Raw genomic sequence first — 56,487 nt, forward strand, 5'->3', positions numbered from 1 at the left:
TTTGGTACCGATCAGGGCAAGCTGGGCAACATCAATGGTATGGCGATCGCGGCACGCTGCCTGGGTCGTTCTATCCCTGAGGTGGGCACCACGGTCTTCCGCCCGAACTATACGCCGATCACCTTCGGGGCGATCGTTGGTCGTCACTGCGACGAGCTGTTTGATCCCAAGCGCTATACCGCGCTGCATCAGTGGCACGTCGAAAACGGCGCCGAGTTCGAGGACGTCGGCCAGTGGAAGCGCCCCTGGTACTTCCCGCACAGCGCCAACGGCAAGAAGGAGAGCATGCACGAGGCGGTCGCCCGTGAATGTCTCGCCGTTCGCCAGGGTGTGGGCATTCTGGATGCCTCGACGCTCGGCAAGATCGACATTCAGGGCCCGGATGCTCGTGAATTTCTGGGTCGTGTCTACACCAACAAGTGGGCCAAGCTGGCGCCGGGCCGCGTTCGTTACGGCCTGATGTGCAAGGACGACGGCATGCTGATGGACGATGGGACCACCAGCTGCCTGGGCGATAACCACTTCCTGATGACCACCACCACCGGTGGCGCAGCCGGCGTGCTGGAGTGGCTGGAAATCTGGCATCAGACCGAATGGCCGGAACTGCAGGTCTACTTCAACTCGGTGACCGACCACTGGGCCACCATGACCGTGACCGGGCCGGACGCGCGCAAGCTGATGTCGGAAGTCACCGACATCGATCTTGATCGCGAAAAGTTCAAGTTCATGGACTGGAAGGAAGGCAACGTGGCCGGCGTACCGGCGCGCGTGTTCCGTATCTCGTTCACCGGCGAGCTGGCCTACGAGATCAACGTGCAGGCCAACTACGCCATGCAGGTGTGGAAGACCCTGTTTGAACACGGCGAGAAGTACAATCTGACCCCCTACGGCACCGAGACGATGCACGTTTTGCGCGCCGAGAAGGGTCTGATCATCGTCGGTCAGGACACCGATGGTTCGGTCACGCCCGAAGATCTGGGCATGCACTGGGCGATCGGCTACGACAAGCCGTTCCACTGGATCGGCAAGCGCGCCCTGAGCCGCCCGGATACCATGCGTGGTGACCGCAAGCAGCTGGTGGGGCTCAAGCCGAAGGATCCGAAAGTGGTGCTGGAAGAGGGCGCGCAGATCGTGCTCGATCCCAACGAGAGCATTCCCATGAGCATGATGGGCCATGTGACCTCGAGCTACTACAGCCCGGAACTCGACAGCGGCTTTGCGCTGGCCGTGCTGAAAAAGGGCCGCGAGCGCATGGGAGAAACGGTGTATCTGCCCATGTCCGACGGCAAGGTGCACGAGGCTGAAGTCGTCAGCACCGTCTTTATCGACCCCAAGGGAGAGCGCCAGAATGTCTGACGTCAAGGAATTCCAGAGTCGCCCGACCGACACATCAAGGGCCGAGTCCCCCCTGGAGTGGTCGCTGCACGAGCAGAAGTCACTGCCGCACGCCTCGAATCCGGGCGTGATCCTCAGCGAAAAGCCCTTCATGGGGCAGCTGATCCTGCGCGGCGGTGCCATCGTCATGGACGAGGCGGTGCGCGAGGTCATGGACATGGCGCTGCCGGCCAAACCGCTGGCAGTGGTCAGCGATGACAGCGGCGAGCGCTCGATCCAGTGGCTCTCTCCGGATGAGTGGCTGGTCATTGTGCCCGGCGGCGAAGAGTTCGAGCTTGAGCAGAAACTGCGCCAGTCGCTGGGACAGGCTCACTTCAGCATCGTCAACGTCAGTGGCGGTCAGACACTGATGTCCCTGAAGGGCAGTCGGGCCCGTGAAGTGCTCATGAAATCCATCTCCTACGATGTGCATCCGCACGCGTTCCCGGTTGGCAAGGGTGTTTCGACGACCTTTGCCAAGGCCACCATTATCGTGCGCCGGACGCAGGAGGATGGCTGGGAGCTGATACTGCGCCGCAGCTTTGCCGATTACTGCTATCGCTGGCTGCTGGATGCCTCAAGAGAGTACGGCGTCAGCGTCACACGTTAAGTGCCGATCAAAAGGCCGGAGGCAATCGCCTCCGGCCTTTTTTCATCCCGATCACCTGCCTCTGACCCGGCAATAACCGACCTGAAACGTCCCGGTCTGACAAGCTTCGATTTGACAGCACAAGGGGCCAACAAGAGACACGCCATGACCCGAACCGCCGATACCTGGATCCTTGCGGCCCAGTGCCCCAGCCTGCTGGGCACCGTGGATGTCGTCACGCGCTTTCTCAAGGAGCAGCGCTGCTATATCACCGAGCTCAGTTCCTTTGACGATCGACTGAACGAAGGGTTTTTCATCCGTGCCGAGTTCCGCCCGCTGGAGGACGGTTTCAGCAGCGAGACCTTCGAGAAGGACTTCGGCGAGCGCGCGCAGGCGTTCGACATGACGTTTGAACTGACGCCGCCCAACAAGCGTACAAAGGTCGTGATCATGGTCTCGAAGGCCGACCACTGCCTGAACGATCTGCTCTATCGCTATCGCACTGATCAGTTGCCGATGGAGATCTGCGCGGTCGTCTCCAACCATCCCGATCTGGAGCCGCTGGCCCAGTGGCACGGTCTGCCCTGGTATCATCTGCCGGTCACGCCGGAGACCCGCGAACATCAGGAGCGTGAGATCCTTCAGATTGTCGAACAGACCGGCGCCGAGCTGGTGATTCTGGCGCGCTACATGCAGGTGCTTTCGGCGCACATGTGTGACGTGCTGGCCGGGCGGGCCATCAATATTCACCACTCGCTGCTGCCCGGTTTCAAGGGTGCAAAGCCCTACCACCAGGCCTACGAGAAAGGCGTCAAGCTGGTGGGTGCCACGGCGCACTACATCAACAACGACCTTGATGAAGGCCCCATTATCGCCCAGGGTGTCGAGACGGTGGATCATGCCCACTACCCGGAAGACCTGGTGGCCAAGGGGCGGGATATCGAGTGTCTGACCCTGGCGCGGGCGGTCGGCTATCACCTCGAGCGGCGCGTCTTTCTCTATTCGGGTCGAACGGTGGTTCTCGGCCACTGAGCCCTCGTTCACCAGACCCACCCCGCCACGGGCCGTGCGCTGTCGCGGCCCGTTTTACCCTCTCTCGAACTGACAGCGCTTGCCGAGCGTTACGTTCTCCTCCCGACCCTGCTTATGCCTGCGCGATACAGACGCGCTGAACCAGCTCGAATCCGCACCGTTGTCGCAGACCAGGCATGGCCTACGGCTATTTCGTCTTCTTTATGGCGTCGTCCGGCACGCGCCTGCCGTGGTGCTTTCCCTCCACAGCAGGTGTGAACCAGCGGGGCCAGGAACTTTGATGGCGAGTGTCGGCCTCCACGCACGGGATCAAACGCTCGGTCAGGACATGGGTCTGTCCTGTGGTTGTGGCCGTTCTGTACTTGACGCTGTGAATGCATTCACGATCACCAAACTCACAGCGGTTGAGTCGGGTGCCCCCGCAGGGGCCATTGGCAAGCCCCTTGGGGCAGGTCTCCGGGCAAACGTACAGGGTGTCTTCAAGGCGGCAACTGCCGCAGGTATAACATCCGACCGCCGGCCCTTTCAGGCAGCGCTCCAGTTGATGCAGCCAGCGAGCGCCGCGTGGTATACGCCAGACAGGGCGCCTGCAGAGCCAGCCAAACCCTCGGCTTATCGGGTTCCTGCGACTGAACAGCAGGGTGTGGACGGCCGACAGCACGTGATAGCGATACTGTTCCCTCACAGTGGCCCGGACACCTGATTCGCCCATGTGCCAGTCGGCATATGCCGGATGGAAGGTGACGGTCGGCAGACCTGACACCTGCCAGCTGGGCTCCCAGGCAGCGGACCACTGTGCGAGTGTCTGTATCCCTTCCTGCTGAGCATGGATCATCTGTTCCAGCGCCTGCAGCTGCGCCGGCGTATGGATACCTGACAGATGGATGCCGGCATAGCCCATCAGGCGCAGACCGATGATCTGCAGTCCGAGGCGGAAAAGGCTGCGTTCCCGGGCATGCGCACGTGAGACGGCTTCTTCGGCGGCCAGAAGATCGCGCATTGAAGGAGAGATGACCACGCCGGGCACCTGCTCAAGAAGGGTCGCAGTCTTGAAGGTTAACGGCATGACGCAGGCAAGCAGCGGAACAGGCACTGCTCGCCGCTGCATCCACTGGCGAGCCTCGCGATGCTTTTGTGCATCAAACCCCAGCTGCAGGGTGAGAAAGTCGGCCCCGGCTGCGAGCTTTTTCTCGGCCTTGAAGTATTGCGCGCCGCCTTCCTCTTCATGGTACTTGAAAGGATTGAGCGCAGCACCGAGCAGCCAGCTCGGCCTGGCCTGCCGGACAATCTGCAGCGCGGGCACCGATTCCAGATAGCGTACCGGCTGACCGGGCTCATGACCGGGAAGGCGATCGCCACTGAGCAGCAGAAGCTGGTCCAGGCCGGCGGCATCCATCTGTTCCAGCTGTCTCAGCAGGTCATGGCGCCCTCGATCCTTGCCCGAAAAGTGAAGCAGTGTCGGCAGTGAATGCGTCAGCCTTGAGTATGCCGCCAGTGGCGAGAGATCCTGGCTGCTGCTGACCCGATCCGCGACTGCGGCGACCATTGGCCAGTGGCCCAGCTGTGCGCGCTGCATCATTGACTCGAAGACAGCGCCGCGCTCACCGGAAAGCCCGGGGACGAACTCGACAACGCAGATAAAGCGTTGCTCACGCAGGGCTTCTCTCAACATGCCTGGCCTCTCCCAATTTGCGCAGCTTCACTCGATATGCTCGTCGCTTTTCAGCGCCCGAGCTGCCCGTGTCAGGACACTATGTCACTCGATTATGAGAAAAATTTGTAATCAATATGAGGAGGTTCAGTTTGTTTCATGATCAAGGGCCGTCGACAATGTGTATATCAAACAGTTAACCAGACGGCGTCCACCATATCGGAGCAGCCCTGACGGCTCGGCAGTTGAGTCCACGGCACCGCTGAGTCAAAAGAGCGGTTTTGAGGCGGTATCTGGTGGGCAGGCAAGAATCAGCGAACATCAGGGTGGCAGGACGCAATGAGCGAAACGTTTGCATTTACCATCAAAAGTACGGGGTTCGATGAAAATTATCGACCGTCGGACAACACTCGCATCACCACCAATTTTGCCAATCTGGCCAGGGGCGAAAAGCGTCAGGAGAACCTGCGCAATACCCTGAAAATGATCAATGGTCGTTTTAACACACTGGCGCACTGGGACAATCCCGAGGGCGACCGTTATCGCGTTGAACTCGACATTATTTCCGTTGAAATGGCGATGGATGCTGCCCGCCCTGACAATGCGCTACCGCTGATCGAGATCCTGAAAACCCGGATTATTGATTTGAATACCGAGACCGCTATTGAGGGGATCGCAGGTAATAACTTCTCTTCCTACGTGCGCGATTACGATTTCAGCGTCCGACTGCTGGAACATAACAGGGGCCAGTCGGGTTTCAGCGTTCCAGAGGATTTCGGGGCGTTACACGGCAACCTGTTCAAACGCTTCGTCAACTCAAGCGTCTACAGGGCACATTTCAGTAAACCGCCCGTGATCTGCATCAGCGTGTCGAGCAGCAAAACCTATCATCGCACCGACAATTACCATCCCGTGCTGGGCACTGAATATTGGCAGGACGAGCACTCCCTGACCGATGAGTATTTCAAGAAGATGGGGTTAAAGGTGCGCTACTTCATGCCAAAGGGGAGCGTTGCGCCGCTGGCGTTTTATTTCTTTGGTGACCTGCTCAATGACTACACCAATCTTGAACTTATCGGCACCGTCAGCACGATGGATACCTTTCAAAAGATCTATCGCCCTGAAATTTATAATGCCAATTCTGCGGCAGGAAAATTTTACCAGCCCAGCCTGGAACATCAGGATTATTCATTGACGCGAATTGTTTACGATCGAGAAGAGCGCAGCCGCCTGGGCGTTGAGCAGGGCAGGTTTGTTGAAGAGCATTTTATTAAACCCTACCAGACGCATCTTGAGCAGTGGTTCGCCCCCAGCGCTCATTGATCACTTCGACAACAAGGTTATCCATCATGAAAAGGTTGTTACCCACGTCAACGGCCGGCAGCTTGCCCAAACCTTCCTGGCTTGCGCAGCCGGAAGTGCTCTGGTCTCCCTGGAAACTGCAGGGGCAGGAGCTGATCGACGGCAAGCAGGATGCGCTGCGTTTGTCGCTGCACGAACAGCAGCGCGCCGGTATCGATATCGTCAGTGATGGTGAGCAATCACGTCAGCACTTTGTCACGACATTCATCGAGCACCTTGACGGTGTCGATTTTGAAAAGCGTGAGACGGTCAAAATTCGTGATCGCTATGAGGCGAGCGTACCCACGGTCGTGGGTGCAGTGTCTCGTCAGAAACCGGTATTTGTCGATGATGCAAGGTTCCTTCGTCAGCAGACTGAAAGGCCCATCAAATGGGCCCTGCCGGGACCCATGACCATGATCGATACGCTGTACGACAACCATTATAAAAGCCGCGAAAAACTGGCCTGGGAATTTGCAGCCATTCTCAACCAGGAGGCGCGGGAACTGGAGGCAGCCGGCGTTGATATCATCCAGTTTGATGAGCCTGCCTTTAACGTTTTTTTCGATGAAGTGAACGATTGGGGAATTGCCACCCTGGAAAGGGCCATTGAGGGGCTCAAGTGCGAGACGGCCGTACACATTTGCTATGGCTATGGCATCAAGGCCAATACGGACTGGAAAAAGACGCTGGGCACCGAGTGGCGTCAATATGAGGAGATTTTCCCCAGGCTGCAGAAGTCCAGCATCGATCTCGTCTCGCTGGAGTGTCACAACTCTCATGTCCCCATGGAGCTTATCGAGCTCCTTCGGGGCAAAAAGGTGATGGTGGGCGCCATCGATGTTGCCAATCATACTGTTGAGACGCCAGAAGAGGTGGCCGATACTCTGAGAAAGGCACTTCAGTTCGTGGATGCTGACAAACTCTATCCCTGCACCAACTGCGGCATGACACCCCTGTCACGTGATGTGGCGAGAGGAAAGCTGAATGCCCTGAGTGCCGGTGCCGATATCATCCGCCGGGAGCTCTCTTCCTGATATCCGGCCCTGGAAGCAGTGGGCATGGATATTTGAGGATGCGCTGGCGGGGCAGAGCATGGCCGCCGCTTTCGACACCTGTCACGTCAGCCTGGCACCAGGCAGTTCGTCCCAGCGCGTGGTCCATCGATTCGAGCGATAGGCGCAGCGCAGCTGCCAGTCGGCGTCACTGCGCTGCATCCCGACCGTGACCGTATGGCGCCCAAAGCGCGCGTTGAGCTGATCCAGCGTGGCCATCAGATGGTCGCTGCGTTGTCGTTCGTCATTCGACTGCGGTGTCTGGAAGACATCCAGCTGCTGACCGTCGATATCCACCAGATCCATGAGCTGAACCCCGCACTTCTGATAGACAATGCGCTGCGGTTTCCAGAGACGTGCCAGCGCGTTCTGAGCCGTTCGCACGATGTCGAAGGTGTTGTCGGTCGGCCATGGCAGGGGCAGTGTGATGCGGGTGTGATCCTGAGACAGATGCCGCATGTGAGGGTTGGTGCGCAGCATGACCATCACTGCCCCGGCCAGACTGCGCTGGGCTCTCAGCCGCAGCGCACTGTTTGATGCGTGCGCGCGCACGGCCTCTTCGATGTCACGGCGATTGGACGTCACCTTGCCAAACGAGCGGCTGGTCATGATCATTTTGCGGCTGTCGGGGGCGTCGTTCATCTCGATGCAGTTGATGCCGCACAGCTCGCGGGCCGTGCGCTCGAGCACTACCGAGAACTGCTGTCGAAGCCATGACGGCTGGGCCTGCGCCAGCGCCAGCGCCGTATCGATGCCCAATGCCTGCAGTCGCACCGCGACGCGCCCGCCAATGCCCCAGATGTCTCCGACCGGTGTGCGCGCCAGAAGCGCCTGTGTCTCGGGGTGATGCACGCCTTCCAGCATGAACACGCCTCCGGTGCCCGGGTGTTTCTTGGCATGACGGTTGGCCAGCTTCGCCAGTGTCCGGGTCGGGGCGATGCCCACCGAGACCGGCAGGCCGGTCCAGCGATGTACCGTGTGGCGCAGGTCATGGCAGTGTGCGGCAAGCGTTGAGGTGTCAAAGCCTTCAAATCCCAGCCAGCTTTCGTCGATGGAGTAAGGCTCCACCAGTGGCGTGAAGGTATGCAGGGTGGCCAGCACGCGTGCGCTCATGTCGCCATAGAGCTCGTAGTTGCTGGAGCACAGCTCAAGGCCGTGGCGCCTTGTCTCCGGCGGGATATGGTGCGCCGGCATGCCCATGGTGATGCCCAGATCGATGGCTTCCTGCGAACGGGCGATCACGCAGCCGTCGTTGTTGGACAGTACCACCACGGGCAGGCCGTGCAGGCGCGGACGAAACACACGCTCGCAGCTGGCATAGAAGTTGTTGCAGTCCACCAGCGCGATCGGCGCCCTCATCGTCGCACCGTGCGTACGATGTGGGTGACCACGCCCCAGATCTGACAGTCGGCGCTGTGCATCGGAATAGGCGCATGGCGCGGATTGGCCGAGTGCAGGGCCGGCGGGCAATCCTGATGGCGCAGCTCCTTGACCAGCAGCTCGCCGTCCACCACGGCCACGACGATGTCGCCATGGCGGGCCTCGATGGCGCGATCCACCAGCAGCTTGTCACCACCATGAATGCCCGCGCCATCGGGGGCCTGCATCGAATCGCCTTCGGCGGTAAACATGAAGGTTGAGGTCGGGCGAGGGATCAGCGCTTCGTTGAGATCGATGCGCCCACCGTCATAATCCTGCGCCGGGGAAGGGAAACCCGAGATGCCGGCCCTGACATGACAGGTGGCCCATGGAATGCTGCGTGGCGTCGGATCGACGGTCAGCGCCTGCGGTGAGGTGACATGAAGCATGTCAAAGCCTGCGTGAAGGAAAGTGGATGTCTGTATTTTTATACAGTATAAGTAGCCGGGTCTGCCAGAGCATCGATATGGGACTACGACCAAACGATGAGGGCCGTTAATACCCGCTGAGAGCAGAAGCGGGGCAGTCTTGGCCGGAAGGCGGCCAGACGCAGGCTGCTGCGATCATTCGTCCGGCACAGCCTGAAGTTCGTGTCGCCAGTGCTGCAGGATATGCCGCTGCTTGCGCTTTCTGAGCTGTTGCGTCCGGGTGTTTTCAGGAATCAGCAGGAGACGACCGTCCTCGTCGCTTTTTTCGACGTAAAACGTTCGGCTGGCGCCGACCTGATGGGTTTCCGAGCCGAAGATGGCAATCAGTCGGATCTCGATGGAGACCAGCGCACCGTCACCGGCAATGTCGAAATGCTCGTCAAACTCGATGCCCTGCGTCATGCCGGCCTGGTGAATCATGTTGGCGAAGGTGCCGACCTCGCTGTAGCCGCCTGACACCATGGGCCCCTGGCGGGTGAACTCGTTCAGGCTGGCATCTACCCCTTCTTCCTGACGCACGATGGCCAGCGGTTTGCCGGTGTCATCCACGACATCGGTGATGTTGCAGACCCACTGCGCGTTCGAGGTGGTCACGCGCGCCATTACAAGGTCGATAAAGACGCTCTGTCTGCTCATGTTGCTGAACAGACAGATGGAGTTGATATCCCGGCCCTTGCCACGATTGATGATGATCTGCGAGCGGCGCTGCATGCGAAAGTTATGCAGCAGCAGCTGCAGATAGGTCGCCCAGATGATCAGCATGCCCACGCTGGTAATCGCACTGAACGTGGATGCGTTTTCGGTAATCCACTGCCACAGGCTATCCAGCGAGGAAAACATCAGAGAGAACTCTTCGGGTGATCGGGGTGGGACATCGGTTGCCCGGCTTACGAGGCCAGCCGCAGGTCGGCCGACAGCTTTCCACCGGTATGAAGGTAATGATCGCTGTAGCCGGCAAATGCCACCAGCCGGGGCCAGTCGATAATGGTCAGTGTCTTTCGACACACCGAGACCAGCTGCTGGCGTCTTAGAAGCTGCAGGGAGCGATTGAGATGCACCGGCGACAGACCGAGGGACTCGCTCATGGCAACTTGGGTCAGCGGGAAATGCATGCGATTGCCCTGTGTCCGGCCGATGATGGCACAGCGGGTAAACAGCTCACACAGCAGGTGGGCCAGTCGCATGGCCGCCGGGCGCCGGGTCACGTTCAAGAGCCACTCGCCCATGATGGAACGGTCAACGATCGAGGACCAGGCCAGACCGTCGGACAGACCGGAATCCGGTGATATGACAGAGAGCAGCTTGCGGCGATCCAGCCGGGTAATACGAAGATCAGAAAGTGCCCGGATATCGTGATCGAGGGGGCAGGCCACGGGGGAGACGTCTTCACACTGATCGCCCGGCAGCATCAGGGCGATGATCTGATCGCTGCCGTCATGGGCGCGTTTGAAGCGACAGGCCCAGCCATCGGTCACGATATCGATCCCGTCGGTCTTCTCACCGGCGCTTGCCAGTGTCTGCCCCCGGGAGAGGTGATGCTTGCTGTCGACGCAGTCGTGCAGGGCGGCCTTTTCCGTCTGGGACAGGCAGGCATAAAAATTTATTTTATTGATGAATGAATACATGGGCATTGACCTCCCTGTGCCTCCGGAGAGACGGACGTCCTGTCGTGTTGGCATCAGGCCGTTGTCATGATGGCCCGCGCTCGCTTTTTATTCGTCACGTCCTGCGATCAATGCATGGACCGGCAGTCGTCACCAGCCCGTAACGGGTCGATGGCGCTATCAATGTCAGCGCGCAGTGTCTGATGGCAAGCCAATATACGCCGGGAGACAGGCGCCATACATAACGTATGTTGTTCGGGACAATGCGTGGATGAAAGCAGCGTCTTTTTTTCAGGGTTAAAAAACGGATTAATGTGATGGGCCGGAAGGATCTGTTGCAATATGGTGTCCGATGGCACCTGCAGTGACACGTAGAAAGCCGGCTTGAACGATGGTGTTTAAACGTATGGCTGGCTTGCTTCGATTGGCAGGGTTTTTTTGGAAAAAGAATGATCCAGATCATCAATATGAATCAAAAATCGACACTGTGATTTCACGTCAATTTTATCGTTTCGAGGTGTTTATCGACGTCTTTCAGGGTTTTAAATGATCGAGCCTTTGGTCAACAGGCTTCAGCACTATACGGTGCTGGAAAAGGGTGAAATCGACATGCTGCGCTCAATGCCGGAGTGCACCAGGCAGTTCAAAAAGGGCGAGTACATCATCCAGGAGGGTAAAAACCCCGTGGCCGTCCACCTGATGCTGGAAGGGTGGGCCTGTCGCTGCAAGATGCTCTCTGACGGGCGTGAGCAGATCATGGGGTATCTGATTCGCGGAGATCTCTGTGACCTGCATGTGACGCTGCTGTCCCATATGGATCACGGCATCCGCAGCCTGACGCCGGCCACGGTGGCGATGATTCCCGAGGAGAGCATCGACCGGATTTTTGACGCGTCTCCGCGTCTGGCCAGAGCCCTGTCATGGGGCATGATGGTGGATGAGGCCATCGCCCGGCACTGGATTCTCAATATCGGCCTGCGCACTGCCGAGGCGCGTCTGGCGCACCTGTTCTGCGAGCTGCTGCTGCGCTTCAGGGCGGCCGGTCTTTCCGAGGGGCAGGGCAATACGATCGATATGCCCCTGACGCAGGTCAACCTTGCTGAAACGCTGGGACTGACGGCCGTACACGTGAACCGGATACTGCAGCGGCTGCGTCAGAAGGGGCTGGTGGCGCTCAGGCACAAGAAACTGACGGTGCTGGATGCTGACGGGCTCAGAGAGATGGCCGAGTTTGACGAGCGCTATCTGCATCTCGGCCCGTGACGTCCGGCACATGGCCATGCCCTGCATCAGGACTATCGGGCCTCAGGCCTGCTGGCTGCGCAGGGCTCGAACGCCCAGCACCACCAGCGTTACCGCGGTCAGCGGCAGGGCATAGAACATCAGCGCATGGCCCAGCAGGGTGGCGCTGTCCTGTCCTGTCGAGTACAGCACCAGATAGGCGGTATAGGCGATGTAGTAGGCAAAGAACAGCAGGCCTTCCCAGCGATCGATTCGATAGCCGGTGAAGAATATCGGCAGGCAGGCCAGTGACACGGCAATCATGACCGGGAAGTCAAACACCAGTGCACTGGCCGCCACGGGGATGCCCTGTGGCGCCACCAGCGACGCCAGCCCCAGTACACACAGCAGATTGAAAAGACTGCTGCCCACCACATTGCCCACGGCAATATCCCGCTCGCCGCGCACGGCGGCCAGAATCGAGGTGGCAAGCTCCGGCAGGGAGGTGCCAACGGCCACCACGGTCAATCCGATGACCAGATCCGACAGACCCAGCGCTCGCGCCAGCGCCGTGGCGCCCTCTACCAGAAAATGGGAGCCGGCCACCAGCAGGACCAGCCCGACCACAATCATGACCAGATATTTCAGCCAGGCCATCGGCGTGCGCGATGGGGCCGGCTCGGCATCAGGATTTTCCCGTCTGGCAGTCTGCGCCTCCCGTCTGCTCTCGCGCAGGGAGCTGATCACCATGAAAAGCGTATAGGCCACAATGCAGCCAAAGAGCAGGGCACCGTCGAGCCGGCTCAATACGCCGTTGGCCCCCAGCCCCCAGACCAGCAGACCGGCCGCGATCAAAAGCGGCACATCGAGACGAATCAGCTGTCGCGACACGATCAGCGGTGCGGCCATTGCCGTCAGTCCCAGAATCAGCAGCACGTTGGCAATATTGCTGCCGACCACGTTGCCCAGCGCCAGATCACCGCTGCCGCTGAACGCCGACTGCACGCTGACCGCGGTTTCCGGAGCGCTGGTGCCAAAGGCCACCACCGTCAGGCCGATCACCAGCGACGGGATGCCGAACAGCGCCGCCAGCTTCGAGGCGCCGCGCACCAGTACTTCGGCCCCGCCCATTAAAAGCACAAGGCCGGCAACAAGGTAGACGAGGGTCATCAGCGTCATGTCGGTGCTCCTGTCAAAAGGGCGTCATTGAATGGTCAAAATGTGATCGCGATCCGATCATGAAACGGTGAACGCAGTGGTGATCATGGTCGAGGAGAACCAGTGACACCCGCAGTACGCCCAGCCGCTACAGGCTTTCAACGGTGATGTGCTCCCGCCAGCGATCGATTCGCCGGCGCGCCCGCCAGGAGGTGAGCATATGGGTATTCTTCTTCTCCGGGACCAGCATCAGCTGATTGTCCTCGTCGCGAACAAGATTGAATCGGCGTCGCGCGCCGATCGGGCGCTTTTCCGTGGCCTGAATGACGATCAGGTTGATCTCGATGGCCTTCAGCGTCTCGTCGCTGCCACTGACGGTGTAATCACGTTCAAGCGTCAGACCGTGCTGCTGTGCAGCGTGGGCAAGAATGCGATCGAAGCGGCTTGCCTGCATGTACTGCATCGAGTTGAGCGGACCCATGCGGGTGACCAGCTCGCCTTCCTCCTCGCCACCGCCCTTGCCGGTGTCACCCTCATCAGTGGTGGTCTCGTCGGAGGAGGGCGACTGCTGGCGGGTATCTTCATCGGCAAGTTCGGTGATATCGCAGGCCAGCGTCTGCCGGTCGGTCTCCAGGCGCGCCATGATGGACTCCACGAAAACGACACCGTGGCCCATGTTGCTGATCAGGCACGGGCCCTCGACTTGATTGCCCTTGCCGTGCTTGATCAGGATGGCGGGGCGGCGCAGGGCGCGAGCATCACTGACCGCCACCTGCATGGCGATCCCCCAGATCAGCACGTGGCCGATACTGGCCAGACCGCCAACCACGATCGCATTGTCGGTAATCCAGGCCCACAGGGGCTGTAGCTGGCTGAGCATGCCGCCCTCTCTCGATAGGCGTGGAAAATGGAAGGTATGTGAAGCGTCAGGGTAGCAGAGTGCGCGGGTCAGCTCGTTTCAGTTGTGGGTCAGAAGAACGTCCGGATCACACCTCCAGGGTGCGATCCTGCACCAAAAATTACATTTGATGCAGGATTTAACCCCGACTAACTTTAAATTGTCTTCAGTCTGGTTTCAGAAATCGCCTGCACGTCCTGTGACGGACTGGCGCTGTGTCTGACACCGGTGACGATACCCCTTCACAAGCAATGGAGTGCTTGACATGTCATCTGGCGTACAACTTTCCTTCACGATCGGCTGGATTGCGATGCTGCTGGGAGGCGTGCTGTTCTGGCTTTCCAGCCGCCGTCTGCCGCCCCTTGAAAAGCGCCATGGCGTAGCGGCCATGACCATCGTGTTTGTGGCCTTTGCCAACTACCTGGCCATGGCGCTGGGCCAGGGCGATATCTTCTTCAATGATCGCACGGTCTATTTTGCCCGTTATACCGACTGGGTCATCACCACGCCCATTCTGCTGGCCAGCCTTGCCATGTTTGCCGGTCGCTCGCTTGGGCGCATTGCGACGCTGCTGGCGGCGCTGATCGCGGCCGATGTCTACATGATCGTGACCGGCCTGGTGGGTAATCTCTCCTCTGCACCCTACAACTACTATTGGTGGGTGATCAGCATGATGGCCTTTCTGGTCGTGCTGGTGCTGGTATGGGGACCGCTGCGTCGTCACGCCGAAGAGGATGGACAGATCGCGCCCTACTCGAAGCTGGCCGGCATGCTGACCGCACTCTGGGTGTGCTACCCCATCGTCTGGCTGGCAGGCAGCTCCGGTGCTTCCATCATCTCGGTGACCGTTGAAAGCTGGCTCTATCTGGTGCTGGACGTGACGGCCAAGGTCGGCTTTGGTGCGGTCGCGCTCAATGCCGCTCGTCAGAGCCGGACGCGCTGAGGTCATGACCGGGCCGCTTTGTGCGGCCCGGGCAGTACGCTTTTAGCGGCTCAAGAGGGCACAGGATCATGACCTCCATCAGAGCACTGCACGCTTCAAATACCGATACCGGGGCCCTGCGCGGGAGACTCGTCTGGCTGATGGCCGCTGCCCTGGTGGTAGCACTGCTGGGAGAGCAGGGCGCCTCTGCCGGCGTACTGTCGCTGCTGGTGCTGACGCTTGGCGTGGCGCTGCTGGGACTGCCTCACGGCGCCTTTGATCATCTGACCGGGGCGCGGCTGATCGATTACTACCTGCCGAATGCGCGGCATCCGCGGACCTGTCTTGGTGTGTTCATGCTGGGCTACGGGCTGCTGTCGATCTCGCTGCTGTGGTGCTGGTACCACTGGCCCACGCTGGGGCTGACCGTATTTCTGCTGCTTTCGGCGGCGCATTTCGGCACCGACTGGCGTGGCCAGCAGTCGCTGATCTGTCGGCTGTGCTGGGGCGCGCTGGTGATTGCGCTGCCGTTTGTCTGGCGCCCGGATGAGGTGGCCGGCATCGTCCAGAAACTGGCTGTCCCCGAGCCTGCCCCCTTTCTTCAGGCGGCACGCCCGGTAGTGGCGCTGGCGCTGGGCATCGTACTCGTGGGCATTCGCCACCGCGGCGTCGCGTTTTTATCGGCGACCGGGCTGTTGCTGCTGGGCGCGGCCGTACTCAATCCGCTGGCCTACTTTGTCTGCTACTTTTGCTGCTTTCACAGCCCGCTGCATCTATCGACCCTCCGTCATGAGCACGGTCTGACCGGGCGCCGGCGGATGCTGACGGTGGCCGCTCCAATCGTGCTGATGACCTGGCTGGGTGCGGGCGCCGGCTATCTGTGGATGAGCCACGACCATGTGACGGGGGCCCTGATCAAGACGATCTTTATCGGGCTGGCCTGTCTGACGGTGCCGCACATGCTGGTCGAGTGGCTGGGCGAGCGTATCGCTCACGCGCCCGTGAAGAGCGCCTAGGGCCGGGAGGAGGTTCGCCCGACCGTTTTGATATGCGCCGAGCGTTTGCTCAATACATCATTGTCGGCCGTATCCCTGTAGACTACGCCGCCACGCTATCAATGGTTTTCAGGTGGTTCTCGACGTGGATGCTGTTTCTCACCGGCTGCGCGCCACTCTGGCGCTGGCACTTTGCCAGCTGCCTCTTGTCTGGCTGATCGCGCTTCGTTATCTCCCTTTCATGGAAATGCCCCACGATGGCTGGGGCATCCTCTATCTGCTGCTGACCTGGGTTGGTCATTTCGGGCTTCTGGTGCTTTTGGGCTGGATGCTGCTGCTGTTGCCGGCGCTGGTGCTGCCTTCGCGTTTTCTCTGGCCGCTGGCGGCACTGCTGGCAACGCTGGGCGCCAGTGCGCTGCTGGTGGATACAGTGGTCTATGCCCAGTACCGCTTTCATGTGAATTACTTCATGGTCTCGCTGTTTTTAAATGATAAAAATGGCGAAATCTTCAGCTTTTCCACCAATACATGGCTTGTGGTGGTCGGGGTCGCTGCAGCGCTGCTGGCGGCGCAGGGATGGCTGGCCCGAAGACTGATCATGAAAGGCCGGGCGCGTCGTCTGCCGGTGGGCAAGGTATCGGGAGTGCTGCTGCTGGCGCTGGTGGCCAGTCATCTTTTACATATCGTGGCGGATGCGCGCTATATGCGCAGCGTGACCCAGCAGACCGGTGTCTATCCACTGCTGTTTCCGGCCACGGCCAAGGACTTCATGGCCGAGCATGGCTGGCTGGACCCGCGGGCGGCGCGCAGTGAGCGGGCCGATGTCAGTGCCCGGGAAGCCGATGAGCTCGAGTGGCCGCTCAATCCCTTGCAGTGCGGGGCGTCGTCGCCGCCCAACATCATGCTGGTCATGATCGACTCCTGGCGCAGCGATGAATACGATGCCCGGACCACGCCCAATATTCATGCTGCACTGGACGAAAACGGGCGCCGCTATACCGAACACTATAGCGGCGGCAACAGCACCCGTACCGGCGTCATGAGCCTTTTCTACGGGCTGATCGGCAACTATAACGCCTACATCAACAATACCCAGACCCCGCCGCTGCTGGTGACCGAAATGCAGCGCCAGAACTATGCGCTGGGCATTTTTGCCGCCGCGAGCCTGGACAGCGTAGGGTTTGATCGCACCGTCTTTTCTTCGGTGTCACCGCTGCGCACGGGCACACCCGGTGATACTCCGCATGAGCGCGATGCCCGCATGACCGATGACTGGCTCGAATGGCTGGGTCAGCATGAGCGCACCGAGCGCGACCGCCCCTGGTTCGGCATGCTGTTTTACGATGCGCCGCACGGTTACAGCGTTCCCGAAGACGCTGATATGCCATTCCAGCCGTCGGCCAGCGAGATGAACTATCTCGATCTGGGGCCGGATACGGATCCCACGCCCTATGCCAATCTGCATCGCAACTCGGTGCATTACGATGATCAACTGATTGGAAGGGTCATTGATGACCTCAAGGCACGAGGAGAGTGGGATAATACCGTGCTGATCGTGACCGCAGACCACGGTCAGTCCTTCAACGATTTCCATAAAAACTACTGGGGCCATAACAGTCATTTCGCCGCGCCCCAGACCCATGTGCCGATGATATTGCACGGCCCCGGTGTCTCGCCCGGCGTGGAAGACGGCATGACCAGTCATCTGGATGTGGCGCCCATGCTGATGCGCCACGCGCTGGGCTGCACCAATCCTTTGTCAGACTATGCTCAGGGCGGCGACCTGCTCGATGAGCAGTTGAATCACCCCTGGGTGATTGCCAGCAGCTATCTGGACTACGGCATTATCGAGCCTGATCGTATCACCGTGGTCGACGGCACCGGCCAGTGGAAGATTCTCGATCGCCAGCTGACCCCGCTTGATAGTCCCGATTTTTCACCGGCAGTGTTCGAGGCCCTGCAGCAGTTTCGCCAGTTCTACGAGAAATAGAGCACACAACGGCGCTGCGAAAAGGGCGTCTCAAATCCGGTGGCATGGTGTCCGGACGTGAGGCGTTTTCACCGGACGGCGCCGGAAAGGTGGGGTCTGCTGCGCGTCAGGGTCATCATCGCGCTCGCGGCATCGAGCGTGGAGACGGGCGCCTGGCAGGGGGCGCTCAAGGAGGCATGAATGTGCCATCCTGACACCATCGCAACAATTGTCATCATGTTCTGACATACGCTACAGACAATGGAGAACGTTCATGACGAAGGATCGGGCGGCCCACAATCATCATGACCACCATCACGGCCATGGTCACGGTCACGGCCATGGTCACGGTCACGGCCATGGTCACGGTCACCACCACCATGGAACAGACAATGAGCGGCGTCTGCTCTGGGCGATGGTGCTGACCGGGGCATTCATGGTGGCCGAGGCCATCGGTGGTGTGCTGACCGGCTCGCTGGCGCTGCTGGCGGATGCCGGTCACATGCTGACCGATAGCGCCTCGCTGGCGCTGGCCTGGGTCGCGGCCCGGCTGGCCCACCGACCGGCCAACGGTCGCAAGACCTACGGCTATCATCGCGTGCAGGTGCTGGCCGCCTTCGTCAATGGTATGGCGCTGCTTTTGATCGTGGTCTGGATTCTGATAGAGGCCGTGCGTCGACTGCTGGCACCGCCCGAAGTGGCCGGCACCGGCATGCTGGGCATCGCCATGGTTGGCCTGCTGGTCAATATCGGTGTGTTCTGGCTGCTGCACAGCGGCGATCGCGGCAACATCAACGTGCGCGGTGCCCTGCTGCACGTACTGGGCGACCTATTGGGGTCGGTGGCCGCCATTGTGGCTGCGATCATCATCATGGTGACCGGCTGGATGCCGATCGATCCGCTGCTGTCGCTGCTGGCGGCGGCACTGATCGCCCGCAGTGCCTGGAAGATTACCGCGCAGTCGGCACACATTCTGCTTGAAGGGGCGCCGGCCCACATCGACAGCGAGCAGCTCATTCACGATCTGCCCCGCGCGCTGGACGATATCCACAGCGTTCATCATGTCCACATCTGGTCGCTGACGCCGGAGCGGGTAATGATCACCCTGCACGCCGTCCCTCACGAGGCGGTGGATCAGGATCAGGCGGTCCGGTCGATCAGAACCTGGCTCAGGACGCACTTTGACGCCGATCATGTCACCGTGCAGATCGAGCGTCAGGCGCTCTGCCCTGATCAGCACGATGTTGATCGCAACGACCACGGTCAGCATGTCTCTGAACATGAACACGCGCATTCGCCGTCGCGGTGACATGGTCTGTGCCATGGGCACTGCATGACGTGTCGGATAACTCAGGTGATGGATGGCGCGGTGCGATTGATCTTGAATACGCGCCACTTCCGACGCTTCAGGCAGAACGCGGGAGCCGAATCCATGGGGTGGCGCAGGCGCTGCCCCGGAACATCATCATGAGAGGAATGAAATACCGTGTCTGATAATGCCCAGAGGGCCAAGTGGGACAGGATCGCCGGGCAGCTCAAGGAGAAGTGGGGCATTGTTGCCAACGATCTCTCCGCCTACGAAAAGGGCGAGATGCAGCGCATCGCCGGCATGCTCAGGGAGCAGAAGGGCATGAGCCGGGAGGAATCGGAGCGCGAAGCCGAAAGCATCATGCGCAACTCCTGAACTGGCCGCCATGTGCGCCACGTGACGTGGCATAATGACGTGAAGCCCGGCCATGGCCGGGCTTTTTGCGTTAATGCCTGCCGGAAACCGCAATGGCAGCATGGCCTGTGAGGGGATGACAGGGAGTGACCCGATGAGCGAGATCAATACCGTGAATACGGCTGGCGCCCCGCGCACGGCGCCGGTAATGCTGACATGGATCGTGCTGGGCGTTGCCTGGGGGGCTTTTCTGCTGCCACAGGCCGGTTCCGGACTGCTGATCGGCTGGCCGCTCAACCTGGTCGCCTTCTGCCTGTCCATTGTGGTCATGACGCGGGGGCGCACGGTGGCCGGCATTCTGGCCATGGCGGCCTCCGTTATTGTGTCACCGCTGATCTACCTGCTGGGGCTGCTGCTTTTGATGCTCACCACGGCCTTCAATGATGTCGAGATTGACATTCAGGAGTCGGGACCGGTGCCCGAACATCGCGCCCCGCCTGTCCCGGTGGAAACGCCCTCGCTGCAGATGACCCTGTACTCGTCTTCACAACAGAAGAACGTGATATGAAAAAGGCGCCATGGTCATGGCGCCTTTTCATCAAGTCCTGTCACTGATCAAGGAGACCTGAAGCGCTACCGTCAATCTGCACTCCTGGAGGCTCGATCCTGACGCGCCCATATGCAGGGAAGTATTAATGCCATGGATGTAACACGATTGGCGAAAAAGGATATCGGTACGCTACAAAATCGAGACAATTGTCTTAACCCGATTAAGGCGTAATGCGTTACAAAGGCGATCATTCAATAACATGACAACAGGAACAGTCGCCCTTCATGTTCAGTGCCTCCTTCATGGATCTGGAAGCGCAGCATCGCCGCATCGAACACCGACTCAAGCAAGAGATGGATGAGGTGCTGTCTTCCACGACCTTCATCAACGGGCCAAAGGTGGACGCGCTTGAAAGACAGCTGGCCGAACGTACCGGCGTGGCGCAGTGCGTCAGCTGTGCCAGCGGCAGCGACGCACTGGTGCTGGCCCTGCGCGCCTTTAATATCGGTGCCGGCGATCGGGTGCTGTGTCCGGCTCATACCTTCGCCGCCACCATTGAGGCCATCATTCGGGTCGGGGCACAGCCGGTACTGATCGATATCGATCCGGCGACCTTCAATATCGATCCGCAGGCGCTTGAGCGCTGGTTCGGGGAGCATGCTGACACCTCAACGGCGCGAGAGGTCAGGGCCATCCTGGCCGTGGATCTCTTTGGTCGACCGGCCGATTACACCGCGCTCGAATGCGTGGCCAGGCGCTTTGATCTTCATCTGATTGCCGATGCCGCCCAGAGCCTTGGCGGGCAGTATCACGGCCGCCCGGTCGGAACGCTGGCCGATATCACCATCACCTCGTTTTATCCGTCCAAGCCACTGGGCGGCTACGGCGACGGCGGGGCGCTGTTCGTCAAGGACGTCGCTCTGGCCGAGCGGCTGCGCTCGCTGCGCAACCACGGCATCAGTGCCTGTCGCACTCGCCATGAAGAGATCGGCATGTGCTCGCGGCTGGATGCCCTGCAGGCCGCCGTACTGCTGGCCCGACTGACCGTTTTCGATGATGAGCTTGATCGGCGCGAGCGTATTGCCGGTGCCTACCGGGAAGGACTGGGCACGAGCCTCATCACGCCGGAGCTGCCGGCGGGTCATCGCTCGGCCTGGGCGCAGTACACGGTACGGCTGCCGGAGATACCCGGCGAGGACAATGTCGCGCTCGAAGCGCGTCGCGACGCCTTTTTGACGGCGCTTCGCGAGCGGGAGATTCCGGTACGCTGTTACTACTCGCCGGCGCTGCATCACCATCCCGCCTATCGCTCGGTCATGCATGACGGCCTGGTTCAGACTGACCGGGTCGCCGCCGGTGCCTTCAGCCTGCCGATGCACCCCTATCTCGAGTCCTGCCATGTCGAGCAGGTCTGTCAGGCCGTCAGGGATGTCTGCCATGACCGCTGATGGCTCGCCCCCGCTTCAGGTCGCCATTTCCGGCGCCGGGCGAATGGGCGCCAGGCACGCCCGCATCTTCGATGATCTGGCCGATACCGAGGTCTGTGTGATTCATGACCCGCGCCCGGCCGCTGAATGCGATCTGCCGGCGCATCTGCAGCGCCGCTGTACCCGCAGTTACCGGGCCTTTCTGGAGCGGGCGCGCCTGGCCGACATGGCCGTGGTGGCCGGTCCCACGGCGACCCATTCTGGCGTGGCCCGCGATCTGATCGGTTGTGGCCTGCCGTGCCTGGTGGAAAAGCCCATGACCATGCGGCCGTGGGAGTGTCTGATGCTGGATCGCATGGCCCGCGCGCGCGGTATCGGTCTCTACTGTGCCCATGTCGAACGGTTCAATCCCGCGCTTCGGGCCACCGCTGACGTACTGCGCACCTGGCAGTGGGAAACGGTCAGCCTGACCCGGCAGAATCCGGGCAGTACCCGGCTTTCGGGTGACTCCATCGTGACGGATCTGATGATCCATGACCTGGACATCATGCAGCACGTCATGGGACTGACGCCCGAAGCCCTGCTGGCGGTCGAGGGCGGCACGGATGAGCAGGGGCGAGCCGTGGGCGAGGGCGCCAGCCACGTCACGGTGCGTCTGCAGGGTGATGCCGGCTATCCGGTCACGCTGAACACCGGAAGGCTGCCGGATCATCCGGTTCGCGCCATTCACGCCCGGGGCACACAGGGCCGCCTGCATGTCGATCTGCTCAACGGCTGTCATCATCTGGAACCCGCCGAGGGCGTCACGCCGCCGATACCGTTGGTCAGCGCCCCCGGAGACGCACTGACCCACCAGGCTCGCGCGATGGTGGCAAGCGTCATGGACGGACGTGCCCACGGACTGGCCAGTGCCCGGGAGTCCTGGCAGACGCTGACCCTTTGTCACCTCATCGAGCAGCGCCTGCGGCTGACTGCCCACCAGGACAGTTGTCTGCATTGAGGACGTGGCGATGCTGAAGTCGATGGTGCTAAAGTCATTAATACGTGCCGCCGGGCGGCCGTTCACACGGGAAGGTAACTACATGAAACGCATGATGCTTTTGATGGTTGTAATGCTGCTGTCTGCTGGCGTTCTCGGCGGATGTAACACCATGCACGGCGCCGGAGAGGACATCTCCGACGGCGGTCAGGCCATTCAGAACGCCGCCGACTAGGGCGCGCTTCTCACGGCCGAAACGGGGCCCGCAGCCATCCGGTTGCGGGCCCCCGTTGCGCTGTGGTCGCAGCAACTACATGGCGTGCTTGATGCCCTTGTTGACCAGAAGCCAGTTGGCCGGATAGGAACCCAAAAAACCGACCAGCATGGCAATCTGCATCATGAACCAGAATTCGGGGGTGGCCGCATTCATTTCACCACCCAGAAACAGCGGCGTGGCGATCAGCAGCCATAGAACCATGCCGATCTGAAAAGCGATCAGCGACAGCGTATCGGCCTTGACAGCATCGATCAGCGCACGGCGTGGCGAGCGCTCGCCCATCTCGCGGATGGGCAGATACTGAAACAGGATGCCAAAGGCATAGGCCGCCAGAAACGCCAGCAGAAAGTGCCCCGCCATATGGGACCCCAGAAAGGCAAAGCCGGTCGCCGTGGCCAGCGGTGCCGCGACGATATCGCCCAGCGTGCACCCCCCGCCACAGTGAGTGGCAGAGACAAATACCCCCTGCCATTCGGGCTTGTCACTGTGATGATGGCCGTCATGAGACGCATGATCGTCGTGCTCGTGGCCGCCGTGCTCGTGATGCCCGCAAGCCTGATGGCCCTGATGAGCAGGCGCCGCTCTGCCCATTTTTTGATACGCCCACCATCCCAGCACCGGCATGTAGAGCCCCGTGATCGGCCAGGTCACATTCATGACTGCCATGTGCTGTGGGCGGCGGTGCACATCAATGGCGATCAACGCACAGGTCACCACCCCCAGCATCAGAAATACCCACGACCAGATGGTCAGCATCGGCACACTCCCTGTCGCCTTCAGTTTGAATTTATCCGGAGACAAGGGTTTAGTGCAGACAGGATCATTCAGCAAACCATGGGGCAGGCCAGGGTTAACCACCGTGAACGTTGTCGCGCGATATCGAAAGAGGCGCGGGGCTGCGGATCAACCCTCCCTGATGCGCCGCTGCGCCCGCAGGGTATCCAGGGTATAGAGCGCCAGACCTGCCCAGATGCAGGCGAAGGTGATCAGACTGGCCCGACTGAAGGGCTCACCGAAAATAAACACGCCGGTGAGCAGATGCAGGGTCGGGGTCATGTACTGAATCAGCCCCAGCGTGCCGAGCTTCAATCGCCGCGCGCCCATGGTAAACAGCACCAGCGGCAGCACGGTGACCAGCCCGCAGCCGATCAGCAGTACGTCGGTGCTGATGCTGCCCTGCAAAAAGACCGCCTGTTGCTGCTGATAGAGATGGCCCAGCCAGAGCAGGGCAAACGGCAGCAGCAGCATGGTTTCGATATAAAGCCCGGTGATGCTGTCAACGCCGATGCGCTTTCGAATCGCCCCGTAAAAGCCGAAACTGCCGGCAAGGATCAGCGATACCCAGGGCACCCGCCCGAAGCCCACGACCATGATCATCACGCCGGCGGCCGCCAGCAGCACGGCAGCGACCTGCAGCGGGCGCAGCCGCTCGCGAAAGAAGACCAGCCCCAGCACCACGTTGAGCAGCGGATTGATGTAGTAGCCAAGGCTGGCCTGCAGGACGTGATGACTCGAGACTGCCCAGATGAACAGGCCCCAGTTGACGCTGATCAGAACGGCAGTGGTCATCAGCGCCAGCAGCAGACGGCGGTCGCGTACAACGGCCATGATGCGTGCACTGCGATGGGTGAGCACCACAAACAGTGTCAGAAGGACGGCGGCCCATATCATGCGATGGGCCAGGATCTCCCAGGGAGTCACTGACGGGCCGATCAGGTGGAAGTAAAGCGGCAGCACGCCCCACATTGAAAAGCAGCCCAGGGCGGCCAGCAGTCCTGCACCTTGTTCACGCTTGTCCGTCATCGCCTGCGTCCTTCACATAAAGATCGGCATCATACGCCCGATGGCAGGTCACAGCGACGCACCCGACTGGATTCGTTTTTGATATGTCCATATTATTGGACATATGGACAATGAAACCGCTATCGATATCTTTGCTGCACTGGCCCAGCGCACTCGTCTGGACGCCTTTAAGCTGCTGGTGCGTCACGAGCCCGAAGGGCTGGCCGCCGGCGAGCTGGCGCGCCATCTAGAGGTGCCGCACAACACGCTGTCGGCCCACCTGAGCGTACTCTCGCGTGCCGGCCTTGTGGTGTCGCAGCGTCAAAGTCGCTCGATCATCTACCGTGCCAGCCTTGACCGGATGCAGGAGACGCTGGCCTTTCTGGCCCGCGACTGCTGCGACGGACGCCCCGAGCTCTGTGCGCCGCTGTTGAGCCCTCTGCAGTCCGAAGACTGTCCTGAACCAGAGGATCCATCATGACCTGTGTGATCTATCACAACCCCGCCTGCGGCACTTCGCGCAATGTGCTTGAAATGCTGCGTCAGTCCGGCGAGACGCCGAGGGTGATCGAATATCTGGAAACGCCGCCCACCCGGGCACGGCTGGTCGAACTGCTGGCAGCAATGGAGATGTCGCCCCGTGAGCTGCTGCGCCGCAAGGAGCCGGCCTGCGCCGAGCTGGGGCTTGAGGGGCCAGCCGTGAGTGATGATCAACTGATCGATGCCATGAGCGCGCATCCCGTCCTGATCAACCGCCCGATCGTGATCACCGACAAGGGCGTGCGGCTGTGTCGACCCTCCGAGCAGGTCCTGGCCCTGCTGGCTCATCCACTGAGCGAATTCACGAAAGAGGATGGCGAAGTGGTGCACTTCGGGGGCTCGACGCGTGAATGACACCTTCCCCCACATCGACATGAATCAGCTTCAGCCCATCGATGTCGAGGCGTTGATCGGTCCGAATGATTCCCGCCACGCGCCACGGATTCTGGTGCTGTATGGCTCGCTGCGCGAGCGTGCCTATTCGCGGCTGGTGGCTGAGGAGGCCGGCCGGCTTCTGCGCTGGTTCGGCTGCGAGGTGGCTACCTTCAACCCTTCCGGGCTGCCACTGCCCGATGACGCCGAGGCCGATCACCCAAAGGTTGCCGAGCTTCGTGAACTGGCGCAGTGGTCAGAGGGCATGGTGTGGGTCAGTCCCGAGCGTCATGGCGCGATGACCGGCATCATGAAGACCCAGATCGACTGGATTCCGCTCTCGCTTGGCGGCGTACGGCCCACCCAGGGCAAGACGCTGGCGGTGATGGAAGTCTCCGGCGGCAGTCAGAGTTTCAACGCGGTCAATCAGATGCGCCTGCTGGGCCGCTGGATGCGCATGCTGACCATCCCCAATCAGTCCTCGGTACCGAAAGCCTTCAATGAGTTTGATGATGATGGACGCATGCAGGCCTCGCCGCTCTATAACCGCATTGTTGATGTCTGTGAGGAGCTGGTGAAGTTCACCTGGCTGACACGCGGTCGCGCCGGTTATCTCGTCGACCGCTACTCCGAGCGGGTGGAGAGCGCCGAGGAAGTCTCGGCACGCGTCAATCAGCGCACTCTCTAGCAGGCGGATATCAACATGCTGGCACTGAGTATTTTCGTGATCACTCTGATACTGGTGATCTGGCAGCCGCGTGGCCTCGGCATCGGCTGGAGCGCGCTGGGAGGCGCCCTGGTGGCGCTGGGCACCGGTGTGGTGGGCTGGGGTGATGTCGCCACTGTCTGGGGCATCGTCTGGGACGCCACCTTCACCTTCGTGGCACTGATCATTATCTCGCTGATTCTCGATGAGGCGGGCTTTTTCAGCTGGGCGGCGCTGCACATTGCCCGCTGGGGCAACGGTCATGGACCACGGCTGTTTGTGCTGATCGTGATGCTTGGCGCGGTGATCGCAGCACTTTTTGCCAACGACGGCGCGGCGCTGTTGCTCACACCGATCGTGCTGGCGATTCTGATGCGCCTTGAATTCAGTCCCCGCGCGGCGCTGGCCTTTATTCTGGCGACCGGTTTTGTGGCCGACACCACCAGCCTGCCGCTGGTGATCTCGAACCTGGTCAATATCGTCACCGCCAATTACTTCGAGATCGGCTTCGGGGAGTACGCGCTGGTGATGGTGCCGGTCAATCTGGTGTCGCTGGCGGCGACGCTTGCGGTGCTGTGGCTCTACTGTCGTCGTGAAGTTCCACGCCACTATGACCGCAGCCGGCTGGAAAAACCGGCCAGCGCCATCGTGGATGTCCGGGTCTTTCGCGCCGCTTTTCCGCTGCTGGCGGTGCTGCTGGTGGCCCTGTTCGTGACGGCCCGCTGGCACGTGCCCTTTACCTTCATCATGGGGACGGCGGCGCTGGTGCTGATGGCGATTGCCGGACGCTGGGGAAGGCGGGAAAAGTCGGTAATTCCACTGTTCCGGGTGCTCAGGTACGCCCCCTGGCAGATCGTGCTCTTTTCGCTTGGCATGTATCTGGTGGTCTATGGGCTGGGCAATGCCGGGCTGACAGAAGGCGCCGCGAGCCTGCTGACCCGGCTGGCCGGTCAGGGCACGTTCGTTGCCACACTGGGCACCGGGGCGGGGCTGGCGGTACTGGCCTCGGTCGTCAACAACCTGCCTGCCACCCTGATCGGCGCGCTGGCGATCGATCAGGCTCAGGTCCCCGAGCTCACTCGGCAGCTGATGGCCTATGCCAGCGTCATTGGCAACGATCTGGGCCCCAAGTTCACCCCGATCGGCAGTCTGGCCACGCTTTTGTGGCTGCATGTGCTCGCCGGCAAGGGACATCGCATCGGCTGGGGGCAGTACATGAAGGTAGGCCTTGTGATGACCCCGCCCGTGCTTCTGGCCACCCTGATCGCGCTGGCAGTGTGGGGGCCGCTGGCGATTCGACTCGGTGGGTAGTATCAGGTCACATCGCGCCAGCATGGGAGGGGCCCGGGCGAAGGGGAATATCAGATCGGGCTCAAGAAGCAGACGCCGGCGGCCGATCTTGCCTGTAACAATGATTCGGGTCGCCGTCGTGACATCCGCCCGCCACACTGCCATAGCGGCAGGAGCCTCCATGTTTCGAAATACCCTCTCTTCCCGGCAGGTGTCGCTGGCGGACGCCATTCATCGCGCCATGGCCGTGATCGAATTCGATCCGCAGGGCACGATCCTGTGCGCCAATCCGGCCTTTTACAAGGCGAGCGGTTACAGCGCCGAGACGCTTGTGGGCTGTCACCACAGCCTGCTGTGCCCCCGCGAGCTGGTTGAAAGCGATGAGTACGCCGGGTTCTGGCCCCGGCTGCGCGAGGGTGAGTCCATTAGTGGGCGCTGCAAGCGGCTGCGTCAGGACGGCACGCCGCTATGGCTGGAAGCCACCTACCATCCGATTCCCGACCGGCACGGGCAGGTTGTGCGTGTGATCAAGATCGCCACCGATATCACGGTGCAGGTGCGTGCCGAGCAGGAGATGGATAGTCGACTGGCGGCTATCAACCGCTCGATGGCCGTTATCGAGTTGACGCCGGACGGTCATATCCTCACTGCCAATCAGAATTTTCTGGACACGGTGGGCTATCGGCTCGAGGAGATCGAGGGCGAGCATCACCGTATTTTCTGCGGGAAAGCGCTGGCGGCAAGTCCCGAATACCGAGCCTTCTGGGCGCAGCTCAATGCCGGCGAGTACGTGTCCGGTCAGTTCAAACGCTTTGACAGACAGGGGCGCACCCTGTGGCTGGAAGCCACCTATAACCCGATCTTTGATGACGGCGGCCGGCTCTACAAGGTCATCAAGTTCGCCAGCAACATCACCGAGCGGGTCGAACGTGAAACCGAAAGTCTGCGTCTGGCCTGTCGTATTTCGGCTGACACCGAAAATACCGCTGACAACGGCAGCCGCATCATCGATGAGACCGTGCGTGAAATCCGAAGCATCGCCGACCGGGTCGAGGCCACGTCCCGACTGCTGAACGATCTGACGGCTCAGGCCGCCGGTATCACGGCCATTGTCGAAACCATTCAGTCGATTGCCGCCCAGACCAATCTGCTCTCGCTCAACGCTGCCATCGAGGCTGCCCGTGCCGGTGAACACGGCCGCGGCTTTTCGGTGGTGGCTCATGAGGTGCGCGCGCTTGCCCGTCGCACCGCCGAGGCCACCAGCGAGATTGCCGGCACGGTCGATACCCTCCAGACGCTCTCCCACAGCGCCAGTACCAGTATGCATACCTGCCAGGAGAGCGTGGAAAAGGGGGTCGGCATGGCCGGTGATGCCGGCAGGGCGATCATTCGGATCAGTGCCTGTACCAGCGACATGGTCATGGCGGTGCGCAACATGGCGTCTTCCACGGAGCTCGGTGACCAGCCCTGTACACAGGTACAGGCGACCGAGGCCCTGGGGGCTGTTGAGTGACGCTGTCATAACGATATCAGGAATGCTGATTTAGCCTGTAAAGATTAAAGGGTTATATTGAAAGCCGTTTTGATAGCGTTATGACATGAGGTCGCCGTGAATTTTCAGCAGCTGCGAATCGTTCGAGAGGTCGTTCGTCGTCAGTTCAATCTGACCGAAGCCTCCAACGCGCTCTTCACCTCTCAATCCGGTGCCAGCAAGCACATCCGCGATCTGGAAGACGAGCTGGGTGTGGTGCTTTTTGAGCGTCGTGGCAAGCGCCTGCTGGGCCTGACCCCGGCAGGGGCCACGCTGGTTGAAACCATCGAACGTATTCTGCTGGACAGCGAAAATCTGAAACGGCTGGCTCAGCAGTGGGTGCACGAGGATCAGGGCCGCCTGCGTATTGCCACCACCCATACTCAGGCCCGCTATGTGCTGCCGCGCATCATTGCGCACTTTCGTCGCGATTTTCCGCGGGTGCATCTTGAGCTTCAGCAGTGCGGACCGAGTGAAATCGTCTCGCTTTTGCGGGCCGGCAAGGTGGACATCGGCATGGCCACCGAAGCACTCGGCGATGCCCATCAGGAACTGGTGACCTTTCCCTTCCATCAGTGGCAGCACGGCATCGTGATTCCCGAGGACCACCCGCTGCGTGAGGTCGAGACCCTGACGCTGGCAGAAGTAGCCCGTTACCCGATCGTGACCTATCACGAGGGGTTCACCGGTCGCTCGCGTATCGACCAGGCCTTTACTGCTGCTGGTGTCACGCCGGATGTGGTGATGTCGGCCCTGGATGCCGATGTGATCAAGACCTATGTCGAGCTGAACCTGGGCGTTGGCATCATCGCTTCCGTGGCCTTTGACCCCGTGCGTGATGCGGGACTGGCGATGCTCGATCAGGATGATCTCTTCCCGCGCAATACCACGCTGATCGCGTTACGCCGTGGGCATCTGCTACGCAACTTTGCCTACCGCTTTCTGGAGTGCTGCTCGCCCGAATTGACCAGTGACGCGGTGCAGACCGCGTTGACGCGCGGCTGACCTGTCGCCGTGCGGTACTGAAAAGCTTCTCGAAAATCGTGATTTCAGCGTCTCGACGGGACGGTTCAGGCTATGGGAAGTTTTCAAGGGTCGTGCCGTTGACAGCGCCCGGCCCTGATCATCAGGAGGTCATACATGCCGCTGACCAGCGTTGTGGCGTATTTCAATCAGCATCTTGCCTCATTCAACCCGGCCTCCAGCCTGCACTGCCAGGCGGAGATCCACTACGCTTCGCATCACCTTGAAGGCGGCATCTCGGCGCGTCTGGGTGATCTGACCCTGATTCCCGACATGCGCGCGATCAGAACGCCCGGCGGCGACATCATGGGCTGGGAAGGAGAGCTGATGGTTCAGGATGGCCATCAGCGTTCGCTGCGTCGCGAGGCCCTCTACCTCTATGCCTGGGACAGCGAGGATATCGTCTTCGTTGATCGATTCCTGCGTGTCCTGCATGCCCTGCATTATCTGCACTGCCTGTCCATGGCGCCGCTCAATGCCCTGCGCGGTCACGACCAGTGGCAGCTGATGCTGGATGTGCACTGGCGCCACATGCGCGCAGTGCACGATGCCCACGGGGAGGTCTTTGAGGGCCTGTTGCAGCGCCTGGGGCTCTCCACCCGTCAGATCGTGCTGCGCTTGCAGGCCCCGATGCTGATCGAGGATTCGCATGCCCATGCGGCGGTGCGCAGCTTCATTCAGCGCGGCTATACCCTGTTGGTGGATCACCTGAGCGTTGACGATCCCGCCTGGTCATTGATGCAATCACTGGGCGTTTGCTGGGTCTCACCGGATACCGGGCGCTGGCAGTCCCACCACACGGGGCAGTGGGTGCGTCATGATCAGTGGGTCCGCGAGGCCCACCGGCATGGATTGAAGGTGCTGCTGCGCCGCCCCCCGAAGGGCCGCGAGGCGCTGATGACCCACGCTGATGCCGTGCTGGACGCGTCGCTGACGGTTACTGCCCTGCCGGCGCAGGCCCGGACCGGGTAGGCCGGCAAGGGGCAGCCCTTCATGCCTCGCCTTCCTCCATGGCGGCCAGCCGTGCCCCGGACAGATGCGGCAACAGGCAGCGGATAAAGTCCCGCTGGATCGCAGAGGCCAGCGTGCGGCGATGAAAGTGCACCAGGGTGGTCAACTGCCCGAGACAGGGCAGGGGCGTCATCCGGAGATCCTTGTCCCTTTGCGGTTCCAGCGCCATGGCATTGATGATGCCGCTCCCCATGTTCATGCGAACGCAGCTTTTGATCACATCAGCATCCATGAGACTGGCGCGAACATCGGGCGTCATCATGTGGGTTCTGGCCAGTGCTTCCAGACGCTGGCGGATGGTGAAGTCGGACGTGTAGGTGATCAGCGAGCGGCTGAGAAGGTTGGCCGGGGACACGCGCTGCGGCGGTTGCGTGGTGGCGCTTGTCTCGGGCTCTATCAGGACAATATCGGCGATGTGGCAGGCTTGAGTCATGAACGCCGAGTTGATCTGCATGGGCTCGGTGCTGATCACGACATCGACATCTCCCTCGACCAGCTGCGCCTGAAGCTGCCGCGGAGGACCCTGGGTGATATGCAGGGCGACGTCGGGGCGCTGGCGGCGAAAGGCGCCGAGAATATCAGGGAGAAAATAACAGGCCAGCGTGTGCGATGTGGCGACCGACAGGCACCGTTGATCGGCATCCAGTGTCTGCCGGGCGCTGTCACGAATGCCTTCGATGTCCCCGAGAATGTCGCGCGCCCGTCGCATGACCGCTTCGCCCCCCGGCGTCAGGCCGGAGAAATGACGGCCACAGCGGGAAAACAGGGGGATGCCCAGCTCCTGCTCCAGCAGCATGATCTGACGCGACACGTTGGGCTGAGAGGTGTGAAGCCTGAGTGCGGCCCTTGAGGCATTGTTGCGACAATCCGCTACCTCACACAGATACTTGAGTTGCAGGAGTTTCATGGCTGCCCCTGTGCCGTCTGCAATATCCGGGCAGGTAGACACCCGCCCGTCATCATCATCGGGGGCCTGAAGGCCCCCGGCGCCCGCGAGGGTTCATCATCACGGCTGGTCGTCGTCCGACCAGCGGGCCTCGCTGACATCGACCGACACCGGAATCAGCCCCACCCTTTTGAAGGTATCGGCCAGCGTCTGCTGTCCATCAAGGATATCGGGCTGCATGCGCTCGATGCCGAAGGGCATGCGGGCGATGGCGTGCTGCCAGATCCCGACATCCAGCCCGCTGGAGTCGGCCAGGCTTGCGGCCGCGTCGTCAGGGTGCTCATTGGCCCACTGGCTCAGCGTCCTGAGCGTCTCGATGACCAGATGAGCCGTTTGCGGATGCGCTTCTGCAAAATTGCGGCTGGCGAGGAAGAAGGTGTAATGCGGCACCAGGTTGGTGGCATCAGCCAGCCTGCGCGCATGCCCCCGCAGTTCGACCTCGGCGTAGTAGGGGTCCCAGATCACCCACGCATCGACACTGCCCTGCTGAAAGGCCGCGCGCGCATCGCCGGGCTTGAGATAGACCGGCTTGATATCGCTGTAGGAGAGCCCTTCACGCTCCAGGGCCCTGATCAGCAGATAGTTGACATCAGAGCCCTTGTTAAGCGCCACCCGCTTGCCCTTGAGATCACTGACCGATCGGATGTCGGAGGACTCGGGCACCACGATCGCCTCGGTTTTCGGATTGGGCACGCCATGGGCCAGATAGACCAGATCGGCCCGAGCGGCCTGGGCGAAAATGGGCGGGGCATCGCCCGTGGCCGCCAGATCAATGCTGCCCACATTGAGGGCCTCGAGCATCTGCGGCCCCGCGGTAAATTCGATCCAGCGCGGCTTGATGCCCTGCTTTTCAAGGGCCTCATCCAGAGTCCCCCGGCTTTTCAACAGCGACAGGATATTGGCCTTCTGGTAACCGATGGTCAGCGTTTCGGGAGGTTTTTCAGCGGCCTGGGCGGCTGTCAGCGACGCCGTGGCCATCAAAACGGCCACCGCGTATTTCAAAAGTGACGTTATCGTGCGTGTCCTGATCATCGTGAGGGCCGCTCATGATTGGCAATGGTTTCCCCAAAAGGACCGGTATTGACGCTGGTCGGGGCGTCGGGCACCTCGTGATCCAGCGGCAGGTGCGGCAGCACCAGCTCGCCGAAGCGCCAGGCCTCTTCCAGATGCGGATAGCCCGAGAAGATGAAGGTATCGATACCGATGGCCATGTACTCGCGGATGCGTTCGATGATGGTGGCCGGGCTGCCCACCAGGGCCGTGCCGGCACCGCCCCGCACCAGACCGACACCGGCCCAGAGGTTGGGGCTGATCTCGAGCTTGTCGCGCTGCCCGTTGTGCAGATCGCGCATGCGCGACTGACCGACGGAGTCCATGCGTGAAAAGACCTTTTGCGCCGCGGCAATGGTCTCGTCATCCAGATGCTCGATCAGCTTGTCGGCGGCGGCCCAGGCCTGTTCATCGGTTTCGCGTACGATGACGTGCAAACGGATGCCGAAGGTCACTTCCCGCCCGGCCTTTTGTGCGGCCTCGCGAACGGTGGCCACCTTTTCGGCCACCTGGGCCGGCGGCTCGCCCCAGGTCAGATATTTGTCGATGGTGGTCGCTGCGACCTCAATGGCCGAGGCAGAGGAGCCGCCGAAATAGAGCGGCGGATGAGGCGTCTGTGCCGGTGGGAACAGCAGCTTGCCGTCCTCGATGTTCAGATGCTTGCCGTGGTGGTTGACGGTCTCGCCGCGCAGCAGGCCCTGATAGACGTCCAGAAACTCGCGGGTCACCTCATAGCGCTCGTCGTGATCGAGAAAGACGCCGTCTCCCCGGTTTTCCACCGGATCGCCGCCGGTGACCACGTTGATCAGAAGGCGCCCCTGCGAGATGCGATCCAGCGTCGAGGTCATGCGCGCGGCGACGGAGGGCGACTGAAGGCCCGGGCGTACCGCGACCAGAAAGCGCAGGCGCTGCGTCAGCGGCGCCAGCGCCGAGGCGACGACCCAGGAATCCTCGCAGCTGCGTCCGGTCGGCAACAGCACCCCGTAATAGCCGAGCTGATCGACGCTCTGGGCAATCTGCTTGAGATAGTGAATATCGACATGGCGCCCGCCCTTTGTGGTCCCCAGGTAATGGCCATCGCCATGGGTGGGCAGAAACCACAGGATTCTGGCTTTCTCGGCACACTGATGATCGGTTCGGGAAATGGGACGTTCGGTCGTGGATTGTGTCATGTCTGTGTCCTTTGGCGGTTTTCTGAAAAAACGGGTCTCTGGGAACGGGAATCTGGAAAAAGAAGGGCGTCGGGCCGTCTGCCCTGATGCCATGCATGGCGTCGTCTCAGGGGTCGGGCTGCCAGAGATTGACCTTTTGGGTATCGACCCGCTGCGGCAGGATGCCGGCATCCAAAAAGGTATCCGCGATGCGCTGCTGTTCCTCCAGTCCTTCGCGTTCGACCGGCTGAATCCGATAGCTGCGATGGCTGTTGGCCTGCTTGACGACCTCTTCCGGCAGGTTGCCCCAGAGCGGGCTGAGCAGGGCGGCGCTCTGATCAGGATGCTGGCGAACCTCTTCCCCGGCGGCCTCGAGCGCGTGATAGATCGTGTTCAACACCTGCGGGTGCTGGCGGGCAAAGGTGCTGGCCGCCAGGTAGTAGCGGGTATAGCTGGCCAGCCCATCGCGGCCATCGGTCAGGGTGCGTGTGTCGCTCTGGGCGCGCGTGGTGGACAAAAACGGCTCCCAGGCGATCCAGCCATCCACGCTGCCCTGTGTGAAGGCCGCCCGGGCATCGGAGGGGGGAAGATAGGCAATGCTGATATCCCGTGGCGCGAGGCCGGCGTGTTTCAAAATGGCCAACAGCAGGTAGTGATTGCCGGCGCCACGGGTGACGGCGATGCGTTTGCCGCGCAGATCCTCCAAATCATGAATATCGCTGTCGGCCGGCACCAGCAGGGCCTGCCCGGCAGGCGACGGGGCCTCCTGCGCATAGAAGGTCAGATCGGCGCCCGCGGCCTGGGCGAAAATGGGCACCGTGTCGGCGACGTCTGCACTGACGTCGATGTTGCCAATATTGAGCGCCTCCAGCATGGGCAGGCCGCTGGCAAACTCGTGCCAGCGCACCCGCACTCTCTGTTCGGCCAGAGCGTTCTCCAGAGTATGGTCGTGGCGCAAAAGGCTCATAAGGGTTGAGGAGCGCTGGAACCCGATGCGCACCGTGGTGGCATCCTCCGGCAGCGCCTGATCGCCGGAGGGCGCTGCCGCAGTGGTCAGCGGGGTCAGCGCCAGCAGGCTGATCAGCGCGCCTGCCAGCAGTCGCGAAGCCGGGCGCGGCAGGATACTTCGGGCGCATGCCCGGGCGTCAGCAACGTTCATCACCCATTCTCCTGTTCGTTTTGGAGCCCCTGGGGGGCAGATATCAGAAAAAAACGGTCAGTGGGTCGCTACTCCAGCGCAGCGATCGAGACCTCGGTGGATTTGACAAAGGCAATCACCGGCGAGCCGATTTTGAGCTCGAGCTCCTTGACCGATCGGGTCGTGATCACCGAGGTCACCTGACCGGCGGCCGTTCTGACATCGATCTCGGACAGGACCGGGCCTTCCAGGATGTCGGTAATGACCCCTTCAAACTGGTTGCGGACATTGATGGATTTGATGGACATGTCGTTCTCCCTGAAAAGGCAGTGGGGTGGCAGGTGTCGCCACGGGTATTAGAGCGCCCAGCGCAGCGGGGCACGGGTGTCGTGACGGCGTTCGTCGTGGTGTGGTTCATCTGTTGATTCGCGGGCCAGCACGCGATGCAAAACGGTACTTTCCATGGCCGCAAGGCCCGGGCTTGCGTGTTCACGAGGGCGTGCCAGCGATACCGGCAGGTCCATGCCCACGACACCGGATTCCAGCACGATGACGCGATCGCCCAGCTGTACGGCCTCGGCCACGTCATGTGTGACCAGCAGGATGGTGAAGCCATGCTGTTGCCAGAGGCGCTCGATGAGCTGCTGCATCTCGAGGCGGGTCAGGGCGTCAAGTGCGCCCAGAGGCTCATCCAGCAGCAGGAGCCGGGGCTGATGGATCATTGCCCGGGCCAGCGCTACCCGCTGCTTCTGGCCGCCGGAAAGCTGCGCCGGCCACTTGTCGGCATGGTCGACCAGCCCGACTTCGGCCAGCGCTTCCAGCGCGCGGGGTTTCCAGTTGCCGGACAGGCCCAGCCCCACGTTGTTGATGACGGTTTTCCACGGCAGCAGCCGGTCATCCTGAAACATCATGCGGGTCTGATCGGCCGTGGCGTTGTTGCCAGTGCGGGCGCCATCGCCGGTATGAATGTGCCCGCCACTGTGTGACTCAAGCCCGGCGATGATGCGCAGCAGCGTGCTCTTGCCGCAGCCGCTGCGCCCCACGATGGCCACGATCTGTCCCGACGGGATCTCCAGATCGATCTGTTTGAGCACCCGGTGCTCGCCAAAGGACTTGTCTACCGCGTCAAGCGACAGGGCAAGCCCCGGCGCTGTCCGGTCATCGGTGTTTGACGGGACCGTGTGATCCTGATGACGCGAGACCTCGCGAAGATGCAGGGATTGAGTACTCATGCAGCAGCTCCTGTGGCATAGGCGGGGTTCCAGCGCAGCCAGCGCCTTTCGAGATAACGGGCGGCCTCATCGGCCAGCTTGCCCAGCGCGGCATAGAGCAGAATGGACAGCACGACCACGTCGGTTTGCAGAAACTCGCGCGCGTTCATGGCCAGATAGCCGATGCCTTCGCTGGCGGAGATGGTTTCCGAGACGATCAGCGTCAGCCACATCAGGCCCAGCGAATAGCGCACACCGACCAGAATCGAGGGCATCGCGCCGGGCAGGATCACGTGAATGAACAGCGGCCAGCCGGTCAGCCCGTAGCTGCGCGCCATCTCCATGAGATTGCGGTCAATGCTGCGAATGCCGTGGAAGGTATTGAGATAGATGGGAAAGGCCGTGCCCAGGACCACCAGAAAGATCTTGGCGGTCTCGTCGATGCCGAACCAGAGAATGACCAGTGGGATCAGGGCCAGGTGCGGGATGTTGCGCACCATCTGAACCGTGGAATCCAGCAGATACTCGCCCCAGCGGGAGAGCCCACTGATCATGCCCAGTGCCAGGCCGATACCGCCACCGATGGCAAAGCCGATGATCGCGCGCCGGAAGCTGACGCCGAGGTGATAAAAGAGTTCACCACTGCTGCCCAGACGCCACCCGGCCTCGATTACGGCGGCCGGGGCCGGCATGACGCGACTGGACAGCCAGCCGGTGCTGACCGACACCTGCCAGAGCACCACAATAAGAAGCGGCAGCAACCATGGTAGAAAGCGCCTTGCGGCCTGCGCGCGCCAGTGCGTCATGTCCCGTTCTCCCTGCATCACGGTGTGAGTACGTATTTATGCGAAAAGTGCATATGAATCAGTTTTGATATGTCGATAACGACAATAACCGGCGGGAGGCGGCCGGTTAAAATGGTTAAAACCGCAATGCTTATGAGGGGCGGGATAATAAGAAATTGAACAAAACAGAAAAGGGCGCCGCGGAGGGGCGCCCATGGCTGACCATCGGACAAGGGCCGGTCTTAATCACTGAAGTCGGGCGCTTCGCGCAGGACCCGATCAAACAGCGGTAAAAAGCTGGCCCAGTTGCCAAACTCGGAGCCCATCTGAGCGGCCGTATGGCGTGCGACCTCATGGCGGATCAATTGCGGAGTGCCGGCGGCCTCGGCGGCCAGCTGGGTGCCGGCGGCGTTTTCCATGGCGATATAGCGCCAGGCGGCGGCCTCGATGGTGGCACCGACCGTCAGGAAACCGTGGTTTTCAAGAATGACGGCCTTGTGTGGCCCAAGGGTTTCGGCAATGCGCTCCCCTTCGCTGGTGTCATTGACGACGCCGGTGAAGTCATCAAACAGAGCATGATCTTCGTAGAACATGCAGGCGTCCTGCGAGATCGGGTCCAGCAGACGCCCGAGCGTCGACCAGCTCTTGCCATGGATGGCATGGGTATGGGCCGCGGCCATGATATCCGGTCTGGCCCTGTGCAGTTCGCCATGAATGGCGAAGGCAGCCCGATTGAGCAGCCCTTCACCCTCAACAATCTCGCCGTGATGGTTGACCAGGATCAGGTCGCTGGCGCGGATATGGCCGAAATAGACCCCATGCGGGTTGACCCAGAAGTGATCCGTCCATTGAGGGTCGCGGGCAGTAATATGGCCGGCGCCGCCCAGGTCGAATCCGTGCCAGGCGAATACCCGAAATGCCGCGGCCAGACGCTCCTTGCGATGGGCGCGCTCCTTTCTGATATCGGCGTGTGCCACCGGCAGCTGGCGGCGCAGGCCGCTCCCCTCGCGCGGATAGCTGTAGACGACCGGGCGTGGCAAAACCTCCGCAGCGGCGCGATGGGAACGGCTTGCCCAAGAACTGTTGATCGAGGGGCGTGCGTGAGAAGTCGTCATGTCATGGCTCCCTTGAGGGTGATTGAGTGGTCTGGTTCAACGTGAAGCCGCGATCGAAGGTCGGGCCGACATCGAGGGCTTCGGGGATCAGCCCCACATCGTGATAGAAATCCGCCGTGGCCTGCTGCTGGGCCACCACCTGGTCATCGATGGGCGTCCAGTGCAGCTGGCGGCGGGCATACTGCTTGCGGGCCACCTCCACCGGGAAACCGATAATGTCGGCCAGCTTGTGGGCGTACTCGTCGAGATGGGTATAGGACCACTGCTGGGCCTTTTGCAGACGCTTCAGATAATCCTGCAGGGCAGCGCGCTGATCGGGATCTTCCAGCGCCCGGTCGGTGGCGACCACAAAGCTGTTGCCGGCGATCAGGCCGCGGCCGTTGGCCACGACCCGGGCGTGCTGGGTGATTTCGGCCAGCGAGGTGTAGGGCTCCCAGGTCGCCCAGGCATCCACCGAGCCCGTCTGCAGCGCGATGCGGGCATCCACCGGCCCCATGAAGCGAAAGCGGACATCATCGGGACCCAGCCCGTGCTCGGCCAGCGCGCGCAGCGCGATATAGTGGCCGATGGAACCGCGTCCGGTGGCGATCTGCTTGCCCTTGAGGTCCTCGATATCATGGGCGGGCGAGTCCGGCCCCACGATGACGGCAGTGCCGTAGGGATCGGACTGATCCGCCGCAATGGCCTTGATGTCGGCTCGGGCGGCCAGAGCAAAGACCAGAGGGGCATCGCCGATGATGCCGGCATCCACGGCACCGGCGTTGAGGGCCTCGGCCAACGGGGCAGCGGCGGGGAATTCCGACCACTCGATGCGGTAGTCGATGCCCTCCAGCGCCTTGGCGGCTTCCAGTTGCGCGCGCATGTTGCCCTTCTGATCAGCGATGCGCAGCGTGGTCTCGGCATGGGCCTGAGTGCCCAGCAGGGCGCCGGTCAGGGCGCCGGTCAGGGTCAGGGCGACCAGTGCGTTGACTGCGTGAGATTTTAATCCCTTCATGAGGCACCTGCCGGCTGTGGTGTGAGAGAAGCCGCGTCGTGTTCGGCCGCGTCGGGTAACAGGCGCTGTGCGTCGACCGGACGCGGTAGAATGTCCAGCGCGCTGAACAGATCCGAAATCTGTTGTAGCTGCTCAATATCGCCTGGCTCGACAGGCCGCATGCCGTGTGAGCTGCGTGCCGCAATCCACCGGGCGTCTTCCTCGCTCAGCCCCGTCAGTCTTGCGTAGACTTTCGCGTACTCCTCGGGGTGAGCAAGCGCCCAGGCGCGGGCCTTGATGAAGCGCTGAGTGACATCCCGAATGGCGGCCTGCTTGTCAGGATCTTCCATGGCGGATCGGGTGGCCGTGACAAACGAGAGGGTATGACGCAGCCCCTTGCTGTCGCGGAGTACGCGTCCGCCATGGCGCTCGGCCATGCCCAGGTAAGGATCAAAGGTGGCCCACGCCTCGATCTGCCCGGCGTTGAAGGCCGCGCTGGCATCGGTAGGCAGCACGAATTTGACGTTCACCTGATCGATGGGCACACCGGCTTCCTCGAGTGCGGCATACAGCAGATGCTGGGAGATGCTGCCGCGAGCGGAAGAGACCACGACGGTTTTGCCGGCCAGATCCGAGACCGAATGAATATCGGCGTCCTGCTGAACGACCAGTGCATTGGCACCGTCATCCCCCTCGTTGGTGGCCATCAGTTCGAGATCGACCCCGCCCGAGGCGGCCATCAGCACGGGCAGGTCACCGGCGTAGGCCGTGTCCACGGCGCCTGCCCGCTGCGCTTCAAAAAGCGGGGCAGCGTCCTGGAAGTTGGCCCAGCGGTAGTCATAGGGGGCATCATCCAGCACGTGCGAGGCCTCCGCCAGCGATCGCAGCTGGCGCGTCTGATCCCCCAGCACCAGAGACACGTCGGACAGGTCCCGGGCGCTGGCGTGGCCGGCCTCCAGGCCGACCAGAAGGGCCGCGCACAGTGCCGGCCATACAGGAATGGGTAACGAGGGCATGAGGTTCTCTAAGACAGTGGGACGGTTCAGGCGATGGCGGCGTCGAGGTGATGGCGTTCTTCAACGCGTCGGCGCACCAGCGGAATCAGTTCGCGACCGTAGTCGATGGCGTCTTCCAGCGGATCAAAGCCCCGAATGAGAAAGGTCTCGACGCCCAGTTCGTGATAGGCCAGAAGGGCGTCACTGACCTGTTCCGGGGTGCCCACCAGGGCCGTGGAGTTGTGGCCGCCGCCGACCAGGGCCGCAATGCCGGTCCACAGGCACTGATCGACCCGGTCTCCCTGAGCAACGGTGTCTCTCAGGCGCTGGGCGCCCACGCTGCCCGGCTTGCCGGGATGCACCTGGCCCGACGCCTCGAGACGGGCGCGCGCCTGCTCCCGAATGGCTTCGGCGCGCTGCCAGGCCGCCTCTTCGGTCTCTCCCAGAATGGGGCGAAAGGACATGCTGAAACCGATCTCGCGGCCGTGTTGTGCCGCCTGTTCGCGCACGCGGGCAATGGTGTCGCGGGCCTGGGCCAGGGATTCCCCCCACAGGGCATAGACATCGGCATGTCGCCCGGCGACCCGCAGGGCGGCATCAGAGGAGCCCCCGAAGTAAAGCGGCAGGGCCGGGGAGGGGCGAATCTCGGAAAATGCGCCCGCCACCTGATAATGCTTCCCGGTGTAATCAAAGGGGGCCTCGCTTTGCCAGGTTCGCCTGACGATGTCCAGAAACTCATCGGTACGCGCATAGCGCTGATCGTGGTCGAGATGGTCGCCGTCCCGGCGCTGTTCCTGATCGCTGCCGCCGCTGATGACATGAACAGCCAGGCGTCCTTCCAGCAGTCGGTCGAACGAGGCGAACTTGCGGGCGGCCAGCGTTGGGGAGACAAAGCCCGGGCGATGGGCCAGCAGGATGCCGAGCTTTTGCGTAAAAAATCCTGCCAGGGCGGCCACTGCAAAACCGTCGGGCTGGTCGGACCACTGCCCGATCAGGACGCGATCAAAGCCGGCCGCTTCATGGGCCTGTGCCATCGCCACGATATGATTTTTGTCAAAAATATCGGGGCCGGGCGGATGGATTTCAGTGGATTTTCGGTGGCCTATCATGCCAATAAACTGCACGCCCATGGTATGTCTCCCTGGTGTCAATAACGTGGTTTTTGTCGGGTAGCGAAGAAGTTGATGATCACGTTATGGAAGCCATTGGCGTGTGAAAAATCATTATTATCGAATAGCAAATAAGGCGCGGATTGCTTTCCTTTGGAAAGGTCATCAAGGGCGTTTTTTTCGATTTAAAGAATTGCTTATCGAAAATAAATGGTATGGGAATGCCAGGGTGGATATTAGATTTTTGACTCCTTTCAAGGAGTTCATCATGACGGATATCGCGCCGCTTCGACATTTCGTATCAGGGGTTTCCGAGCTGCTGATGACCGTACCCAACGATGACGCCGAGGTGTCACCTTTGGTGCTCCAGGCCATTACGCTGCAGCTCAAGCGTCTGATCGAGCACGATGACTGGCTGCCCGAGCCTTTCACCCGGCCACACCCGCAGCGCTATCGCCAGTATCTTCTGTACGCGGATGCCCTTCAGCGTTTTTCGGTGGTCAGCTTTGTCTGGGGGCCGGGGCAGACAACCCCCGTTCATGATCATGGGGTCTGGGGATTGATCGGCATGCTGCGTGGTGCGGAAACCTCGCAGCGCTGGACGCAGGGTGACACGTTTTCACCCGTGGGAGACGCAACACACTTATTGCCGGGCGATATCGAATGGCTCCTGCCGCAGGAGGGCGATATCCATCAGGTCAGCAATGCTTTTGATGATCGCGTCTCCATCAGTATTCATGTCTATGGGGCCAATATCGGCGCCGTCAAACGCAATGTTTTTGATGAAACGGGTCAGCGCAAGGCGTTCATTTCCGGTTATGACAACCGGTTCATTCCGAATCTATGGGACCTTTCGGACAACGTCGTTCACGCACAGGAGGAGACGGCTCATGCCTGATCAACATGCTGTCGTGATCGATACCTTGATCAATGATGCGCCGCGGCTGAAAACGCGTCGATCGGAAGAGATTCGCCAGGCGCTTTTAAATCGTGACGAGGTGGCGCTGATCGATGTGCGCGAAGAGGCTGTCTTCGCCACGGCGCATCCACTCTTTGCCGTCAATATTGCCCTGTCCCGGCTGGAGCTCGACATTTTTGTGCGCGTGCCGCGCCGCGATACGCCCATCACGGTCTACGACGACGGCGAGGGGTTGGCCGAGCGTGCAGTTCGGCGTCTCGAACAACTCGGCTATCAGGACGTTGCACTGCTCGAAGATGGGCTGGCCGGCTGGCGTACCGCCGGTGGAGAGCTGTTTCAGGATGTGAATTCGCCCAGCAAGGCCTTCGGCGAGCTGGTGGAGGTGTCATGTCACACGCCGTCGCTGTCGGCGCTGGAAGTCCGTGATCTGCTGGCGCGGGAGGAGAACGTGGTCGTGCTGGATGCCCGGCGGCTGGAGGAGTACCAGACCATGAGCATCCCCAGTGGGGTGAGCGTGCCCGGTGGGGAGCTGGTGCTGCGGGCACAGGTCCTGGCCGGTGATCCGTCAACGCACATCGTGGTCAATTGTGCCGGGCGGACACGCAGCATCATCGGTACCCAGTCCCTGATCGATGCCGGCCTGCCCAATCCGATCAGTGCGCTCCGCAATGGTACGATCGGCTGGACCCTGGCCGGTCTGACCCTGGCGCAGGGTCAGCAGCAGCGAGTGACCACGCTGCCGGCACCCCCGGTGCTCGAGGAAACGGCCCGCCAGGCGCGGCAGGTGGCGGATCGGGCCGGCGTGGGGCGCGTCAGCCGCAGCACGGTGGCCAAATGGCAACAGGAGGGATTACGTACCCTGTATCTTCTGGATGTGCGCACGCCGGAGGCGTTTGAAAAAGGACACTTTCCCGGCGCCCGTTCGACGCCCGGCGGTCAGCTGGTCCAGGAAACGGATCATGTGGCCAGTGTGCGGGGCGCGCGCATCGTGCTGGTGGATGATGATGGGGTACGCGCCAACATGACCGGCGCCTGGCTGGCGCGCATGAACTGGGAGGTTCATGTGCTGGATGGCCTCAACGCGCACGACTTTCATGTCGAAGGTGCGGAGATCATCGAGCGGCCCGATCCCGGGCCGGTGGTTTATATCGATGCGGAAACGCTGGAGCGCTGGCAGCGTGAAGGCAATGTCGAGATATTCGATGTGACCGCCCGGGCCCGCTATCGGCTGGGCCACATCCCCGGAGCCAACTGGATACTGCGGGCCGAGCTGGCGGCGCATGTTGCGACGTTGCCTGCCGGAACACGTGTGGTGCTGACCTGTGGCAGCAGTCTGCTGGCGGGTTACGCCTGGCAGGACGCGCAGGGTCTTTCGCAGCAGGTGGTCGTGCTCAAGGGAGGCACCGGCGGCTGGCATCAAAGTGGAAGACCACTTGATACCGGAGAGGGCACCGCGCTGTCGGCCGACGTTGATCGTTATCGTCGTCCCTATGAGGGCACCGACAATTCCGAGGCGGCCATGCAGGCGTATCTGGACTGGGAAGCCGGGCTGGTGGATCAACTGGGGCGTGATGGGACCCATGGCTTCAGGCCCCTTCGGTAGGTGTCTTGTATAGCATTAAAAACGATAAGCAATACGAAATTATATATTTTTATGTGATTAAAACGCCCTTTACGCTGGTGCCAATAATTTCACCAGGCGTTACAAGGGAACCGAAATGCATCATTCTTCTTCACGTCACCAGAGATTCTCTTCTTCTCGTCGCCGGGGGCTCACCCTGGCGCTGGCGTCCTCTCTGCTGCTGGGTTCGATGGCGGCCAAGGCAGAAGATATCAGCCTTTTGAACGTCTCCTACGACCCGACCCGGGAACTTTACGCCGACTATAACAAGGCCTTTAGTCAGTGGTACGAACAGCAGTCCGGTGACCATGTCACCGTTCAGCAGAGTCACGGTGGTTCGGGACGCCAGGCCCGCTCGGTCATCGAAGGCAATCCGGCGGACATCGTGACCCTGGCGCTGGCCGCTGACATTGATGCCATCGCCGAAAAGGGCAAGCTTCTGCCCACGGACTGGCAGCAGGCGTTTCCACATGACAGTACCCCCTATACCTCCTCCATTGTCTTTCTGGTGCGCAAGGGCAACCCGAAAAACATTCACGGCTGGGAGGATCTGACCCGTGACGGTGTCGAGGTGATCTCGCCCAACCCCAAGACCTCGGGCGGGGCACGCTGGAACTATCTGGCGGCCTGGACATGGGCGCTCAAGCGCGAGCTGGGGGATCTTGATCGCCTGCACGACCCCGCTGCCAAGGATGATGTCGCGAAAGCGCAACAGGCCGCCGAGCAGTATGTGAAAACCCTCTATCAGCATGTGCCGGTGCTGGATACCGGCGCTCGCGGGGCCACCAATACGTTTGTTCAGCGCGGGCTGGGTGATGTGCTGCTGGCGTGGGAGAACGAGGCGCTGCTGGCCATTAATGAACTCGGCAAGGATGACTACGAAATCGTGGCGCCGTCGGTCAGCATTCTGGCCCAGCCGCCGGTGGCCGTGGTCGAGGACAACGTGAAGAAGAAGGGGCCGGCTGCCGACAAGGCCGCGCATGCCTATCTGGAACATCTGTATTCGCCCGAAGGCCAGCAGCTGGCGGCCAAACACTACTATCGCCCGATCAATACCGAGGGCGTGGATCCGAAACTTCTGGAGCAGTTCCCGAAGATGGATCTTTACAACATCAACGACGTTTTTGGCGGTTGGGATGACGCGCAGCAGACTCACTTCTCCAACGGTGGTGTCTTTGATCGCATCATGGCGCCGGGCGCCTGATCGGCGAAGACCGTTACCCATTGATGACCGGGCCACAGGCCCGGTTTTTTAATATCTGCTGCTCCGAAATGCTGAATCACACCCGGCAGGCTGAGGCGAGGGCAATGAGCAGCATCAAGCTGGCACGGGACAGGCCGATAGGGAGGACACGATTTGCCGGGGGCGACCCTGCCCTCAACTGCCCGAGAGATCACCATGCCACTTGCTTCGCTTTCCGACTGTTTGCGCCGGACCGTGACCTTCATGGGCGCACTGGTCCTGTCGGGTCTGGCTCAGGCCAGTGGCGGTCAATTTCAGTCAACCATGACCGTTCGGGCCGGATGCTCGGTCATGGATATGTCGGCCACGGCCCCCGGGCTCGATTATCTCTGTAGCCCGAATGTGGGAGATTTTCGGTTGAGTCTGGATGCGGGGCGTCATGGTGAAGGCTTGCAGCGCTACCTGTCGGATGGCCATACGCGCACCCCTTACCGGCTTCAGGTGCATAGCGGTCAGGGCGAGCGACGCAACGCCGACCGGGTGCTCTCCATCAGCCTGCCGGATACGGCAACGACCCTGATGCTTCAGACCTTCAACACACCCGTGGCAGCCCTGGCACCCGCTACGGGTACCGATACGGTACTGGCCACCTTCGAGTATTAAAACATTACTGCTGATGTCCTGGGCTAAGGACTAATGGTTGTGGACTGGACGCCGAATTTTATATTCGGATTAATTAAATAATTGATTATTTATTAAACTGTTTGTCCAGCCTTCTGTCATACCGATCCTCATCGGGGGAGTTGCTACCATGCGATCATCAGCTCAGCTCAGCGCCATTACCGGTGCTTTTATTCTGTGTGCTGCTTTTTACGCACGTGCGGAGGTGTCCGGCCAGGTGGATGCCACGCTCAATGTGGAGCCTGGCTGTCTGATCGATAATGGCAATGTGCCTGATGGCGGCTCCGGTTATGACTTCGGCACGCTGGATTTCGGGACCGTTTCCACGATCTGGACCAACCCTTTGCAGGCTACCCTGAGCAGTCCCAATGGCGGTGGCCAGCTGTCTGTGACCTGCAGCCCCGGGGTGGATACCTTTACGCTGACCATCAATGGCGGCACCAATGGGGATGGCACCTCCCGCAATCTATCCTCGGAAGGCAACACTGTGCCCTATCAGGTCTTTCGCGACAGCGGTGAAAGCATCCCCTACGAAATCAACCAGCCCGAATCCTTCGATGTGGCCAGTGCCGGGGATGCCATCGAAGTACCGGTGTATGGCCTGGTCGCCCCCAATCCCGAAACGCCGGTCGCAGCCGGGACCTATATCGATACGCTGACCCTGACCTTCAACTTCTAGTCACGCCCGTGTCTCGTCGGGCCGTGCTGTCAACCGATCGACCGATACCGGGCGCTGGCGCTTGTCTGTTCTGTGCCGGATGTCTGGCCGCCTGGGGGATGGCGGGGCTCAATCAATACAGCCATGCCGCGCAGGAAAGCTTTGACGTTAGTGCCATCGTCACTCCTGGCTGTCTGGTGCAGGGGGGCAGTGCTCAGGGAGGCCGATGGGGCGTGCTGGATTTCGGACGGCACAGCGCATTGAGCCAGGCCGTCGTCACGACAAGCCTGACGCCCTCGGAGAGCATCCGTCTGCAATGCACGCGGGGACTTTCATTGTCGATGTCGGTCAATCAGGGGCAGCACTACAACAGTGGCACGCGACAGCTGCAAAACGCCGAGGGGGGGCAGGTGGGCTATCGCCTTTACAGCGACAGTGCCCGGAGCGATGAGCTGCTGCCGGGACAGGCCACCTCTCTCATGGCACCGGAGGATGGTACTGACCTGCAATTGCCGCTGTACGGACGGTTGCAACTGGGCCCGAATGTTCCGCCGGGCACCTATACCGACCAGCTGGTCGTGACCCTTTCCTGGTAAGTCAGCAAGGAGTCAACATGTTCAACCCCCTGTCTGCCCTGCGCACCCTGTTGCTGTTATCGAGTCTGACACTGATGGCTTCAGGCGCTTTGGCTGCCAGTTCCGTTCTGATCTGGCCGATCAATCCCACTCTGAGTGCCGAGCAAAAGGCTCGCCCTCTGTGGCTCGAGAATCAGGCCAATGTTCCGGCGACCCTGCAGATTCGCATTTTCCGCTGGCAACAGCGTGATCAGGGCAACGATTATCAGCCTCAGGATGACGTGCTGCCCAGCCCGCCGGTCGTGACGATCGCGCCCGGTGATCGCCAGCTGGTACGTCTGACCCTGACCGGTGCGGCGCCGGGTACGGGTGAGGATGCCTATCGCATTCTGGTCGACGAGATTCCCGATGTGGCGTCGGATCGCCGCCCCGCTAATTCTCGGGTCCAGTTTCGCATGCGCTATTCGGTCCCCCTGTTCGTGACATCGCCGGCGGTACCCGAAGATACCGAACGAGCGGACCGATCGCTGAACTGGGAGATCGTGAAAGAAGGCGGCAAACGTTATCTGCGCATTCATAACGAGGGGCCCGTTCATGTGCGATTGACTCGGGTGCACATGGACCAGGTCACGCTGGCAGAAGGACTTCTGGGCTATGTACTGGCGCATGCCAGTCGTCAGTGGCCACTGCCGGACAACGTTCGCGCCGGCCAGACACTGAAGGCAACCGTCAACGCTGCCGAGCCGGTTGTATTGCGCCATGTCGGTTCCTGATGCGTGTCGCCGTCGACTGCTGGAGAGCACTGGCGCTGTTGCTGACGCTCATGATCGGCACGGCATCGGCGGGCGAGCTGCCGCCACCGCCGGAGGCGATGCCCGATACCGCCATGACTCTGAGTCTGGCGCCGGTGGTCAATGGCGCGGCCCGGGGCGGCACCATTCCGGTGCGCTATTACCGGGGGCAGGTAGCGGTGCGGCGTGACGATCTTGCGGCCGCAGGTGTACCGCTGCCCCCTGTCGATGGGGAGTGGCTTGATGAGCGCGAGCTTCCGGATATCAGATTCGACTATGACGCGCCGCAGCAACGTCTTCTGATCACGGTACCGCCCGAGCTTCTGGATCATCAGCACATTGGCGCGCCCTCCCGTCAGCGATCGCATGCTCAGGCGGGACGCGGGGCGCTGTTCAATTACGATCTCTACAGCAGTCACCAGAGCGATTATCGCTATGCCAGTCTCTGGCACGAGGCGCGTGGTTTCGGGGATTACGGCGTGGTGTCGACCACCGGTCGCTGGCGGCAGACGCTGTCCGGCCCGGGTCCGGATCAGTCCGACTATCTGCGTTACGACAGCTGGTGGCGCTACCACGATCCCGACACCCTGCAGACCTGGCAGGTGGGCGATGTGATCAGCGGCTCGCTGGCCTGGAGCCGCTCCGTTCGCATGGGCGGCATACAGTTCTCGCGCGATTTTTCACTGCGCCCGGATCTGGTGACCTATCCGCTGCCGGCCTTTGAAGGGGCGAGTGCAGTCCCGGGGACGGTGGATCTGTTCATCAATGGGCATCGCTCTCGTTCTCTCGATGTTGACCCCGGTCCCTTCACGCTGACCGATGTGCCCTATATCAACGGTGCCGGTGAGGCGGTAGTGGTGACCGAGGACGCCCAGGGGCGCCGGGTAGCCACGACACTGCCCTTCTATGTGACCAGTGAGCTGCTGGATGCCGGCCTTGACGACTATGACCTGTCGCTAGGGGTACTGCGTCGCAATTACGCCCGGCGCAGCATGGATTACGCCGAGGCGGCGGCCAGCGGTGTGTATCGTTATGGTCTGAATGATGTTTTGACGCTGGAAACCCATGGCGAACTGGCCGACGGGCTGGGTCTGGCGGGCGTCGGCAGTGTCATGCGGATCGGGCGGATAGGGGTGCTGAACCTTGCAGCCAGCGGCAGTCAGCAGTCCGGCGAGGGTGGCTGGCAGCAGAGCGTGGGCTATCAATATACCCGGCCGGGGTTCAATGTCGGCGTACAGCACAGCCGGCGTGAGGCAGGCTTTGGGGATCTGTCCGAGATTGGAATGGAGGGGGCCGGGGCTATCTATGGTCGCCGCAGCACTCAGGCCACCATCAGTACCGAGCTGGGCAAGCTGGGGTCGATCAGTGCCGGATATTTTGATACCCGCAGTATGGAGGACTCCCGAACACGCCTGCTCAATCTCTCCTGGAATCGCTCGCTTTGGCGACGCAGCAACCTTTTCGTTTCCGGTAACCGGGCGCTGGATGGTGATGGCTGGAGTGTCACCGCTCAGTTTGTGGTCTCTCTGGGACGAAGCGGTACGCTGGCCTCCGGTATTGAATCCCTGCCCGGCGACGGCGGAACACGGCAACGGCTTGAATATGACCGCCCGGCGCCGGTCGAGGGCGGTGCCGGGCTCCGGCTTGGGTATGATCGAGTCAGCCAGGGCGAGGACTACCGCCAGGCTGAACTCTCCTGGCGAGGCGACCGGCTGGAAACCCGGGTGGGGCTCTATGGCGATCGGGACAACACCACCTGGTGGGGCGAGGCGACCGGCTCACTGGTGGCCATGGATGGAGAGGTGATTCTCTCTCGTCAGATCAATGATGCTTTCGTGCTGGTCAGCACCGATGGGCAGGCCGATATTCCTGTCAACTATGAGCACCGCATGATCGGGCAGACCAACGACAGCGGTTATCGGCTTATCCCCTGGGTCACGCCCTGGTATCAGGCCATGGTGGATATCGACACCATGTCGCTGCCTCCTGACATGCAGGCCGAGCGCGTGCGTCAGCCGGTCAGCGTGCGTGCCGGCAGTGGTTACATGATGCGCTTTCCCATCGCGCAGGTCCGGGCAGCCGGCATCCGCCTGACGCTTCCTGACGGTGAACCGGTACCGCTGGGCAGTGTTGCCAGGCTTGCTGAAAGCGGTGTGGAAGCGCCAGTGGGGTATGACGGCCTGGTGTATTTCGAACAGCTTCCGCCGCAGCCGCAATTAGAGATCACCACGCCGGAGGGGGATCAGTGCGACGTGACGCTGGTCCTGCCCGATGAAGACGATTCCTTGCACACATTGGGGCCCTATCGCTGCCATATGCCCTCCCGGGAAGGCGAGCCCGTCTCGCCCGGGGAGGGCGCATGAGGCGTTGCGGGTATCGTCTGCTGATGCTCGCAATGAGCATCCTGTGCGCCCTGCCAGCATGGGGGGCCTGTTCCACCAGCAGTACCAGCGACAGTTTTGGCAGCGTGCCCTCTACTCGCACCGATCAGGCCTATCAGACCCGGGCCTCCGGCGGCCTGCGCTGCACCGGAGCCTCGCTGCAGTTTCTGGATGTCTCGCTGGTGCGAGCCACCATTACAGGAACAACCCATGATTTCGGGCTGGTCAATGCCGCAGGCGACCGGATTCCCTACCGCATCTATGCTGACGCTGCCTTCAACGACCAGCTCGTGGCCAATGCGCAGTATGACTTCATTGGCCTTTACGCGCTCAATCTGGGCGGGCTGTTTGGGGGGCCGGACAATAGCGTGCCGCTTTATGCGCGTACACAGCCGACCCGAATGCTCTCCGCCGGTGTGTATCGCGATGTCATCAATATCCGCTGGGATTACAGCGTCTGCACGCGCGTCAGTCTTTTAGGGGTATGCGTAGGAGGACGGGAGCAGGATGTGGTGATGGTGGCCGTTGAATTGACCATCACCATTACCCCGGATTGTCTGATCAATGCACCGGATGTCCGGTTTGGGGCTGCCCCACTGGTGTCGGGTTTCAGTGAAATCAATCAGTCCCTGTCCCTGTTTTGTACCCGGGGCAGCAGTTTTCAGGTCGGTCTGAGTCAGGGCAGTCATCCGCAAAGCGGCGAGCGGCACATGGCCAGCAGCAGTGGTGAGCTCCTGCGTTACCGGATTCTCAAACCCGATGGCACGCCATGGCGCGATGTCGGCAGTGGCCAGGCGCGCAGTCATCTGGATGCCGATCGCAACCCCGGCCCCGGGCTTGGCGGTGCGCCGGGAACAGGTGGTGACGCCCAGGGGTTTGACTACCGCGCGGTCATTGATGCTGATCAGACCACCCCTTCACCGGGCGTTTATACCGATCAGGTCGTGGTCACCGTACAGTTTTGAGACCTGTTAACGGGCTTTGGTGCATCAGGTCGACTTCAGGCGAAGGGGGGCGGTGGAACGTTTTTATCATTCTTTTATGAATTATAACTCATTGATAAAAAATGGATATTTTTCCATCTTCCTGAGTGGAATGGCCGGTGGAAAAATAAAATGGTTTTTCTGTTTAAAAACAAAAGGTTATATTTGGAGTGTTCCCCGAGGACGCGGGGCTACCTTATGCCATAAAAACGCCCGGTCTGAGCCGGGCGCATTCTGTCATGGCGATGGACTTACATCTTATGATCCGGGTGCACATCTTCCGGGGCGGGGTTGTCGGTCACCGGGCGATTGAGCATGTCGCAGTAGTATTTTGCCTCTTCTTCGCAGGTGTAGATGCCTTCCTGATCGAGCGTGTCTTCGTCGTAAACCATGAAGGCTTGCCCGGCTTCCGCTGCTGGGTCGGTGTCTCGTGCATCCCGTGAAACGGGTTTGTAGGCGTAGGTCATGTCGGTGCCCTCCGTGGGGAACCTTCTGAATTTAGTTCTGTGCACGCCCCGGTGCCGCTACGCATTGGTCTTGTCTCTCGCGGGTGGCAAATGCGCGACCCCTGTTCGATATCGTTCAGGTGGCGTGTCTCGCTCGATGTCGTTGGGCCAGTGCGTACCAGGTCGTGAAGACCGCACCAAGGACCAGCATGGCGGCGATCGCCAGCAGGGCGTGTCGCCCCAGGTGGGTGTTCAGCGGAATGGCCAGCGCGGCGCCGGCGACCAGTGCGCTCCAGCGTACCATGCCGTCCAGTCCGGCCTTGAAGTTGCCCTCGGCAAGGGCGCGTCCGGTTCTGACCAGCATGCCGGTCAGAAAGGTCACTCCGGATTCATTGCCGCTGACCTGGTTGAGCATGCCCATGGCGGCGGCAATGAAGAGCACCGTGATAAAGGGGTAGTCGTCGCTGTGGGCAAAGGGCATCGAGGCGCTCATCAACAGTGCGGTGAGCAGCAGAATCACTGTAGGTCGCCAGCGACGCGTGCGCATGCCGATCCAGGCGCCCAGCGTGGTGGCGGTGAAAAACGCGGCAATAACGGCGGCCAGCGGTGTGATGTCGGCCCAGCTTCCCTCACCGATATGGCGCCCGATATGGGAGGTGTTGCCGGTCATGTAGACCGCCAGCAGATCACGACTGTGCAGATAAATCAGGGCATCCGTGGCGCCGGCCACCATGAACAGCAGCGCAAACGTCGGGAAGGGAATCTTTCGATCAAGCATGGGCTTACCCGGAAACGGTCATGACGATCGTGAGTGTACTGCTTTCGCGGGTGGTCATGCTGTCATCGACATCAAGCCGTCTGTCTTCTGATCGACGCGGACGGGGCAAAAGGGCGATGATAAGCCTTCACTCATGAGCATGGGGACTGGACATGGCAGGGCAGCAACACCTCTATCAGGTTACGGTGCAATGGCAGGGCAGCCGCGAGTCCGGCACCACCGGTTATCGCGACTACGGACGCGAGCATCAGTTGAGTGCCCCTGGCAAGGCGCCCATCGACGGCTCTGCCGATCCGGCCTTTCTGGGCGACCATGATCGCTGGAACCCGGAGGAGCTGCTGGTCGGCTCGCTGTCCGCCTGTCACAAGCTCTGGTATCTGCATCTGTGTGCTGAAGCCGGCGTGGTCGTGCTGGCCTATGAGGATCACGCCGAGGGCGAGATGGACGCCGCGCTGGGGCGGTTTACCGGGGTGACCCTGCGCCCGGTGATCACCCTGAGCGATGACAGCAGTGAAGCGCTGGCGCGCGAGCTGCATGAGAAAGCGCACGAGAAATGCTTTATTGCCGCCTCGGTCAACTTTGAGGTGGGGTGCGAACCGACGTTTGCCCGCCGGGATAATAGCAATGCCTGAGCAGACCATCTGGTATCTGGAAATGTGTGATGCCGGGGCGCATCATGCTCGGCCATTGCCTGACACACTGAATGTCATCGAGTGTGAAATTCCTCAGTTTGCTCTGAACCGCTTTCTCTACGCGCTGGTCGGGGCGCCGTGGCAGTGGAGCGAGAAGCTCGAGGGCGATCAGAGTGAGTGGCAGGCAATGGTGGAAAGCGACGCCCATCGCACGTTCGTGGCGTATTACCGCGGTGCGATCGCCGGCTACTACGAGCTGTATCGCCCGGATGGCCGCAACGTCGAGATTCTCTACTTCGGGATGGTGGCCGAATTTATCGGCCGCGGTCTTGGCGGCGGGCTCTTGAGCCACGCGATCGATCAGGCCTGGCAGTGGTCGGGCACCGAGCGGGTGTGGCTGCATACCTGCTCGCTGGATCATCCGGCGGCGCTTGCGAACTATCAAAAGCGCGGATTTCGGCTCTATGACGAAGAGATCGCCCCCTGCTGACCTGCCGCCCTGTCAGGGCGGTCATGATGGCACCGTATTGCCCCTGTCCCGATGATTGTTCTGGAATAAATCGCCATGTCGTCCACACGTGACCTTGCCCTTCAACGCCTGCTGCCGGTGGCCCTGCTGCTGGTGGCCATGAGCTCGATTCAGAGCGGCGCCTCCATCGCTCAGCAGCTCTTTCCGATGGTGGGCGCCTCCGGGGCCACCTCCATTCGCTTGCTGCTGGCCGCCATGTTGATGCTGGTGATCTTTCGACCGTGGCGCCGCCCATTGACGCTCAGCGCCTGGAAGGCGATCACCGTGTACGGCGTGGCGATGGGCATGATGAACTTTCTGCTCTATCAGGCGCTGGTGAGCGTGCCGCTGGGCATTGCGGTGGCGCTCGAGTTCACCGGGCCGCTGGCGGTGGCGGTATTGACCTCGCGACGCCCCCGCGATCTGGTCTGGATTGCGCTGGCCATCGCCGGGCTGGCGGTGCTGCTGTGGCCGGGCAAAAGCCTTGAGCACGGCATCGACCCCAGAGGCGCGCTGTGCGCGCTGGGGGCCGGTGCGTGCTGGGCGCTCTACATTCTGTTCGGGCGCCGGGCCGGCAGTGGCAGCGGCACCCAGAGCGCGGCGCTGGGCATCACCATCGCTGCTGTCGTCATGGCGCCGATCGGGCTGATCGAAGCCGGCACGGCGATCTTCTCTCCGGCGGTGCTGCCCATCGGGCTGACGATCGCGGTGCTCTCCACGGCGCTGCCCTACACGCTCGAGATGTTCGCCCTGGCGCGTATGCCGACCCACATGTTCGGCACGCTGATGAGTCTGGAGCCGGCCATCGGCGCACTGTCAGGACTGGTCTTTCTCGGTCAGCAGCTGACAATGCTGCAGTGGCTGGCCATTGGCACCGTCATTGTGGCCTCGATGGGCACCACGCTGACGGCCCGCTCGGCGGTGCCTGTCGAGGGCGGATAGCGTGCTGGCATGATCCCCATGGCCGGGCAATGGTTTCAGAACTGTTAAATAAACAATCACTCATGCAAGAATGTCGCGACGGCGGTGGCTGCCACGCTCGGGAAACATCGGGTGAATGCGCCGCCCCCGCCTTTTATATTGAACCGCGCAAGGAGTGATCATGACAGGCCAGACCCCGGGGGCTCGGGAAGAACACCACGACGTGATCGTGATCGGTGCCGGCGCGGCCGGTATCGCCATCGCCAGGGGGCTTCAAAAGCGTAGTGCCCGCCTTGATATTGCCATTGTCGACCCAGCGTCGCAGCACTATTACCAGCCGGGCTGGACGCTGGTCGGCGGTGGCGTGTTCGATGCCGACACCACGCGGCGCCCGATGCAGAAGGTGCTGCCCGATGGCGTGACTCATTATGCGCAGGCGGCGGCTGCCATCGACCCCGAGGCGGGCGTTGTGCGCTCGGGCGATGGTCGACTGTTGCACTACCGTGCGCTGGTGGTGGCGCCGGGTCTCGAGCTTCACTGGGAGGGCATCGACGGGCTGACCGCGACGCTGGGTGAATGCGGCGTGACTTCCAACTATCGCTTTGATCTGGCGCCCTATACCTGGTCGCTGGTACAGAACCTTCGCCAGGGCAGGGCGCTGTTTACCCAGCCGGCGATGCCGATCAAGTGCGCCGGGGCGCCGCAGAAGGCGATGTATCTGGCCTGCGATTACTGGCGACGCCAGGGCGTGCTGGACAGCATCAACGTGCAGTTTCACAACACCGGCGGCGCGTTGTTTGGCGTATCGGATTACCTGCCGGCCCTGATGGCGCACGTCGAGCGCTACGGCATTGGCCTTGAGTTTCACCAGCAGCTGGTGGCGGTGGACGGTCCCGGACGCCAGGCGCATTTTCTGGTGCAGAACGCCGATGGCCGTCAGCACGAGCACGTCGAGTCCTTTGATATGCTCCACGTGGTGCCCCCGCAGCGCGCGCCCGCGCTGATTCGCGACAGCCGGCTGGCCAACGATGCCGGCTGGCTGGACCTCCATCACAACACCCTGCAGCACCGGCGCTACCCGGCCATTTTTGGTGCCGGCGACGTCAGCGCCACCCCCAACGCCAAGACGGCGGCCGCCGTGCGGGTGCAGGCGCCGGTCGTGGCCGACAACGTCATGGCGTATCTGAATGGCGAGGCGCTGTCACCGCGCTATCAGGGCTACGGCGCCTGTCCGCTGACGGTCGCCAACGGGCGCGTCGTGCTGGCTGAATTCGGCTACGGCGGCGAGCTGATGCCGACCCTGCCGGGCTGGCTCAACGACGGCGAGCGGGCCACCGGCCTTGCCTGGCAGCTCAAGGTGCATCTCATGCCGTTCATCTACTGGCAGATGATGCTGAAAGGGCGTGAATGGATGGTGTCCCGGGGGGCATAATCTTTTGATCATGTTGAAATGTCGGGGGTGATTTAAGCTGCTGTTATTGCCTTTGATGAGGATGTCCCGTGGCCGCCGGTAGCCTGCTGACCCTGCTTGATGATATTGCCGCACTGATGGATGACGTCTCCGTCATGACCAAAGTGGCGGCCAGAAAGACCACCGGCGTGCTGGGGGATGATCTGGCGCTGAATGCCCAGCAGGTCACCGGGGTGCGTGCCGACCGCGAGCTGCCCGTGGTCTGGGCCGTCTGCAAGGGCTCGCTGCTCAACAAGCTGATGCTGGTGCCGGCAGCGCTTTTGATCAGCGCCTTCGCGCCCTGGCTGGTCACGCCGCTTTTGATGCTGGGCGGCGCCTATCTGAGCTATGAAGGCGTGGAGAAGCTGGCCCATGCCTGGCACAAATACCGTCATCCTCAATCCGCGAAACAGGACGCTGCGCCTGTCGAGCGCTCTGCCGAGGCGCAGGCAGCGTTTGAGAAGCAGCGCATCAAGGGCGCGGTGCGCACCGACTTCATCCTGTCGGCAGAGATCATTGCCATCACTCTGGGGACGGTCGCCGAGGCGGCCTTCATGCAGCAGGTCGTGGTACTGTCGATCATCGCCGTGGCCATGACGCTGGGCGTTTACGGCCTGGTCGCCGCGATCGTCAAACTCGATGATCTGGGGGTTTATCTCAGCCGGCGTGACACCTCAATG

The 56,487-nt window shown here is 61.4% G+C and carries 58 protein-coding genes (2 of these 58 running past the window's edge); 36 read left to right on the top strand and 22 right to left on the bottom strand.

The genetic code is table 11. The features are described 5' to 3' along the window. The 3 genes from BM079_RS11920 to purU all read left to right on the top strand — a co-directional run. A protein-coding gene (locus BM079_RS11920) for a sarcosine oxidase subunit alpha (protein WP_090134390.1) crosses the window boundary here: on the top strand, positions 1-1,356 show its 3' portion. The gene continues 1,686 nt to the left of window position 1, outside the view; the window shows 1,356 of its 3,042 coding nt (coding positions 1,687-3,042); its start codon lies beyond the left edge, outside the window; its stop codon occupies positions 1,354-1,356. Next, on the top strand, positions 1,349-1,984 hold the full coding sequence (locus BM079_RS11925; RefSeq protein ID WP_090134392.1) for a sarcosine oxidase subunit gamma: 636 nt from the start codon (positions 1,349-1,351) through the stop codon (positions 1,982-1,984). The genes BM079_RS11920 and BM079_RS11925 overlap by 8 nt, the downstream gene beginning before the upstream one ends. A 144-nt stretch (positions 1,985-2,128) precedes the next feature. Continuing rightward, positions 2,129-2,995, top strand: coding sequence for a formyltetrahydrofolate deformylase (gene purU / locus BM079_RS11930; protein WP_090134393.1), 867 nt, complete (start codon positions 2,129-2,131; stop codon positions 2,993-2,995). Between the two features lie 187 nt (positions 2,996-3,182). Here purU and BM079_RS11935 read toward each other — a convergent pair whose 3' ends face one another. After that, the gene (locus BM079_RS11935) at positions 3,183-4,667 is read right to left on the bottom strand and encodes a methylenetetrahydrofolate reductase C-terminal domain-containing protein (RefSeq protein WP_090134395.1); all 1,485 of its coding nucleotides are present in this window, start codon (positions 4,665-4,667) and stop codon (positions 3,183-3,185) included. 318 nt (positions 4,668-4,985) lie between these two features. Here BM079_RS11935 and BM079_RS11940 point away from each other — a divergent pair, with 318 nt between their 5' ends. Both BM079_RS11940 and BM079_RS11945 read left to right on the top strand, forming a co-directional pair. Further along, complete coding sequence (locus BM079_RS11940) at positions 4,986-5,969, top strand: DUF1852 domain-containing protein (protein ID WP_090134397.1); 984 nt, start codon at positions 4,986-4,988, stop codon at positions 5,967-5,969. Between the two features lie 26 nt (positions 5,970-5,995). Beyond that, a complete protein-coding gene (locus tag BM079_RS11945) occupies positions 5,996-7,024 on the top strand; it encodes a methionine synthase (protein ID WP_090134399.1) in 1,029 nt (342 codons plus the stop codon). An 81-nt stretch (positions 7,025-7,105) separates the two neighbouring features. Here the strand turns inward: BM079_RS11945 and BM079_RS11950 are convergent, their stop codons facing one another. The 4 genes from BM079_RS11950 to BM079_RS11965 all read right to left on the bottom strand — a co-directional run bounded on the left by BM079_RS11950 (position 7,106) and on the right by BM079_RS11965 (position 10,520). Beyond that, positions 7,106-8,401 carry a Y-family DNA polymerase gene (locus BM079_RS11950; protein ID WP_090134400.1) on the bottom strand — a complete coding sequence of 432 codons (1,296 nt, stop codon included), beginning with the start codon at positions 8,399-8,401 and terminating at the stop codon, positions 7,106-7,108. Further along, complete coding sequence (locus BM079_RS11955) at positions 8,398-8,850, bottom strand: LexA family protein (RefSeq protein WP_090134402.1); 453 nt, start codon at positions 8,848-8,850, stop codon at positions 8,398-8,400. Before BM079_RS11955 ends, BM079_RS11950 begins: the two co-directional genes overlap by 4 nt. Before the next feature lie 174 nt (positions 8,851-9,024). Further along, positions 9,025-9,729, bottom strand: coding sequence for a hypothetical protein (locus BM079_RS11960; RefSeq protein WP_090134404.1), 705 nt, complete (start codon positions 9,727-9,729; stop codon positions 9,025-9,027). 47 nt (positions 9,730-9,776) lie between these two features. Next, a complete protein-coding gene (locus BM079_RS11965) occupies positions 9,777-10,520 on the bottom strand; it encodes a Crp/Fnr family transcriptional regulator (protein WP_175489683.1) in 744 nt (247 codons plus the stop codon). Positions 10,521-11,039: 519 nt separating this feature from the next. On the opposite strand from BM079_RS11965, the gene BM079_RS11970 reads away from it, so the two are divergent. Beyond that, a complete protein-coding gene (locus tag BM079_RS11970; protein ID WP_245743017.1) occupies positions 11,040-11,756 on the top strand; it encodes a Crp/Fnr family transcriptional regulator in 717 nt (238 codons plus the stop codon). Positions 11,757-11,798: 42 nt separating this feature from the next. Here the strand turns inward: BM079_RS11970 and BM079_RS11975 are convergent, their stop codons facing one another. Both BM079_RS11975 and BM079_RS11980 read right to left on the bottom strand, forming a co-directional pair. After that, on the bottom strand, positions 11,799-12,893 hold the full coding sequence (locus BM079_RS11975) for a calcium/sodium antiporter (RefSeq protein WP_090134408.1): 1,095 nt from the start codon (positions 12,891-12,893) through the stop codon (positions 11,799-11,801). Positions 12,894-13,020: 127 nt separating this feature from the next. Next, positions 13,021-13,752, bottom strand: a complete 732-nt coding sequence (locus BM079_RS11980) for a hypothetical protein (RefSeq protein WP_090134410.1) — start codon at positions 13,750-13,752, stop codon at positions 13,021-13,023. Between the two features lie 283 nt (positions 13,753-14,035). On the opposite strand from BM079_RS11980, the gene BM079_RS11985 reads away from it, so the two are divergent. From BM079_RS11985 to BM079_RS12025, 9 genes are all read left to right on the top strand, one after another. Then, positions 14,036-14,713, top strand: coding sequence for a bacteriorhodopsin (locus BM079_RS11985; RefSeq protein WP_090134412.1), 678 nt, complete (start codon positions 14,036-14,038; stop codon positions 14,711-14,713). Between the two features lie 68 nt (positions 14,714-14,781). Further along, positions 14,782-15,708 (top strand): Brp/Blh family beta-carotene 15,15'-dioxygenase, encoded by a 927-nt coding sequence (locus BM079_RS11990; protein ID WP_090134414.1) that lies wholly within the window; start codon positions 14,782-14,784, stop codon positions 15,706-15,708. A 124-nt stretch (positions 15,709-15,832) separates the two neighbouring features. Continuing rightward, on the top strand, positions 15,833-17,677 hold the full coding sequence (locus BM079_RS11995) for a DUF3413 domain-containing protein (protein ID WP_245743019.1): 1,845 nt from the start codon (positions 15,833-15,835) through the stop codon (positions 17,675-17,677). Between the two features lie 253 nt (positions 17,678-17,930). Next, positions 17,931-18,965 (top strand): cation diffusion facilitator family transporter, encoded by a 1,035-nt coding sequence (locus BM079_RS12000; protein ID WP_090134416.1) that lies wholly within the window; start codon positions 17,931-17,933, stop codon positions 18,963-18,965. 177 nt (positions 18,966-19,142) lie between these two features. Next, the gene (locus tag BM079_RS12005) at positions 19,143-19,340 is read left to right on the top strand and encodes a CsbD family protein (RefSeq protein ID WP_090134417.1); all 198 of its coding nucleotides are present in this window, start codon (positions 19,143-19,145) and stop codon (positions 19,338-19,340) included. A 133-nt stretch (positions 19,341-19,473) separates the two neighbouring features. Further along, on the top strand, positions 19,474-19,887 hold the full coding sequence (locus BM079_RS12010; RefSeq protein ID WP_090134419.1) for a hypothetical protein: 414 nt from the start codon (positions 19,474-19,476) through the stop codon (positions 19,885-19,887). 266 nt (positions 19,888-20,153) lie between these two features. After that, a complete protein-coding gene (locus BM079_RS12015) occupies positions 20,154-21,317 on the top strand; it encodes a DegT/DnrJ/EryC1/StrS family aminotransferase (RefSeq protein ID WP_090134421.1) in 1,164 nt (387 codons plus the stop codon). Then, positions 21,307-22,296 (top strand): Gfo/Idh/MocA family protein, encoded by a 990-nt coding sequence (locus BM079_RS12020; protein WP_175489684.1) that lies wholly within the window; start codon positions 21,307-21,309, stop codon positions 22,294-22,296. The genes BM079_RS12015 and BM079_RS12020 overlap by 11 nt, the downstream gene beginning before the upstream one ends. A gap of 82 nt (positions 22,297-22,378) precedes the next feature. Next, complete coding sequence (locus BM079_RS12025) at positions 22,379-22,510, top strand: entericidin A/B family lipoprotein (protein WP_090134989.1); 132 nt, start codon at positions 22,379-22,381, stop codon at positions 22,508-22,510. Positions 22,511-22,585: 75 nt separating this feature from the next. Here BM079_RS12025 and BM079_RS12030 read toward each other — a convergent pair whose 3' ends face one another. Next, on the bottom strand, positions 22,586-23,308 hold the full coding sequence (locus tag BM079_RS12030; protein WP_090134425.1) for a DUF4396 domain-containing protein: 723 nt from the start codon (positions 23,306-23,308) through the stop codon (positions 22,586-22,588). Between the two features lie 147 nt (positions 23,309-23,455). Then, a complete protein-coding gene (gene rarD, locus BM079_RS12035; RefSeq protein WP_090134427.1) occupies positions 23,456-24,355 on the bottom strand; it encodes an EamA family transporter RarD in 900 nt (299 codons plus the stop codon). A gap of 103 nt (positions 24,356-24,458) precedes the next feature. Here rarD and BM079_RS12040 point away from each other — a divergent pair, with 103 nt between their 5' ends. The 7 genes from BM079_RS12040 (at position 24,459) to BM079_RS12070 (ending at position 30,768) form a co-directional block, all read left to right on the top strand. Then, positions 24,459-24,815: an ArsR/SmtB family transcription factor gene (locus BM079_RS12040; RefSeq protein WP_090134429.1), complete on the top strand. Its 357-nt coding sequence runs from the start codon at positions 24,459-24,461 to the stop codon at positions 24,813-24,815. After that, the gene (arsC, locus tag BM079_RS12045) at positions 24,812-25,228 is read left to right on the top strand and encodes an arsenate reductase (glutaredoxin) (RefSeq protein ID WP_090134991.1); all 417 of its coding nucleotides are present in this window, start codon (positions 24,812-24,814) and stop codon (positions 25,226-25,228) included. The genes BM079_RS12040 and arsC overlap by 4 nt, the downstream gene beginning before the upstream one ends. Continuing rightward, a complete protein-coding gene (gene arsH / locus BM079_RS12050) occupies positions 25,188-25,934 on the top strand; it encodes an arsenical resistance protein ArsH (protein ID WP_090134431.1) in 747 nt (248 codons plus the stop codon). The genes arsC and arsH overlap by 41 nt, the downstream gene beginning before the upstream one ends. A 15-nt stretch (positions 25,935-25,949) precedes the next feature. Further along, on the top strand, positions 25,950-27,263 hold the full coding sequence (locus tag BM079_RS12055) for an arsenic transporter (RefSeq protein ID WP_090134434.1): 1,314 nt from the start codon (positions 25,950-25,952) through the stop codon (positions 27,261-27,263). A 160-nt stretch (positions 27,264-27,423) separates the two neighbouring features. After that, a complete protein-coding gene (locus tag BM079_RS16970; protein ID WP_281243960.1) occupies positions 27,424-28,755 on the top strand; it encodes a methyl-accepting chemotaxis protein in 1,332 nt (443 codons plus the stop codon). Positions 28,756-28,851: 96 nt separating this feature from the next. Further along, entirely contained in the window at positions 28,852-29,778 is a 927-nt protein-coding gene (locus BM079_RS12065) for a CysB family HTH-type transcriptional regulator (protein WP_090134438.1), read from the top strand. Between the two features lie 135 nt (positions 29,779-29,913). Beyond that, complete coding sequence (locus BM079_RS12070) at positions 29,914-30,768, top strand: hypothetical protein (RefSeq protein ID WP_090134440.1); 855 nt, start codon at positions 29,914-29,916, stop codon at positions 30,766-30,768. Positions 30,769-30,787: 19 nt separating this feature from the next. Here BM079_RS12070 and BM079_RS12075 read toward each other — a convergent pair whose 3' ends face one another. From BM079_RS12075 to BM079_RS12125, 11 genes are all read right to left on the bottom strand, one after another. Continuing rightward, the gene (locus BM079_RS12075) at positions 30,788-31,714 is read right to left on the bottom strand and encodes a LysR substrate-binding domain-containing protein (RefSeq protein WP_090134442.1); all 927 of its coding nucleotides are present in this window, start codon (positions 31,712-31,714) and stop codon (positions 30,788-30,790) included. Between the two features lie 99 nt (positions 31,715-31,813). After that, on the bottom strand, positions 31,814-32,785 hold the full coding sequence (locus BM079_RS12080; RefSeq protein ID WP_090134445.1) for a sulfonate ABC transporter substrate-binding protein: 972 nt from the start codon (positions 32,783-32,785) through the stop codon (positions 31,814-31,816). Continuing rightward, positions 32,782-33,975, bottom strand: coding sequence for an FMNH2-dependent alkanesulfonate monooxygenase (gene ssuD, locus BM079_RS12085; RefSeq protein ID WP_090134447.1), 1,194 nt, complete (start codon positions 33,973-33,975; stop codon positions 32,782-32,784). The genes BM079_RS12080 and ssuD overlap by 4 nt, the downstream gene beginning before the upstream one ends. 106 nt (positions 33,976-34,081) lie before the next feature. Continuing rightward, positions 34,082-35,113, bottom strand: coding sequence for an aliphatic sulfonate ABC transporter substrate-binding protein (locus BM079_RS12090; protein ID WP_090134449.1), 1,032 nt, complete (start codon positions 35,111-35,113; stop codon positions 34,082-34,084). Between the two features lie 68 nt (positions 35,114-35,181). Further along, positions 35,182-35,400 (bottom strand): TOBE domain-containing protein, encoded by a 219-nt coding sequence (locus tag BM079_RS12095; protein WP_090134451.1) that lies wholly within the window; start codon positions 35,398-35,400, stop codon positions 35,182-35,184. A 48-nt stretch (positions 35,401-35,448) separates the two neighbouring features. Beyond that, the gene (locus BM079_RS12100; protein ID WP_090134454.1) at positions 35,449-36,324 is read right to left on the bottom strand and encodes an ATP-binding cassette domain-containing protein; all 876 of its coding nucleotides are present in this window, start codon (positions 36,322-36,324) and stop codon (positions 35,449-35,451) included. Then, positions 36,321-37,109: an aliphatic sulfonate ABC transporter permease SsuC gene (gene ssuC, locus BM079_RS12105; protein WP_090134456.1), complete on the bottom strand. Its 789-nt coding sequence runs from the start codon at positions 37,107-37,109 to the stop codon at positions 36,321-36,323. The genes BM079_RS12100 and ssuC overlap by 4 nt, the downstream gene beginning before the upstream one ends. A 221-nt stretch (positions 37,110-37,330) precedes the next feature. Continuing rightward, positions 37,331-38,203 (bottom strand): class II aldolase/adducin family protein, encoded by an 873-nt coding sequence (locus BM079_RS12110; RefSeq protein ID WP_090134458.1) that lies wholly within the window; start codon positions 38,201-38,203, stop codon positions 37,331-37,333. A gap of 1 nt (position 38,204) precedes the next feature. Beyond that, on the bottom strand, positions 38,205-39,197 hold the full coding sequence (locus BM079_RS12115; RefSeq protein WP_090134460.1) for an ABC transporter substrate-binding protein: 993 nt from the start codon (positions 39,195-39,197) through the stop codon (positions 38,205-38,207). Beyond that, positions 39,194-40,192, bottom strand: coding sequence for an ABC transporter substrate-binding protein (locus tag BM079_RS12120; RefSeq protein ID WP_090134462.1), 999 nt, complete (start codon positions 40,190-40,192; stop codon positions 39,194-39,196). The genes BM079_RS12115 and BM079_RS12120 overlap by 4 nt, the downstream gene beginning before the upstream one ends. Before the next feature lie 26 nt (positions 40,193-40,218). Beyond that, the gene (locus tag BM079_RS12125; protein ID WP_090134465.1) at positions 40,219-41,301 is read right to left on the bottom strand and encodes an LLM class flavin-dependent oxidoreductase; all 1,083 of its coding nucleotides are present in this window, start codon (positions 41,299-41,301) and stop codon (positions 40,219-40,221) included. Positions 41,302-41,548: 247 nt separating this feature from the next. Between BM079_RS12125 and BM079_RS12130 the strand changes: the two genes are divergently transcribed. The 9 genes from BM079_RS12130 (at position 41,549) to BM079_RS12170 (ending at position 51,054) form a co-directional block, all read left to right on the top strand. Further along, positions 41,549-42,178 (top strand): cysteine dioxygenase family protein, encoded by a 630-nt coding sequence (locus BM079_RS12130; RefSeq protein WP_090134468.1) that lies wholly within the window; start codon positions 41,549-41,551, stop codon positions 42,176-42,178. Then, complete coding sequence (locus BM079_RS12135; RefSeq protein ID WP_090134470.1) at positions 42,171-43,802, top strand: rhodanese-like domain-containing protein; 1,632 nt, start codon at positions 42,171-42,173, stop codon at positions 43,800-43,802. Before BM079_RS12130 ends, BM079_RS12135 begins: the two co-directional genes overlap by 8 nt. A gap of 115 nt (positions 43,803-43,917) precedes the next feature. Then, positions 43,918-45,024, top strand: a complete 1,107-nt coding sequence (locus tag BM079_RS12140; protein WP_090134471.1) for a sulfate ABC transporter substrate-binding protein — start codon at positions 43,918-43,920, stop codon at positions 45,022-45,024. Positions 45,025-45,219: 195 nt separating this feature from the next. Continuing rightward, positions 45,220-45,666, top strand: a complete 447-nt coding sequence (locus BM079_RS12145) for a hypothetical protein (RefSeq protein WP_139215303.1) — start codon at positions 45,220-45,222, stop codon at positions 45,664-45,666. A gap of 148 nt (positions 45,667-45,814) precedes the next feature. Next, positions 45,815-46,363: a Csu type fimbrial protein gene (locus tag BM079_RS12150; protein ID WP_090134476.1), complete on the top strand. Its 549-nt coding sequence runs from the start codon at positions 45,815-45,817 to the stop codon at positions 46,361-46,363. Between the two features lie 23 nt (positions 46,364-46,386). Beyond that, positions 46,387-46,938, top strand: a complete 552-nt coding sequence (locus BM079_RS12155; protein ID WP_139215304.1) for a Csu type fimbrial protein — start codon at positions 46,387-46,389, stop codon at positions 46,936-46,938. 17 nt (positions 46,939-46,955) lie between these two features. Then, entirely contained in the window at positions 46,956-47,690 is a 735-nt protein-coding gene (locus BM079_RS12160) for a fimbrial biogenesis chaperone (protein ID WP_090134480.1), read from the top strand. Next, positions 47,690-50,071 carry a fimbria/pilus outer membrane usher protein gene (locus BM079_RS12165; protein WP_090134482.1) on the top strand — a complete coding sequence of 794 codons (2,382 nt, stop codon included), beginning with the start codon at positions 47,690-47,692 and terminating at the stop codon, positions 50,069-50,071. Before BM079_RS12160 ends, BM079_RS12165 begins: the two co-directional genes overlap by 1 nt. Further along, positions 50,068-51,054, top strand: a complete 987-nt coding sequence (locus tag BM079_RS12170) for a Csu type fimbrial protein (protein ID WP_090134484.1) — start codon at positions 50,068-50,070, stop codon at positions 51,052-51,054. Before BM079_RS12165 ends, BM079_RS12170 begins: the two co-directional genes overlap by 4 nt. A 269-nt stretch (positions 51,055-51,323) precedes the next feature. Here BM079_RS12170 and BM079_RS12175 read toward each other — a convergent pair whose 3' ends face one another. Then, complete coding sequence (locus tag BM079_RS12175; protein WP_090134486.1) at positions 51,324-51,539, bottom strand: hypothetical protein; 216 nt, start codon at positions 51,537-51,539, stop codon at positions 51,324-51,326. A gap of 115 nt (positions 51,540-51,654) precedes the next feature. Beyond that, entirely contained in the window at positions 51,655-52,296 is a 642-nt protein-coding gene (locus BM079_RS12180) for a YoaK family protein (protein WP_090134488.1), read from the bottom strand. A gap of 152 nt (positions 52,297-52,448) precedes the next feature. Between BM079_RS12180 and BM079_RS12185 the strand changes: the two genes are divergently transcribed. From BM079_RS12185 to BM079_RS12205, 5 genes are all read left to right on the top strand, one after another. Then, a complete protein-coding gene (locus tag BM079_RS12185; protein ID WP_090134490.1) occupies positions 52,449-52,928 on the top strand; it encodes an OsmC family protein in 480 nt (159 codons plus the stop codon). Further along, entirely contained in the window at positions 52,921-53,418 is a 498-nt protein-coding gene (locus BM079_RS12190; RefSeq protein ID WP_090134492.1) for a GNAT family N-acetyltransferase, read from the top strand. Before BM079_RS12185 ends, BM079_RS12190 begins: the two co-directional genes overlap by 8 nt. Positions 53,419-53,493: 75 nt before the next feature. Beyond that, positions 53,494-54,378, top strand: a complete 885-nt coding sequence (gene rhtA, locus BM079_RS12195; protein WP_090134494.1) for a threonine/homoserine exporter RhtA — start codon at positions 53,494-53,496, stop codon at positions 54,376-54,378. 160 nt (positions 54,379-54,538) lie between these two features. Then, the gene (locus BM079_RS12200; RefSeq protein WP_090134495.1) at positions 54,539-55,789 is read left to right on the top strand and encodes an NAD(P)/FAD-dependent oxidoreductase; all 1,251 of its coding nucleotides are present in this window, start codon (positions 54,539-54,541) and stop codon (positions 55,787-55,789) included. A gap of 68 nt (positions 55,790-55,857) precedes the next feature. Next, positions 55,858-56,487 carry the 5' portion of a DUF808 domain-containing protein gene (locus BM079_RS12205; protein WP_090134497.1) on the top strand. 294 nt of this gene lie beyond the right edge of the window, so 630 of the gene's 924 nt are visible here — the first part of the coding sequence; the start codon lies at positions 55,858-55,860; its stop codon lies beyond the right edge, outside the window.

Source organism: Kushneria avicenniae, from assembly GCF_900112585.1.
GTDB classification, from domain to species: Bacteria; Pseudomonadota; Gammaproteobacteria; order Pseudomonadales; family Halomonadaceae; genus Kushneria; species Kushneria avicenniae.

Bases quoted from the DNA above. Each gene is read 5' to 3' on its own strand.
- BM079_RS12040 (WP_090134429.1), top strand. From the start codon at position 24,459: ATGGACAATGAAACCGCTATCGATATCTTTGCTGCACTGGCCCAGCGC.
- BM079_RS11975 (WP_090134408.1), bottom strand. From the start codon at position 12,893: ATGACGCTGATGACCCTCGTCTACCTTGTTGCCGGCCTTGTGCTTTTA.
- BM079_RS12000 (WP_090134416.1), top strand. From the start codon at position 17,931: ATGACGAAGGATCGGGCGGCCCACAATCATCATGACCACCATCACGGC.
- purU (WP_090134393.1), top strand. From the start codon at position 2,129: ATGACCCGAACCGCCGATACCTGGATCCTTGCGGCCCAGTGCCCCAGC.
- ssuD (WP_090134447.1), bottom strand. From the start codon at position 33,975: ATGACACAATCCACGACCGAACGTCCCATTTCCCGAACCGATCATCAG.
- BM079_RS12030 (WP_090134425.1), bottom strand. From the start codon at position 23,308: ATGCTGACCATCTGGTCGTGGGTATTTCTGATGCTGGGGGTGGTGACC.
- arsC (WP_090134991.1), top strand. From the start codon at position 24,812: ATGACCTGTGTGATCTATCACAACCCCGCCTGCGGCACTTCGCGCAAT.
- BM079_RS11980 (WP_090134410.1), bottom strand. From the start codon at position 13,752: ATGCTCAGCCAGCTACAGCCCCTGTGGGCCTGGATTACCGACAATGCG.
- BM079_RS12090 (WP_090134449.1), bottom strand. From the start codon at position 35,113: ATGAACGTTGCTGACGCCCGGGCATGCGCCCGAAGTATCCTGCCGCGC.
- BM079_RS12170 (WP_090134484.1), top strand. From the start codon at position 50,068: ATGAGGCGTTGCGGGTATCGTCTGCTGATGCTCGCAATGAGCATCCTG.
- rarD (WP_090134427.1), bottom strand. From the start codon at position 24,355: ATGACGGACAAGCGTGAACAAGGTGCAGGACTGCTGGCCGCCCTGGGC.
- ssuC (WP_090134456.1), bottom strand. From the start codon at position 37,109: ATGACGCACTGGCGCGCGCAGGCCGCAAGGCGCTTTCTACCATGGTTG.
- BM079_RS12135 (WP_090134470.1), top strand. From the start codon at position 42,171: ATGCCTGATCAACATGCTGTCGTGATCGATACCTTGATCAATGATGCG.
- BM079_RS12015 (WP_090134421.1), top strand. From the start codon at position 20,154: ATGTTCAGTGCCTCCTTCATGGATCTGGAAGCGCAGCATCGCCGCATC.
- BM079_RS12075 (WP_090134442.1), bottom strand. From the start codon at position 31,714: ATGAAACTCCTGCAACTCAAGTATCTGTGTGAGGTAGCGGATTGTCGC.
- BM079_RS11990 (WP_090134414.1), top strand. From the start codon at position 14,782: ATGACCTCCATCAGAGCACTGCACGCTTCAAATACCGATACCGGGGCC.
- BM079_RS12125 (WP_090134465.1), bottom strand. From the start codon at position 41,301: ATGGGCGTGCAGTTTATTGGCATGATAGGCCACCGAAAATCCACTGAA.
- BM079_RS11960 (WP_090134404.1), bottom strand. From the start codon at position 9,729: ATGTTTTCCTCGCTGGATAGCCTGTGGCAGTGGATTACCGAAAACGCA.
- BM079_RS12140 (WP_090134471.1), top strand. From the start codon at position 43,918: ATGCATCATTCTTCTTCACGTCACCAGAGATTCTCTTCTTCTCGTCGC.
- rhtA (WP_090134494.1), top strand. From the start codon at position 53,494: ATGTCGTCCACACGTGACCTTGCCCTTCAACGCCTGCTGCCGGTGGCC.
- BM079_RS11955 (WP_090134402.1), bottom strand. From the start codon at position 8,850: ATGCTTCATGTCACCTCACCGCAGGCGCTGACCGTCGATCCGACGCCA.
- BM079_RS11925 (WP_090134392.1), top strand. From the start codon at position 1,349: ATGTCTGACGTCAAGGAATTCCAGAGTCGCCCGACCGACACATCAAGG.
- BM079_RS11945 (WP_090134399.1), top strand. From the start codon at position 5,996: ATGAAAAGGTTGTTACCCACGTCAACGGCCGGCAGCTTGCCCAAACCT.
- BM079_RS12020 (WP_175489684.1), top strand. From the start codon at position 21,307: ATGACCGCTGATGGCTCGCCCCCGCTTCAGGTCGCCATTTCCGGCGCC.
- BM079_RS11985 (WP_090134412.1), top strand. From the start codon at position 14,036: ATGTCATCTGGCGTACAACTTTCCTTCACGATCGGCTGGATTGCGATG.
- BM079_RS12145 (WP_139215303.1), top strand. From the start codon at position 45,220: ATGCCACTTGCTTCGCTTTCCGACTGTTTGCGCCGGACCGTGACCTTC.
- BM079_RS12100 (WP_090134454.1), bottom strand. From the start codon at position 36,324: ATGAGTACTCAATCCCTGCATCTTCGCGAGGTCTCGCGTCATCAGGAT.
- BM079_RS12095 (WP_090134451.1), bottom strand. From the start codon at position 35,400: ATGTCCATCAAATCCATCAATGTCCGCAACCAGTTTGAAGGGGTCATT.
- BM079_RS12010 (WP_090134419.1), top strand. From the start codon at position 19,474: ATGAGCGAGATCAATACCGTGAATACGGCTGGCGCCCCGCGCACGGCG.
- BM079_RS12175 (WP_090134486.1), bottom strand. From the start codon at position 51,539: ATGACCTACGCCTACAAACCCGTTTCACGGGATGCACGAGACACCGAC.
- BM079_RS11950 (WP_090134400.1), bottom strand. From the start codon at position 8,401: ATGAGGGCGCCGATCGCGCTGGTGGACTGCAACAACTTCTATGCCAGC.
- BM079_RS11970 (WP_245743017.1), top strand. From the start codon at position 11,040: ATGATCGAGCCTTTGGTCAACAGGCTTCAGCACTATACGGTGCTGGAA.
- BM079_RS12200 (WP_090134495.1), top strand. From the start codon at position 54,539: ATGACAGGCCAGACCCCGGGGGCTCGGGAAGAACACCACGACGTGATC.
- BM079_RS12130 (WP_090134468.1), top strand. From the start codon at position 41,549: ATGACGGATATCGCGCCGCTTCGACATTTCGTATCAGGGGTTTCCGAG.
- BM079_RS12165 (WP_090134482.1), top strand. From the start codon at position 47,690: ATGCGTGTCGCCGTCGACTGCTGGAGAGCACTGGCGCTGTTGCTGACG.
- BM079_RS12160 (WP_090134480.1), top strand. From the start codon at position 46,956: ATGTTCAACCCCCTGTCTGCCCTGCGCACCCTGTTGCTGTTATCGAGT.
- BM079_RS11940 (WP_090134397.1), top strand. From the start codon at position 4,986: ATGAGCGAAACGTTTGCATTTACCATCAAAAGTACGGGGTTCGATGAA.
- BM079_RS16970 (WP_281243960.1), top strand. From the start codon at position 27,424: ATGTTTCGAAATACCCTCTCTTCCCGGCAGGTGTCGCTGGCGGACGCC.
- BM079_RS11935 (WP_090134395.1), bottom strand. From the start codon at position 4,667: ATGTTGAGAGAAGCCCTGCGTGAGCAACGCTTTATCTGCGTTGTCGAG.
- BM079_RS11965 (WP_175489683.1), bottom strand. From the start codon at position 10,520: ATGCCCATGTATTCATTCATCAATAAAATAAATTTTTATGCCTGCCTG.
- BM079_RS12185 (WP_090134490.1), top strand. From the start codon at position 52,449: ATGGCAGGGCAGCAACACCTCTATCAGGTTACGGTGCAATGGCAGGGC.
- BM079_RS12190 (WP_090134492.1), top strand. From the start codon at position 52,921: ATGCCTGAGCAGACCATCTGGTATCTGGAAATGTGTGATGCCGGGGCG.
- BM079_RS12080 (WP_090134445.1), bottom strand. From the start codon at position 32,785: ATGATCAGGACACGCACGATAACGTCACTTTTGAAATACGCGGTGGCC.
- arsH (WP_090134431.1), top strand. From the start codon at position 25,188: ATGGCGAAGTGGTGCACTTCGGGGGCTCGACGCGTGAATGACACCTTC.
- BM079_RS12150 (WP_090134476.1), top strand. From the start codon at position 45,815: ATGCGATCATCAGCTCAGCTCAGCGCCATTACCGGTGCTTTTATTCTG.
- BM079_RS12025 (WP_090134989.1), top strand. From the start codon at position 22,379: ATGAAACGCATGATGCTTTTGATGGTTGTAATGCTGCTGTCTGCTGGC.
- BM079_RS12180 (WP_090134488.1), bottom strand. From the start codon at position 52,296: ATGCTTGATCGAAAGATTCCCTTCCCGACGTTTGCGCTGCTGTTCATG.
- BM079_RS12055 (WP_090134434.1), top strand. From the start codon at position 25,950: ATGCTGGCACTGAGTATTTTCGTGATCACTCTGATACTGGTGATCTGG.
- BM079_RS12070 (WP_090134440.1), top strand. From the start codon at position 29,914: ATGCCGCTGACCAGCGTTGTGGCGTATTTCAATCAGCATCTTGCCTCA.
- BM079_RS12115 (WP_090134460.1), bottom strand. From the start codon at position 39,197: ATGAAGGGATTAAAATCTCACGCAGTCAACGCACTGGTCGCCCTGACC.
- BM079_RS12110 (WP_090134458.1), bottom strand. From the start codon at position 38,203: ATGACGACTTCTCACGCACGCCCCTCGATCAACAGTTCTTGGGCAAGC.
- BM079_RS12120 (WP_090134462.1), bottom strand. From the start codon at position 40,192: ATGCCCTCGTTACCCATTCCTGTATGGCCGGCACTGTGCGCGGCCCTT.